This window comes from Hephaestia mangrovi (genome assembly GCF_019880555.1).
GTDB classification, from domain to species: domain Bacteria; phylum Pseudomonadota; class Alphaproteobacteria; order Sphingomonadales; family Sphingomonadaceae; genus Sphingomonas; species Sphingomonas mangrovi.
Window position 1 is genome coordinate 789,496 of the sequence record NZ_JAINVU010000001.1, and the last position, 55,770, is coordinate 845,265.

Below are 55,770 nucleotides of genomic sequence, written 5' to 3' on the forward strand. Positions count from 1 at the left end.
CTATGATACGCAGCGCACCAAGAGCATCTATGCTCATGTCGCCGGTACGCCGATGATGACGCGCGTGGTGATCATGTCGGCGCTCAACCTGTACCTCGATTTCATCAACATGTTCCTGTTCATCCTGCGCCTGCAGGGCGGCGGCGGTCGCAACTGATCGCTCCTTCAGGACGCAAGATCGAAGGCCCGGCGGGGAGACTCGCCGGGCTTTTTCGTGCCTGCCCTGCGCCCGGTGCAGGAACGCGCGCCCCCCCGGCTCGTTGATTCCCCCGAAAGCAGGAGACAGATCATGACCGCGGGCAATCCGATCGATGACAAGGCGGGCGCACCGCCGCCAAAGGAGAAGGCCAGGGATCGCGACGCCGGGCAGGACGAAGCGATCAACCAGCGTCTTGAACGCAATCCGGAAAGCAAGGAGGCGCGGCTCGACACTGCGCTTGATGAATCGATGGACGCGTCCGATCCGCCGTCCTCGACGCAGCCGGTGCATAACCACGATCCGGCGCCTTCTTCCGGCTACGATCCCGACGCGGAAAAGCGCCGCTAGTTACCTGAAATCAAAAGTTCGCGTCACGAATGTCGTCATGCTGAACTTGCTTCAGCATCCATGGCGCAATTCAAGCCGGTATGCTCGACGGTGATGGAGCACCATGGACCCTGAAACGAGTTCGACGGTGACGGTTTGAGGTTGATCCAGTCGCGTCGACGCCGAGCCGCTCCAGCTATCTGATCCGCCACCGATTGTTGCCTATCTGCCGCACTCCGCGACCTTTTCGAGCGCGGCAGACTCCATTCGTCGCACCTTTGTTGCATTGCAGCAGCAACCGTGATTCCCTGCTGAACGTGGGGAGAACACAGCGTTAAGGGCGGTGTTAACCATCTTGGCGCATGTTCGTAACGGTTGGGCGCTGGCCCGACTCAATGTGGCGGGGTGACGAGATGGGTTCGACGACCAGGCAGCCGAAGGGCACGATGGCTCTGGCGGAAATGCGCGAGTTCGCCGGTTTTACGGCGGCGACGCAGCGCTATGTGCGGCGATCGCTCGATGTCGGGCTCGATCGCGAGGATGCGATGGCGATCTGGTCGCGCGATGTCGTCGAGGCGGCGAGCATCCGCGCTCAGGCCCGGCTCTACGAGCGCTTGTCGGAACTCCGCGCGATCGTTCCGGACGACAGCGGTCTCGATGCCGTCGATCCCTTCATGACGCCGCTGATCACGCTGAGCGCGTTCGATCTGGGGCAGGGGCGCTTGCCGACCTTTTCCGCCTATCGCTTCCTCTACGAGCGGTTGATCGGCGCCGAGGTGCGGCCGTGGCTGCCCGCGGCATTCTGCGCCGCGGCGGCATTGCCGCATCTCCATCCCGAGCTGCGCCGCAAGTTGCTGCAGTCGATCAGCGAAGCGGCGGCGACCGCGTCGGGCTGGTCGACCCGCCAGCCGCTTTTCTACCCGGCCTGGGTCGAGAAGGTCGAGGCGACCGCGCTGCCGAACTGAGGGCGGTTCAGCCGCGCATCGCCCGCTCGATGCGCTCGGCGGTGACCGGGTAGCCCAGATCATCGTCGATGCAGAGGTGCGAAACCCCCTCGCGTTCCTCCACCCATGGCGTGATCGTCCGCACGGGATATGCCGACGCGTCGGCATGCGCGTCGGCCAGGCTGCCGAACTGCGCCAGCCGTTCGAGATTGCGCCGGGTGGGAAAGATGATCCGCGTTCGCCCCGCATCGGCATCATCCAGCGCGGCGCGCGCGCTGCTCCAGATCAGGCGAACGTTTTCGGTCGCGTCGATTTCCGGCTCGGGCGCGCCGCGCGGAAAGCCGGTGACGTAGAAGCGCGTATCGAAGATCCGCATATGCGCGTGCGCCGGGCACCAGCGCGCGAATGGTGTGAGCCGGGCGAGATCGAGCGTCAGCTCCGCCGCGTCGAGCAGCGCGCCGAGCGGCTCGCCGGCATGCAGCCCCGATCGCAGATGACCGGTGGTTGCGGCGTCCAGGTCATTCTCGAACCCGATCGCGACGCCGGCCTCTTCGATCGTCTCGCGGATCGCGGCGATGCGTGCTGCGGCATCGTCGGGCGCATCCGGGAGCGCCGCGGCGAGGGCGTGATCGCCGGGATCGATGCGGCCGCCGGGAAACACCATCGCGCCGCCCGCGAACGCCATCGCCTTTGCCCGCTCGACCATCAGCAGCTCGGGCGGGCCTGCCGCGGCGTCGCGAAAGATGATGACGGTGGCGGCGGGAATGGCGTCCGGCATGCGGCGTAACCTAGCCGAAGCCCGGATGCGGCGCCACTCGATCAGGCGGCGATGCGCAGCCGATCGCGGCCCGCCGCCTTGGCCGTGTAGAGCGCATGATCCGCCGCGCGCACCAGATCGATCCGGTTCGATCGGCCAGTGAACTCGGCGATGCCGGCGCTCACCGTGACGGCGATATCCACGCCGCCGCCGCCATCGACGCGCATCCTTGCCGTGCGCCGACGCAGGCGATTGCACAATTCCGCCGCGCGCTCGGTCGAGGCGCCGGGCATCACCACGCCGAATTCCTCGCCGCCCAGCCGCGCGACGAGATGCGTGTCGGGCATCACCTGTCGCGCGGCTTCGGCGAAGGCGCGAAGCACCGCATCGCCGGCCTGGTGCCCGTGCCGATCGTTGACCAGCTTGAAATGATCCATGTCGAGGATCGCGATGCAGCCCGATGCAATATCGCCCGCCGCCGCGATTTCCTGGTCGAGACGTGCGTCGAACGTGCGGCGGTTGGCCAGGCCGGTCAGCGCGTCGGTGCTTGCGGCGTGCGACAGTCGCGCCTCCACCATCTTGCTTTCGGAAATGTCGCGGATTGCGCACACCAGGCCGCTCGGCCGCCCGCGCTCGTCGACGATCCCCCGCGCGCGCGCCTCGAACCAGCGGGTGCCGATCTTCGCGGTCGGCCCGCGATAGACTGCGCTGAACGTGGTGCCGAGTTTCGACAGCGCCTCGTGCTGCGCGGCGATGACGATATCGAGGTCTCGCGGATCGACGAAGTCGCGGCCCGGCCGGCCGAGCACATATTCGGGCGTATAACCGGCAACCTCGCGCGTCGATGGCGAGGCGTAGACGATCACGCCGTCGAGGTCGAACGTGACGAGCATGTCGGTCGCCGATTCGGTGACGAGCTTATGTCGCGCCTCGCTTTCCTGCAGCCGCTGATACAGCATCTTGCGGTGGCGTAGCTCGGCCGCGATCGGCAACACCGTCAGCACGGTGACTGCCAGATAGAGCTGGAAGAACGCGCTGCGCTCAGCCGCCGACCCCTGGATCATGTCGACCGGCCCGTAGCCTCTCGCGGAAAGGATGCCGCCCAGCATCGTCAGGATGACGAGCGCGCCGGCCGCGCCGGGCCGCCCGAACCGGAAGGTCGCGACCATCAGCGGCAGCACCGGCACGAACAGCAGCGGGAGGCTGCTTTGCGCGAACACCAGCCAGCAGGTGGCGATCATCGCCAGCATCAGAGCAGCCGCTTCGACCTTCATCCGCACGGTGGCGCTCTGCCGCCATTGCTCGATCTCGCCGCGCAACAGCATGATCGCGATCGGCGCGAAGGTCAGCGTGCCGAGCCCGTGGCCGATCACCCAGCCGGTCCAGTTCTGCCAATAGCCGGTGCCGCCGGTCCATGTCGCGACGGCGGCACCCGCGAAGCCGGAAAGGATTGGCCCTGCCGCGCCGCCGGCGAGCGCGAAGAACGAAACGCTGGCAATCGATTCGAGATAGTCGTTGCCGCGCATCAGCCGGTCCAGCAACGCTGCCCCGATCATGGCTTCGCCGATGTTGATCGCGGCCAGCGGTATCGCGGCGGCAAAGCCGAACCCGAACAGAGTGGTCGCGCAGAAACTGGCGATGCTGCAGATCACCAGCGTCGGCGCCCATCGTGCGCGCGGCAGGATGACGAGTTCGGCCAGCAGCACCGATGTCGCCACCCATAGATGCGCCACGCCGCCGTCGAACCGGGTCAGCAGGATCGTCGCGCTCGCCGCGACGAAATACGCCAGGCCGATAAGCAGGGCACGAACGGGAAGGGCGCGAAAGGCGAGAGACATCGACTCCTCGGGTCAATCTCGTCTCCCTAGCGCGCGTTCGGTTAATCGATGGTTTGCAACCCGCCCTCGGCTGGATCGCCACACATCCTGGGGTCAGGACCCTAACCAGCGATCGCCGGAAGGCCGTCCATGATCGCGGTCAGCGCGAGCGCCGTTTCGCGTTCCATCGCGCTGTGCCCGGCGTTGGTGATGACGAAGGTCGCCGGCTCGGCTCCGGCCTCGCCCAGCGCCGCCACCAGCCGGGACGCCTGGGTCAGCGGACAAACGAGATCGAAACGGCCGTGGACGATATGGATGGGGATGCGCGCCAGCGTCGCGGCATTGTCGAGGATATGGCCGGGCGCCATGAACAGGTGGTTGGCGAAATAATGCGCCTCGATCTGGGCGAAGCTGAGCGCGAAAGCGGCGTCGCCGAACTTGCCCTCGTCGGCCTCGTCGGGGATCATGTTGGAGATCGTCCCCTCCCACACCGACCAGGCCAGCGCGGCCTCGAGCTGGTGCCGGCGCTCGGCATCGCTCTGCGCCGTCATGTCGAAGATCGCCTTATAGGCCTTCATCACGTCGCCCCGGTCCGCCGGCGCGATCGGCGCGAGGAAATCGGCCCAGGCCTGCGGGTAGCTGACATAGGAGCCCGGCTCGGTCAGCGCGAACGGGTCTTCGGCATAGGTCGCCGCATTGCCCTGATACATGAAGTGCAGATCCTCGGGCGCGCCGAGGAAGATGCCGCGCAGGATCAGGCTGGCGCATGCGTCGGGATGCGCGATTGCATAAGCCATCGCCAGCGTGCTGCCCCAGCTCCCGCCGAAGACGTGCATCTTGCCGGTGATGCCCAGCGCGTCGCGCAACCGGTTGATGTCGGCGATCAGGTGGGCGGTGGTGTTGTTGGCAAGCGCGCGCGCCGGCCCGTCGGCCGCGACGGTGGGCTCGCTCTTGCCGCATCCGCGCTGGTCGAACAGCACGATGCGATAGCGCGCCGGATCGAAATAGCGCGCCATCACCGGGCTGCAGGCGCCGCCGGGGCCGCCGTGGAGAACCATCACCGGCTCGCCCTCGGGATTGCCATATTCTTCCCAATAGAGCCGGTGATCGGGCGCCTGATCGACCTGCAGCAGCCCGCTGTTCCGTGCCGTGGCTTCCGGATAGCGCCATTCGTCGACGATCTTGCTGGTGCGCTGCAACGCCGAAAAATCCATGATCCGCTCCTGCTATCCGTTGAACGAAGCCGGGATAACGGGGCGCGACGCGAAAGAACAGCGCGGCGGCCAGTGGAGGAGCCGCGCGCGAATGCGCCGGCAATGTCACAATGATATCATCACAGCTTCCTAGGGCGCTGTGGGTCGAGTCGCGGCCGCCCTTCCTGGCGGCGTATCGCGTCAATTTCCGGAAAGGACGACAGGGATGCCGTTGGATCGCCGCTCCTTCATTGCCGGATCGTCCGCGACCGCGGCCGGCCTGGCGTTGTCGGCCAACGCACCGCTCCCCGCACGGCGGGGGTCGCTTGCCGATGTCGAACATGTCGTCATCCTGATGCAGGAGAACCGCTCGTTCGATCATTATTTCGGAACCATGCGGGGCGTGCGCGGCTTCGGCGATCCGCGTCCGGTCGAGCTGCCCGATGGGCGTCCGGTCTGGGCGCAGCGGCAACTGGCCAAGGACGGCGGCGAAACGATCTGGCCGTTCCATCTCGATACGCGCAGCACTGCCGCGAACTGTATCGACAGCCTCGATCATAGCTGGAAGGGAAGCCAGGAGCGCTGGAAGAACTGGGATGCCTGGATGCCCGCGAAGGGGCCGTTCAGCATGGGCTACCTGACGCGCGCGGACCTGCCTTATTATTACGCGCTTGCCGACGCCTTCACCATCTGCGACGCCTATCACGCCTCGATCTTCGGGCCGACCGGGCCCAATCGCCTGTTCCTCTTTTCGGGCACCAGCGGCCTCGGCGCGGGGCATGAAGGCATCTACAATGTCGACAATGCCGGCTGCGACGACAATCCCGGCGCCGATATGGCGAAGGACGATCCCGCTTTTGCCGGCCTGCCCTGGACGCCTTATGCTGCGCGGCTCTCGGCGGCGGGCATATCGTGGCGCGTCTATCAGGAATATGACAATTACAGCGATAATCCGCTCGGCTATTTTCCGCAGTTCCGCAATCTTGACCGCCTGTCGCAATCCTATGCCCGCGCCCGCGCCTGGGTACCCGGATCGACGCCACAAAATGCCGATAGCTCAGGCGCGCGATATCTGATCGATGCCTTTGCCGCCGACGTGGCGGCGGATCGGCTGCCGCAGGTTTCCTGGATCGTCGCGCCCTTCCACATGTGCGAACACCCCGATGCGCCGCCCGCTTATGGCGAGGTGCTCACGGCCGGGTTGGTCGCCGCGCTTGCGGCCAATCCCGAGGTCTGGCGCAAGACCGTGCTGATCCTGAACTACGATGAAAATGACGGGTTTTTCGATCATATGATGCCGCCTATCCCGGCGACGGTGCCAGGGCTCGGCGCAAGCACGGTCGGGCTCGGCGGTGAAAGCTACAAGGGGGTTCCGGTCGGCCTCGGACCGCGCGTGCCGCTCGTCATCGTTTCGCCCTGGACGCGCGGCGGCTGGGTCGATTCCGAACTGTTCGACCATAGCTCGGTGCTGCGTTTCCTGGAAACGAGGTTCGGCGTGGCCGAGCCCAATATCACGCCCTGGCGCCGGGCGGTGTGCGGCAATCTCGTCTCAGCGTTCGATTTCGACGTGTCCGAGGCGGAGCGGCGCGATACGCGGTGGCTGGCCGATCTGCCGGCCGTCTCCGGCTATATCGCCGAAAGCGATGAACGCTGCCGGCTGCCGGCACCGACCATCGGAACGTCGGCGTCGGTTCCTGCCCAGGAAGCGGGAAGCCGTCCGGCTCGCGGCCTGCCTTATGATCTCGACGTGGCGTGCCGCTGGTCGCCAGACGGCATGCTGTCTCTCCGGTTCGTCAATCGGGGGCAGACCGGCGCCGTGTTCATGGCGCACGGCGCCGCCGAGGACGGCAGCGCGCGCTATTATACCGTCGGCGCCGGCGCCGTGCTGGAGGATCGCTGGCCGATCGCGCCCGGCCAGCCCTATCGATTGGCGGTCACGGGGCCGGACGGCTTTTACCGGGAGCTTGCCGGGATCGGCCCCGAAATCCGCATCGAATGCCAGGCCAGCTACGATCGCGCGCACCGCGCGGTCGTTATCGCGCTGACCAATTCGGGATCGGATTCGTGCGCGGCCGTCCTGCGGCCGACTCGCGCGGCGGCGGGCGAGGCTCGCCAGGTGATCCTGTCGACCGGGCGCTCCGAACATGCTTTCCCGCTTGGCGAGGGGCATCGCTGGTACGATCTCGTCATCACCGCTCCCGGCCATGACGGTTTTCGGCGCCGGCTGGCGGGCCGGCTCGACGGGCATTTGCCCGACGTCAGCGAGCCGATGATCGACGCCTGACCGCTGCTGATCGCGCCGCAACCCTCGCGCGCGGCTTTACGACCATCTGGAAAAATTTTTTCGCGCCCCTGGAGTCGTGAAATAAAAATTACGCATACCGCGAATAACTGGTCGAGAAATAATATGACAACTCAAAATCTGGAGAGGAGAATTCTCACAATACATTAGAAATAGGGGATAATAATGCGTGCTGCATGCGGGCGATTTGCGCGCTTTTTCTTGAGCGCCAGCGTGATTTCGTTGTCGATTTACGGGCCGGCATGGGCCGCTCCATCCGACGATAGTCCAGGCATCCCGAACCCATCATCCGATAGCACGACCGCCGACGAGGCGAAGTCGCAGATCGTCGTCACCGGGCGTGCCGAAGCGGCGATCTTCGATGCGCAGAACGATGCGATCAAAAATCCGTCGTTCGTAACGATCGTGTCTGGCGACGAACTCCGCAGCCAGCCCCAGGAGAATCTTTCCGATCTGCTCGGGCGGTTGCCGGGCCTCAATTCGTCGGTCGATCAGTCGCGCAACGCGGCGGCGACCGGTGAGGCGCAATATCTGTCGATCCGCGGCCTCGATACCGCCTACAACGCCTATGAGTTCAACGGCGTTCGTCTGGCGCAGACCGATGCGCATACCCGCGCCATCTCGATGAACGTGCTGTCGCCTTTCGCCCTGTCGCAGGTGCGCGTGGACAAGGCGCCGAGCGCCGCGCAGGATGGCGATGCGATCGCGGGCGTGATCGATCTCATCACCGCGTCGCCCTTCGACAAACGCAATCATTTCTTCCAGATTCACGCGCAGGGCGAACTCGCCGGCCGCGCGGCGGCGCGCGATCAGGATCCCTGGGGCGGCACGGTGGAGCTGGAAACCGCTCAGCAGTTCGGCAATTTCGGCGTCTATGCGTCGGGCTATTACGGCAAGAAGCATGTGTTCAGCGAATCGACCGCGATTCACAAGGACTATGTGAAATATAACGAGAATATTCCCGGCGCGGAGCGGGATGATATCGGCAATCTCGTCCCGCGCGGCGTGGAATGGAACGTGTTCCGCAACAATATCGAACGGTTCGGCGGCACGCTCAATCTCGAATGGAAGAGCGACACGACCGATCTCTATTCGCGTACCACGTTCGGCGAATATCGCCTGAAGAGCTGGATGGATCAGACCGCCATTCGCGAAGTCGACGCGCTGTCCGCGGATCAGAATCCCAATCCCGACAACGGCAATTATGACGCGAACGGCTTCCTGGCCATCTACGGCCCCGGCGCGACCGATTATTTCCGCACCGAACATTCCAACCAGAGCCTGTTGTCGACCAAGCTCGGTGGCGAATCCCGTCTCGGCGCGCTGACGCTGGATTATCACCTGGCATATTCGCACGGGCTGCAAAGCTATCCGCTGCGCATTCAGGCCAAGTTCGGCAGCCCCGCCTATGCGGCGCTTGACGCCAACGGCAAGGCGACGTTCCGGCTGGTCACCAGCCTCGCCGATCGGACCAGCCCGCAGGTCGTGCTCGACGATGCGGCGCGGGCGGCGCTGACCGACCTTTCGACCTTCAAGCAGGTCTATGTCACCGACCAGTTCAGCCGCACCACCGAATCGCGGATCGAAAGCCAGATGGACGCTACTTGGCATATCGCCGACCAGGGGCTGCAGACGATCCAGGCGGGCGTGAAGGCGGAGCGCGCCAATCACCACGCCAACAGCCTGGGCGACGACAGCGCGCTGGAATATGATTTCGCGTCCGGCGAGGGGCCCGCGCTCACCTCGGTTCCCGGCAAGATGCTCAACGGCTTCATGAACGATGCCGCGCAGGTGCCTTTCTATCTGGTCGATCCCGGCTTCATCGAGGGCGAGGCGCGGCAATTGTCGCTGCCGAAGCTGGCGACGATCGATCCGGTCAAGCTGGAAGAGAATCTCTTCAAGGGTATCGAGCAACGATACAGCGGCTATGTGCTTGCCAATCTGCAGTTCGGCAATGTCAGCATCATCCCCGGCGTGCGGTTCGAGCATAACCGCTTCCAGGGCACCTATTGGGCCGAGGACGGCGACACGTCCGGCTTCACGACCAGCGCGCGCAGCTATAACGAGTGGCTGCCCAGCGTCATCACCTCGTTCCGGCCGAACGATTCGACGGTCTATCGCCTGGCGGTCCGCAAAAGCTATTCGCGGCCCGCGCTCGATCTGCTCGTCGGGCCGACAAGCAAATCCTATGACGACAACCACAAGCTCGTTTCCGTCTTCATTCCCAATCCGGACCTGCGGGCGGTCGAGGCATGGAACGTCGATCTGTCGGTCGAGCACAAGGGCAGGGGCACCGACATGGTCTCCGCCGCGCTCTACTACAAGCGGCTCAACCACGTGATGTTCTCCACCGGCACCACCGATGCCAGCGGGGACTGGAACGTTTGGGGCGGGCCGAGCCAGGTATCGTCGGACGGCGTCGAGATCGACACGCTCGACACCAGCGCCAAGGGCAGCGTCTATGGTCTGGAATTGTTCGGCCGTTACAGCTTCAGGGGCCTGCCGGGCCTGGCCGACGGGCTGGGCGTGCAAGCCAACGTCACGCTCCAGCGCGCCGATGCGACGGTGACGGTGGCCGGCGAGCAACGCCGCCAGCGGATGCCGGAGGCGCCGCAGGTGATGTTCAATACCGAGCTATTCTACGATCATGGCCCGGTCTCCGCCGCGCTGATCTATTCCTACACCGGCAACAAGCTCTACGATCTGCGCTCGTCGCAGCCGGATACCTATATCCAGCCGGTGTCGGACATGGACCTGACAACCAGCTATCGTGTCTCCCGGCAGTTGAATGTCGGATTCTCGGTGCAGAATCTGCTCAACGCACATAATTTCTGGAGCACGGCCGGCGACAGCAAGAGCATGATCTCGGTCGATCGCAAGGGCGGTTATGTCGAAGTAGGGCGGACCTATATGCTCAACCTGACCTTCTCGATGTAAGATGTCACGGGGCCGTGGCCTGGTTCTCCTCGATCCAGGCCACGGCTTCTCGGTTGCCAGGACGGGCGTCGGCGATGCGCCGCCGGCGTCCGCATCCGGTGGCGCCAGCGAGCGCGCCGTCGCGAAGGATCGATGCCGCTACCGGTTCGGCCGCAACGCGGTGTCGCGCTGGTCGAGTTTGTGCCCGAGCGCCTCATATTGGTCGGTTGCGATGAAATCCACGCCGGCCGCGATCGCTGCCTTCCAGCGTGGCTCGGCCTTGCCGAGAGCGCCGAAATTATAGGAAGGATCCCAGCCTTTGTCCTCGGCCGCGTCGAACCCGTCGAGCGTGTAGAAGCGGATCCAATAGCCCTGGCGATGGGCATGATCGACGAGCGCGCGCAGCCGCTGGTCGTCGGCTTTCGTCCAGGCGCCGGCATTGCGCTGGCCGCCTTGCTCGACCACTGACCAGCTGTTGTTCCACCAGCGCCGATAGTTGGTCGCGCGGCTGGGGAGGAGCTGGCCTGGCGATGCCGTCGCTTCCCAATGCGCGCGCTGCGCCTCGGAAAGGCCGGTGGGTGCTTCGCTGCTGTGCGCGGAGCCGAACAGGCGCAGGCGCCCGCCCACCGGCACGTCATCGTAAAAGACCTTCGCCTGCGCGTCCGAATCCTCTGTAACGACCAGGATCGGCTTGAGGTCGATCGGCGAGAGCTGGTCGGGATCGGCGGTCTTCGCCGCGGTCGCCAGCCACGGCTGGTATCGGCCGAGCAGTGCCCAGACCGCCTTGAGCAGCGCGGGATCATTGCTCTTGAAATCGAAGTGCAGGACGATCAGCGGCCAATCGGCGCGGTGGTTTTGCCTGAGCGCTTTTTCCACGATCGGGCGCACCTGATCGAAGAAATAGGCGTCGAGCGTCGGTTCGGCGCCGGTCGGATCGGCCGAGTGGGAGACGACGATGCGGCCCTTGCCGGTCGCGGGGTCGACATACCAGGCGAGGTCCTGCTCGATCGAGACCGGGAAGCCCGCATCGAGCGCACGGCGCAGGCGATCTGACCACTGCCCGTCATAGGGGTAGCAATTATGCGCATCGAGCATCGGGCCGGGATGTGCCGGCGAAAGCGGTGCGGCGGCCAGTGCGGCGGCAAGCAGGGCAAGGGCGGTCATGGCCGGTTCTCCGGTTGGCTAAGCGGGCGCTGGCCGGGCCAGGTGAGCAGCGCCGCGAGCGCGTCGGCACTGCACAGCCGTGCCGGGCCTTGCGCGCATCGTGGCGAGAGGATCTGCGTTGCGGGGGGCGTCGCCAGGGTAAGCGGCGACAGGTCACGAAGCTGATCGAGCGTCTGCGCCTGATAGAAGACGCGCACATAGCGCTGGCCGTCCTTCGCGTCGGCCAACAGTTCGAAGCCGAGCGCGCCGCCGATCGGCGGATCCTCGCGGCCATAGCTCGGGATCTGGAAGGTCGCGCCGAGCAGCGACGCTAGCGCGGCGATATTGTTGTCGTGGCCGACGAACATCATCACTTTCGGTCCCGCGGCGTCGGTCAGCAACGCCCGGACGCGCGGCCCCAGTTCGGCCGCGGTGCGGCGGGCCATGTAGGGCGCGCGATCATAGATATCGAACAGCAGCGCATGGAGCCGTGAGATTTCGGTCAGCGTGCCAATGCCTGCGCGGCCCCAGCCGACATCGGCCATCGGCATGCCCTCGGCATATTCCAGCAGGAACACCTCGGCGGTTCCCGAGGTGACGTCGATCGGGCCTTCGAGCCGCAGCCCATTTCTGTCAGCCGTAAGCCGCGAGGGAATGTCGGCAATGCCGCAGCCGGCTTGGTCATCGGCCGCGCGGCAGCCCAGGATCTTTTCCAGTTCGCCGATTTGCGCGCGATAGGGAGCGATCAGCGCGCCGGGGCCGCCGTGCGTATAGGCATTGATCGATGCCAGCGCGGTATTGCCATCGAACGGTGCCGAGCCCGGCGCGTTGGCGGTGAACGTCAGGTCCGGCGTGTCCGGCGCCTTGTGCCGGGTGGCGATCTGGCATCCCGGCGCCAGCCCCTCGCGCAACTCGTCGCCGCTCGCGATCGAGCGGGAATCGCTGTCGGTATAGATTTCGATATTCCGTTCGTCGGAGCAGCCCTGCGCGGCGAGCAGGCCAAGCGAGGTGAAGAGCGAGCGATCATAGCGGCCCAGCAATCGCATCCCCTCGCGCCCATGCGGCGTCAGCAGGGCATTAGGGGTCGCCCACACCGGCCAGGGTTGCCGCGCATAGGACGCGGCGCCAATCTCGGTGTCGAGCGGCGCGCGCAGGCCGTGCCGGTACACCATCACGATCCGCTCGACCGTCAGGCCGGGCGCGGGCGGGGCGAGATCGGCGCTGTCCGCGGCGGGCAAAGCGGCGCCGATCGCCGGAGCCGCCAGCGGCATCGCCACAGCCGCGGCGATCGCGACGCATAGGCTTGCAAATCTCATCTCATTTGTCCCTTTGGGAAGGTGTTGCCGGAACGCAGGCGCGTGGGGGGCTTGGCCGGCTTTCGCGACGGTATCGTGACAAGCGCCGGACGCGGGGCCGGCCGATCGCGCGCCCGATGGGTAATTCAGCCGCGATCGCTTGCCGCAAGGGGCAGATCGACCCCGGATGCTTGCGCCGCCGCACTCGTCGCGCACGCCCTTTTTCGCGCGTTGTGCGGGCCCGGCACGCGATTGCTGAATTGATCGTAATGCGTGAGGATCGCGTCGCGCAGTTCCGAGGCGTCTTGCGGCAGTGCAGTCGGTTCAGCCATTCGGCCCCGATCGTTCACGAACGATCTCACTGGTCGTCGAGCTTGAATTGGGCGAAATCGAACGCGTAGCTGGCGGTCGAGGGGAAAGCGCCGAAGGCCGTTATTCGGCCGGCCTCATATCGGAAATGCCAGGTTTGCTCGATCGTCGGCGTGGCAGCTGCGAAGGCGGCCGGATCGAGAATCGCGGCGTTTGCGCGACGATCGGGATCGCGCGCGGATTGGTAGCGGATCAACTGCGCATCGATCCGTCGAGCCGCGGCGGCGAAGGCCTGACAGGCGCTATAATCTTCGGGGTCGCGCCAGCGCTCTTCATTGGCCGCGAACGGCGGTTTGGTGAGATCGAGAGCCCGTGCGGCGCGCACCGGGATCGAGAAGGCCGAATGCTCGATCACGTTGCTCGGCGGCGTGAACCCCGGCGAGCGTGAGAAGAACAGCAACCGCCAGTAAGCGGTTTCGGCGATCGCTGTCTCGATTTCTTCGGAAGCGTAGAAGATGCCGGGGCGCTCGTCCGCGCGCCGGAATCGCGATGCCTTGGCATGGCCGTAGCGGAACGGCGTCGCCAGCAGGAAGTGCAGGCCACGCGCCGCCGGGGGAAGGGTGGGCTTGACCTCCTCCACCAGCTCTTCGAGCAAGGCTTGGTCCTCGGCGCGGGCTGCCAGTCGATTGGTCGAGATCCGGTGCTGCGCCTCGACCAGCCGCCAGACGGTTCGATCATAGCGCCGGAAATCGGCTGGGGTCGGTCGCGGATCAGACCTGTGCGCGGTAGGCGTCGACATAATCCGCCACGTCACCCAGGCCGCGCACGCTGCGGATCAGGTCGATCGGCCGTCCGTCGAGATCGAGATTCCCGGTCCTGAGCCACGACTGCGAAGCGGTGTCGTCGCTGCCCATCAGTGCATCGAGGCCGCGGAACAGGCGGACCAGATATTGGCCGAGCTCGAATGCTTTGGAATGGCGCTCGAGTTGGAAGCGCCCGGCGCGCAGGCGCGATGCCGTGGCCGGGGATACGCCGAGCACCGCCGCGAGTTGTTCGTTGCTCAGCTTCCAGCACGCCGCGATCCGGGCGACGGCCGTGGTCAGCGCGCGCTCGTGCTGCTCGTCTTTCGCCGGCTGTGCCGTGGCCATGATCGTTCTCCAGAACGAATTTACCGTCTTCTATTCATATGAACGATTTGGCGAAAATGCAAGCGCAACGCGGCCGCGCGCGCCCTGATCGGTCGGATCGCCATCGTTTCCTCGGGGGATTTGGCGCTCGATCGCGCTCCCAGGCAAAAAACCGGCCGAGATGTCGATCTCGACCATTCGCCGCATATACCTAAGTCATCTAGGTCGGGCTGGTGGAGCCGGGGGGAATCGAACCCCCGACCTCTGCAGTGCGATTGCAGCGCTCTCCCATCTGAGCTACGGCCCCGCGCCCGGCCCGGCAGCGCCGGGAGGCACGCCTGTAGCGGCACTTTTCCGGCGATGCAACACGAAGGGTTGCTCCTTTTCGAACTTTCCTGCGTCGGGCCGCTCCGGCGCTGCGGCGGGCATCGCCGCCATGCGGAACATCCGTCGGTTCTTCCTGTTGATTCGGTGTGAGCGCGGCAAAGACATGCGCCGCGCCGTCGATGATCGAACCATCAGGAGGCGATGCAATGGGCTACCAACGATATCCGCGAAACACCGATCCGCGCGGCGATTATTACGGCCGCCGCGAGCCGCAGGATTACGGCGCCGATTACGGCTCAGGCCGCGATTTCAGCTATTCCGGCGCGCGTGACTACGAAGCCGCCGGGGAGATCGGGCGCAACGATTGGCGCGGCCACCGCGCGACCTATGGCTATGGCGATCCCGGCTATCGCGACGATGATCGCGGACGGGATTATCGCCGCGATCGCGCTCCCGAGCGGCCCTATTACGGCAGCTATGCATCGGATGGGCGCCGCTTCGCCGATTACGGTGATGCCCGGCGCGGTCCGCCCCGCGGCTCTGCCGGCCGCCCGCGCGGCTACGATTATGACGATCGCGGCTTCTTCGATCGTGCCGGCGACGAGGTTCTCTCGTGGTTCGGCGATGAGGAAGCCGAGCGCCGCCGCGAACTCGATCAGCGCTATGACGAACGCCACGGCGATCGCTGGGGCGGCGCCTATGGCCGCGACGACGATTATCATAGCTGGCGCCGTCAGCAGATCAGCGCGCTCGATCGCGATTATGACGAATATCGCCGCGAGAACCGCCAGAAATTCCACAACGAATTCGGTGCCTGGCGCGCCGAGCGGCAGGGCCAGCGCAATGCGCTCGGCCGCGTTGCCGAGCATATGGAGGTGGTGGGCTCGGACGGCGAGCATGTCGGCACGGTCGACAAAGTGCGCGGCGATCGCATCGTCCTGACCAAGAGCGATCCTGATGCCGGCGGCCATCACCACTCGATCCCGTCGCGCTGGATCCAGTCGGTCGACGACAAGGTGACGATCCGCAAGACCGCGGACGAGGCGCACAGCCATTGGAAGGACGAGGAGCGCAACCAGGCGCTGTTCGGCGAGGAGAGGGGGCCGGACGTCGCGGCCTCGCACAATCTCGATCGCAGCTTCTCCGGCACTTACTGATCGTCTTGCGAAATCCGTAAGCGATGAGGCCCGGGTGGCGACGTCCGGGCCTCTTTCGCGATGTGCCCGGTTGCATTGCGCAACGCATCTGCCATACCCGATCGTCGAAAATATCATTGGGAGAGTCGAACATGGCCCGCGCCTGGACGCTGAAATCACGCCCGCAAGGCATGCCCGATCACGGCAATTTCGAACTGGTCGACCTCGATCTGCCGGCGCTGGGCGACGGCCAGATCAGGGTGCGCAACCACTGGCTTTCGGTCGATCCCTATATGCGCGGCCGCATGAATGACATGAAGAGTTACGTACCGCCGTTTCAGCTCGGCCAGCCGATGGAAGGCGGCGCGGTCGGCGAGGTGGTCGAGAGCAAGGCGGATGGCTTCGCGCCGGGCGACAAGGTGCTGCACATGCTCGGCTGGCGCGACGAGGCGGTGGTCGACGCGGCGGGCGTGCAGAAGCTGCCGGCGCTCGGCGTCGAGGACGAGGCGTTCCTCGGCCAGCTCGGTATGCCCGGCATGACCGCTTATTTCGGGCTGATGCAGGTAGCCAGTGCGCGCGAAGGCGACACCGTGTTCGTCTCGGCGGCGGCCGGCGCGGTCGGCTCCACGGTGGTGCAGATCGCCAAGGCCAAGGGCATGACAGTGATCGGCTCGGCCGGTGGCGCCGACAAATGCGCCTGGGTCAAGTTGCTCGGCGCCGATGCGGCGATCGATTACAAGGAAGGCGGCACGCCGCTGGTCAAGAAGCTGATGGACGCTGCGCCAAACGGCATCGACGTCTATTTCGACAATGTCGGCAGCGATCATCTCGATGCCGCGCTGGCGGTGGCGCGCGATCACGCGCGCTTCGCGATCTGCGGCATGATCGACGTCTATAACGACATGCGGCCGACCGAGCTGCGCTATCTCGCCCGCATCATCCAGGCGCGCATCCGCGTGCAGGGCTTCATCGTCACTGATTTCATGAGCCGGATGACCGAATTCTATCAGGACATGGGCGCGATGTTGCAGGCCGGCAAATTGCAGCGGCAGGAAACCGTCCACGACGGGCTCGACGCCATGCCCGACGCCTTCCTCGGCCTGTTTTCCGGCGGCAATACGGGCAAGATGCTGGTGCGTTTGTAGGCGCTCGCGTCATCGCATATTTCGGCGGGGGCAACGCCTTTTCCGGCGCCAGCCGGAAGGCCGTGCATAAGCCCAGCCCGCGCGCGCCCCGCTCCCCCATCCGTCATGCTGAACTTGTTTCAGCATCCATGGCGCAACAATTGCCCGCACGTGCACGGCCGGCGATGGTCCATGGACCCTGAACCAAGTTCAGGGTGATGAACCTTATACGGCAAATCACTCTTGACAAAACGAACCATATAGGATAACACTTGCCGCCATCCTTCTCGCCTCCGGCCTGGCCTGCCGGATCAGCCCGAAGGATCGCAAACGGCGGCACAAACCGCCCGATGCAGCGACCGGCGCGGAGACATCCGGGAAAAATCGGATATCCGTAGAATACCACCGGTGAAGGATGACCGCGGGCGCGTAGGGGCGTTGTCCTCGGACGGCCAACCTTAAACGCCACCCAGGCCGGATCAACCTCCGGTAGCGGCGCGCCGGCTCCTTCACCATCGAAAGCCTCGACGCTTTCTTGTGCTGACTACCCAAAGTCGTCGAGCCCCGGGTGACCGTGGCAGAACGCGCCGGTCACTTGCCCCTTTCCCTCACCGGAATGCGCCCCCGCGCGCCCGGCGTACAGCCGTCACGCGGTCGCCTATGATGCGATGTCGATCGGCCCCGAAAACGTGTCGCACTTACTCGGGTCTGCCGTCTCGATGCCGCGCTTCAGCCATGCCATCCGCTCGGCCGAGGTGCCGTGGGTGAAGCTGTCGGGCACCACGCGACCCTGCGCTTCCTTCTGCAGCGTGTCGTCGCCGATCGCGTGCGCGGCGGTCATCCCCTCCTGCAAATCGCCGGGATCCATGCGGTCGCGGTTGAGCCCGGCCCAGACGCCGGCGTAGCAATCGGCCTGCAACTCCAGCCGCACCGACAGCGCATTGGCTTGCGCCGGGCTCGATTGCTGCATCTCGCGCTGCACCTGGTCCGATGTGCCGAGCAATTGCTGGATATGGTGGCCGAATTCGTGCGCGATCACGTAATCCTGCGCGAAATCGCCGCTCGCGCCGTATTTCTGCTGCAGCTCGTCGAAGAAGCTGGGGTCGAGGTAGATCCGCTGATCGCTCGGGCAATAAAACGGCCCCATCGCCGATTGCGCGGCGCCGCAGCCCGATTGCCCGTTATGATCGTAGAATATCAGCGCGGGCTGCTGGAACGTCCTGCCCGATTGCTTGAACACCGCTGCCCAGGTATTGTCGGCCGAGCTGAACGCGTTGCAGGCGGCCTTCTTGTCGGGGCTCGCGTCGCAGATCTGGCTCGCATTGCCCAGCCCGCCGGACCCTTGCGAAACCTGCCCGCTCGGCGATTGTCCGCCGCCGATCAGTCCCAGCGGATTGCCGCCGAGGAAGAACACGATCGCCAGGAGCACCACCACGCCGCCGCAGCCGAACCGGCTGAACACCATCGGCAGCAGCCCCATCAATAACCCGCTGCCGCCGCCTCCGCCGAATCCGCCACCGCGATTGCCCTGATCGCCGACCTTGATGTCGGGATCGAAATCGTCGAGCCGCATCGTGCTTCATCCCCACTGTTACGCCATCGACAGGCATGCGGTATGCCCGTCATAGTTGCAAGCGGGCTTGATCGTGCTGCGGTGCAGCGCCATTTGGGGCGGCAATGGCGGATATCGAACCCCGGGCCGAGTCGCGGCCGCAAGCCAGGCCGCGGCGGCAGGCGAAGGCGCTGCCGTTGCCCGATCAGGTCGCGCTCGTGCTGCAGGGCGGCGGCGCCTTGGGCAGCTACCAGGCCGGCGTGATCGACGGGCTCGCCGACAGCGGGATCGAGATCGATTGGGTCGCCGGCATCTCGATCGGCGCGGTCAATGCCGCGATTTTCGCCGGCAATCCGCCGGAGCGCCGCGTCGAGCGGCTGCGCGCTTTCTGGGACAAGGTGACGAGCGCGCTGCCCAGCTTCCCGATTTTCCCCAACGACCATGTTCGCGAATGGCTGCACGAATGGTCGGCCGGCTTCGTCTTGGCAACGGGCGTGCCGGGCTTCTTCCAGCCGCGCGCGCTGTCGCCGATGCTCGCCGTGCCGGGAACGCCGGAGGCGCTCAGCTACTACGATACCTCACCGCTCGTCGAAACGCTCGACGAGCTGATCGATTGGGATCTGCTCAACGACGGCCCCGTCCGCCTGTCGGTCGGCGCGGTCGATGTCGAGAGCGGCAATTTCCGCTATTTCGATACCGCGCGAGAGCGGCTCGATGCCCGCCATGTGATGGCCTCGGGCGCCTTGCCGCCGGGCCTGCCGCCGGTGGAGATCGACGGCCGGCTGTGGTGGGACGGCGGGCTCGTCTCGAACACGCCGCTCACCCATGTTCTCGACAACCAGACCGCCGAGATGCTGGTTTTCCAGATCGACCTGTTCGCGTCGCTCGACGATCGCCCGCGCACGATCATGGACGTCATGGCGCGCGAGAAGGAAATCCGATTCTCCAGCCGCACGCGCCAGGTCACCGACCAGCTGATGCGCCTGAGGACGGAGCGCGAGGCGATCCGCAAGGTGCTCGCCAAGCTGCCCGAAAGCCTGAAGAACGATGCCGACGTGGTCGCGCTTGCCGAGCGCGCTGCCGAGCAACCGGTCAGCCTCGTCCACCTCATCTACCGCGCCAACGCCTGGGAGGGCGGCAGCCGCGATTTCGAATTTTCCGCCCGCACGATGCGCGAGCATTGGCTGGCTGGCCGTGAAGCCGTCGGCGAGACGATGGCCAACGCCCGCCTCGTCGCGGAGAACATCATCGACGGCAAGACCGCCGCTTTCGATCTCACCCAGCGATAGGAGAAAGCCATGTTCCTCAAGGGCAAGACTGCGATCGTCACCGGCTCGACCTCGGGGATCGGACTCGCCTACGCCAAGGCGCTCGCCGCCGAGGGCGCGCAGGTGATGATCAACGGTTTCGGCGACGCGGCCGACATCGAGAAAGAGCGCGCCGGGCTGGAGGCGACCAGCGGCAAGGCGCTCTACGATGCCGCCGACATGACCAAGCCCGATGAAATCGCCGCGATGGTCCAGCGCTGCCATGACGAGCTCGGCGGCCCCGATATCGTCATCGCCAATGCCGGCATCCAGCATGTCGCCAAGATCGAGGATTTCCCGCCCGAGAAGTTCGAGGCGATCATCAAGATCAACATGGCCTCGGCCTGGTATCTCTATCGCGCCGCCGTGCCGTTCATGAAAGCGGCCAAATGGGGCCGGGTGATTTCGACCGCCTCGGCGCACAGCCTCGTCGCCAGCCCCAACAAGACCGCTTATGTGATGGCCAAGCACGGCATCGCCGGCCTCACCAAGACGCTCGCGCTCGAGGTCGCGACCGACGGCATCACGGTCAACTGCATCTCGCCCGGCTATGTCTGGACGCCGCTGGTCGAAAAGCAGATTCCCGACACCATGGCCTCGCGCGGCCTGACTCGCGAACAGGTTGTCAACGACGTGCTGCTCGATGCGCAGCCGACCAAGGAATTCGTCACCGTCGAGCAAGTCGCGAGCCTCGCGGTCTATCTCTGCCGTGACGAGGCCAAGTCGATCACCGGCGCCAATCTGTCGATGGACGGCGGCTGGACCGCGGCCTGATCCGGCGCTAGCGCAGCGCGATGAAGATCGCTCCGATCGCCCTCGCGCTGGCGCTCGCCGGTTGCGCTGCCGCCAAGGGCCCGCTCGCCACCGCGGAGACGAGCGCGGCGCCCGATTGGCACGAAGTCGCCACCGATGACGATCAGCAGCGGCTGCGCAGTTGGCGCGACGCCTGGATGAGCGCGAGCGATGCCGTGCGCGCGGCGGGTGAGGGGGCGCGGCTCGATGCCGATTCCGCGCTGTTCGATCCTGATCGCGCCCTCGATGCCGCCGCGCCGCCGCCCGGCGCCTATCGCTGCCGCTGGATCAAGCTGGGATCGGCCGCCAAGGGCGTTGCCGTGTTCACCGAGTATCCGGCTGAGCCGTGCAGCGTCGACGCTGCCGGCAAGCTGATGCGCTTCCGGATGTCGGGCGGGGCGCAGCGGCCGCAGGGCTTGATTTTCCCTGACGAGCCGGCGCGCGCCGTCTTTCTCGGCACGCTCGAACTCGGTGACGAGACGCGGGCGCTTGCATATGCGCGTGACACGAAGCGCGATATGGCGGGCTATGTCGAGCGAATCGGCGACCGGCGCTGGCGGCTGATCCTGCCGCAGCCGCATTTCGAATCGCTGTTCGACGTCATCGAGCTGGTGCCGGCCGCCTGACCGGCACGACCGCGGCATTGGCCTTGCTTTCCGGGCGGATGTAGATCGAGCTCAATTGCGGCAGCGCTGCGCGCAAGCTGTCCTCAATCTCCTCGATCAGCGTCTCGGCTTCGCCCATCGTCACCTCGTCGCGGAAATCGACGCTGATCGCGGCGAACACCTCGTTGGGCCCGGTGTGGATCGTGCGCACATGGTTGACCGACGATACCGACGGATGGCCATCGACGACGTCATGGACGGTGGCGATCACCTCTTCATCGGCGCGCTCGCCGATCAGCAGCCCCTTGGATTCGCGGGCCAGCAGGACGGCGACCGCGGCGAGGATCACCGCGATCCCGATCGAGGCCAGCCCGTCGAGCCACGGCTTGTCGAAATAATGGCTCGCCCACACCCCGATCGCGGCAACGACGAGGCCGGCGAGTGCTGCCGAATCCTCGAACAATACGATAAAGGTCGGCGGGTCTTTCGAACGGCGCACCGCCTGCCACCAGCTCGTATCGCCCTTGGACTTGGCGAATTGCCTGACCGCGACCGCCCAGGAGGAGCCCTCCAGTGCGGCGGAGACGGCGAGGACGATATAGTTGATCAGCGGATTGGTCAGCTCCTCGGGGTCGACGATGTGGCGATAGCCTTCGAACGCGGAGACGCCCGCGCCAATCGCGAAGATCAGGATCGCGACGACGAAGCTCCAGAAATAGAGCTCGCGGCCATAGCCGAACGGGTGTTGATGGTCGGGCGCCTTCTTCGAGCGATGCTGGCCATAGAGCAGCAATATCTGGTTGCCGCTGTCGACCACCGAGTGGAACCCTTCGCTCATCATCGACGACGAGCCGGTGATCGACGCGGCGATGAACTTGGCGACCGCGATCCCCAGGTTCGCCGCCAGCGCGGCATAGAGGACGATGCCCGATTCGCCGTGATGCTGCTCCGCCATCCGCCTCGCCTAGCCGAGCGGGTTTGAGGCGGGAAGGGCGTTGCCGGTCATCGGCGATTTTGTTATAACCTTGGTATGAACAAGCCATTCGCCGTCCCGCACGAACTCAAGCTGATCAAGATCGGCAATTCGGTCGGTGTCATCCTGCCGAAGCAGGTGCTGGCGCGGCTTGGCGTTGCGCCGGGGGACAGCGTAAGTGTCGTCGATACCCCCGACGGGCTTGAACTGCGCGCTGCCGATCATGGCTTCGAAGAGCAGATGGCTGCGGCGCGCGAGGTCATGGCGCGCCGCCGGAAGGCATTGCGCGAGCTCGCCAAATAGCCAGTGGACTGGATTTGGGTCGATATCGCCGTGGCACTGGCTGCGCACGACGAGCAGCTTGCCGAGCACGGTGGCGCGCGCGGGGTTCGCGATCACGGGATGCTGGAAAGTGCGATGGCCCGGCCGCAGAATCTCGTCGCCTATGGCGATCCGGATGCGGCGGATCTCGCCGCAGCCTACGCGTTCGGCATCGCGCGGAATCATCCATTCGTCGATGGCAACAAGCGGACGGCGGCGGTGGTCAGCGAAACGTTCCTGATGCTCAATGGCTATGCCCTCGATTGTAGCGATGTCGAGCTGGTCGTGACCTTTCTATCGCTTGCGGCTGGCGAATTGTCGGCAGAAGCCCTTGCCGAGTGGTTTCGGGCGCAGGTCGTTTCGCGGGGGTGATGGCGGAAACGCCCGCCGGGTTTCCCCGACGGGCGTCCTTCCTCCCCAGGAAGGCGTGACGCGTCAGCCGAGGCGACCGAGGCGGTGATAGAGAGACGAGAATTTGGACGAGCGCGGATCGTCGGCGATCTTGCGGACGTAATCGGCGACGGCTTCTTTCAACAGCGCGAAATCCTCGGTCGAGAAGACGGCGCGGCTGCGTTGCGGTTCGGTAGGCATCGGTGCTTCTCCTTTCAGGCGGCTTGCTTGGCGAACTGGGCGGTTTCAGTTGATTCGCCGAGCGCGGTGGTCGAGCTGGCGCCGGCGGCGACGGCCTGGGCGACGAGGTCGAAATAGCCAGTGCCGACCTCGCGCTGATGGCGCGTCGCGGTGTAGCCATCGGCCTCGCTGGCGAATTCGGCTTGCTGCAGCTCGGAATAAGCGGCCATGCCGCGATCCCTGTAGCCGCGCGCCAGCTCGAACATGCCGTGGTTGAGGCTGTGGAATCCCGCCAGCGTGACGAACTGGAACTTGTAGCCCATCGCGCCCAGCTCGCGCTGGAACCGCGCGATATCGTCCTTGTCGAGATTGGCCTCCCAATTGAAGCTCGGCGAGCAATTGTAGGCGAGCATCTTGTTCGGATGCGCAGCCTTGATCGCTTCGGCGAAGCGGCGGGCATCGGCCATGTTGGGCTTCGAGGTTTCCCACCACAGCAGGTCGGCATGTTCGGCGAACGCCAGTCCGCGCTTGATGCAATGATCGACGCCGGTGCCGTCCTTCAGCCGGAAGAACCCTTCGGGCGTGCGCTCGCCGGTCAGGAACTCGTGATCGCGCTCGTCGACATCCGAGGTGATGAGCTTCGCGCTCTCGGCATCGGTGCGCGCGACGATCACGGTCGGCACGCCCGACACGTCGGCGGCGAGCCGCGCGGCATCGAGGTTGCGGATGTGCGCCTGGGTCGGGATCAGCACCTTGCCGCCGAGATGCCCGCACTTCTTCTCGCTGGCGAGCTGGTCCTCGTAATGAACGCCCGCGGCGCCGGCGGCGATATAGGCCTTCATGATCTCGAAACAGTTGAGCGGCCCGCCGAACCCGGCTTCGGCATCGGCGACGATCGGCGCGAACCAATCGCGGTGGGCGCCGCCTTCTGAATGCTCGACCTGATCGGCGCGCTGCAACGCGTTGTTGATGCGACGGCACAGCTCGGGCCCGGCATTGGCGGGGTAGAGCGACTGATCGGGATACATCGCGCCGGCGGTATTGGCGTCGGCGGCGACCTGCCAGCCCGACAGATAGATCGCCTTCAGCCCGGCGCGCACCTGCTGCATCGCCTGATTGCCGCTCATCGCGCCGAGCGCGTTGATGTAATCCTCCGACCGGAGCAATTCCCACAAGCGGTTCGCGCCACGACGGGCGAGCGTATGCTCGATCGTGACCGAGCCGCGCAGCCGGGCGACGTCGGCGGCGGTGTAGGGGCGGGCGATGCCATCGAACCGGCCGGTAGGGGCGGGGACGAGATCGTCGAAGGTCATTGTCGGTTCCTTTACAAGTCGCGCCCGATCGACAACGGGCATGACGGTAAGTTGACCAATTTGACTCGATCCGACACCCGATTTCCCGCGATTACATGGTCACGAGGTCGATTAGAGGCCGTGCGGACTTGTTATATTATAAAGAATATGACAATTTCCGTGGATGGATCATCGACAATCCCGTGGAGGCGAAATTCCATTCGCAAACGCTGTCATGCTGAACGTGCTTCAGCATCCATGGGCGACGCTGGTCGCGCACCTGATGGTGTTGTCGCGCCGTGGACCCATTTCCCCCAGATCAGATCTGGTTTGGCAGGGCCGGAACAATAGCAGAACATTGCCATGTAGGAAAGGTCTCGGAATGAGTCGCGACGGTTCATGACGACCGGTCGAAAGCTGTTCGCCGGCCATGCGGTGCGGCGGTTGCGCCGGCAGGCCGGGCTGACGCAGGCGGCGATGGCCGAGACGCTGGAGATCAGCGCGAGCTATCTCAACCTCGTCGAGCGCAACCAGCGCCCCTTGTCGGCGACGCTGCTGTTGCGCCTCGCCGAACGGTTCGACTTCGATCCGCGCGCGCTTTCCGCCGACGAGCCCGGCGGCGGCGCGGACGCGCTACGGCGCCGGCTGGCCGATCCGCTGTTCGGCGATCTCGAGGTCGATCGCAGCGAGATCGAGGAATGGCTGGCCGCGGCACCCGGCGGCGCGGAGGCGTTCGCGCGCGCTTATGACCGGATCGGGCCGGGAGCCGCGCCGGTGGGCGCCCTGCGCGATCCGGTCGATCTGGTGCGGGGCGAGATCGAACGGTGGCGCAACCATTTCGCCGATCTCGATGCCGCGGCGGAAGCGCTGGCCGACGAATTGCGGCTCGGCGCCGGCGATCTCTACGGCGCGATCGCCGAGCGGCTGCGCGTCAAGCACCAGCTCGGCATCCGCATCCTGCCCGCCGACGTGATGCCCGATCTGCTGCGGCGGCTCGATCTCCACGCCCGGCAGTTGCAGCTTTCCGAAAAGCTCGATCCGGCATCGCGGACCTTCGCCGCGGCCTATCAGCTTGCGCTGATCGAGGCTCGCAGCGAAATCGACGCGTTGGTGCGTGCGGCGGCATTCCCCGATCGCGCCGCCGAGCGACTCTACCGGCGGCACCTGGCAAGCTATTTCGCTGCCGCGGTGATGATGCCCTATGCCCGTTTCCTGCGCGCGTGCGAGAGTACCGGCTACGATATCGAGCTGTTGCAGCGGCGCTTCGGCGCGGGGTTCGAGCAGGTCGCCCACCGCTTGACGACGTTGAGCCGGGTCGGCGCGCGCGGCTTGCCGTTCTTCATGATCCGCGTCGATCGGGCCGGGCAGGCATCGAAACGCTATGCCGGCGCCAGCGGTGCGGTGCTGGTCGAGGCCGAGGGCGCGCGATGCCCGCTGTGGCAGCTGCATCACGCATTCGATCGACCGGGAAGCCTGGCAGTGCAACTCGTCGAGCTGGAGGATGGTGGGCGCTGGCTGACGATCGCGCGCACGGTGACGCCACAGGGGCGGCGGATCGGCGGGATCGAGGCGATGTTCGCGGTCGGGCTGGGGGTCGCCGCCGATCTCGCCGCGCCGCTGGCGGTGTCGCGCGGGATCGATCTCGGTGGCGAGGCGACCCCGATCGGGCTCGGCTGCCGGCGCTGCACCCGCGCCGCCTGCCCGCAGCGATCGGCGGCGCCGGCCGCGCGCGCGCTGCTGATCAACGATATCGAACGCGGTGTTTCGCCGTTTACATTTGCGGGGGAATGACTGGGAAGGAGATTGCGGATGAGCCGCGTTACCGGCGGATGCCTGTGTGGCGACGTGCGGATAGAGGCATCGGGGCGCCCGTATCGAGTCGGCCTGTGCCATTGCCTCGATTGCCGCAAGCATCATGGCGCGCTGTTCTACGCATCGGCGGTCTTCCCGCAGGACGCGGTGACGATCACGGGCGAGACGCGCGATTATGCCGGGCGGTTCTTCTGCCCGCGTTGCGGCTCTTCGGTGTTCGCGCGCTTCGGCGATGAAATCGAGGTGCATCTCGGCGCGCTGGACGCGCCCGACCAGTTCGTGCCGACCTATGAAAGCTGGATCGTCCGTCGTGAAGCCTGGCTGCCGCCCTTTCCGTTGTCGCGGCGATACGATCGCGATCGCGAAACCTCGGGCCGCTTCGAGGAATGACGGTCCGCCTCCCGCTGCGCGGATTGCCGCGCGGGATGGGCGGGCCTATGATTCGCCAATGAGCCTGGCCGCCGCACCGACCCTGCGCGATCGCGCCGCCGCCAGCTGGGCGACGCCGGGCGGCAAGGCGGGCTGGGCGCTCGTGCTGATCGGCATCGTCTTGTGGTGGCTGTGCCGTTTCCATGCCGATATCGTGCCGTTCTGGCTGCCGTGGGACTTCTCGCCCTTATGGTATGCGGCGTTCGCCTTCACCGGCTTCTGTTATGTGCGCGGGCTGCGGCGGGTGCCACAGGCGCGGTGGCGCGTGGCGCTGGTTGCGATCGGCGCGGCGTTGATCTGGACGGTGGTGCAGACGCGGTTCGAATATCTCGCGCTGCACCAGTTCTTCTACAACCGCGTGCAGCATATGATCATGCACCATCTCGGCGCGTTCCTGATCGCGCTCGGCTGGCCGTGGGAGGCGATCGTCGCGGGCATGCCGGCGGCGGCGCGGCGCGTGGTCGAGCATCGCTGGTTCCGTCGCTTCATCGCCGCGTCGCGCCAGCCCGAGGTGGCGGGGTTCGTGTTCGTCGGGCTGCTCGCCTTGTGGCTGACGCCGTCGGTGCATCTGACGGCGATGCTGAGCCCGGTGCTCTATCCGGTGATGAACTGGTCGATGGTGATCGACGGGTTGCTGTTCTGGGCACTGGTGCTCGATCCGCGGCCGCCCGAACAGGCGGGGATCAGCTTCGTCGCGCGCGCGGTGCTCGGCGTCGTCGTGATGTTCCCGCAGATCGCGATGGGCGCCTATCTGTGCTTCGCCGACCACGATCTCTACCCGTTCTACACCTGGTGCGGGCGGCTTTATCCGACGATCGACGCGCTGATGGATCAGCGGATCGGCGGCGTCGTGGTGTGGGAATCGCCGGGGATGATGAGCGTGTTCACATTGATCCTCGTGCTCAACGCCAAGCGCCGCCACGAGGAAAGCATCGCGCCGAAAAGCGAGGGCGGGGTACCGAGCGCACGATGGACCGGGCGATAAGGTGATCGCTTGAGAATGCGCGTGACGCATTCTGGCGGAGCCAGCCCGCGCCCCACCCGGCCACCTAATGCGATTATCCTATGGGCGGCCGGGTGGGGGAGCGGGCTGGCTCCGCTCTCAAATACAAATGCTTACCAGTCGACGCCGACCTTGGCGTAGAGATACCGCCCGTTGAAGCCGAACGGCGAGTAGAAGGGATAGGAAACTACCCCGGTCGAGCTCAGCAGGTTGGCGGGCGTGCGATCGGGATAGACGTCGAACACGTTGTCGACGCCCAGCCCGAAGTGGAACTGGTCGGCGACGTCGAACCGCGCTTCGATATCGGTGATGAATTTCTTGCCGGTGTGGATGTCCCTATCTTCGGAGGTGCCGGGTTCGTTGACATCTCCATAATAGGTGCCGCGCAGCGTGAAGCCGACCGGCTTCAGCGACCAGTCGATCGTGCCTGTCACCTTGGTCGCCGGCGTGCCGTCTTCCAGCGAGACGATGCGCTGGCGGCTGACCAGCGGCGGCGCCGGATCGAGCGCCGAGGTCGTCTGGGGCACCTTGAGCACCTTGAGGTCGTTGTAATTGCCCGCCACGGTGAAGTTGAACGTACCGGCAGCCGGCGTCGCCAGTTTGTAATTGGCGACCACGTCAACACCGCGCGTGCGGGTCTTCACGCCGTTGAGGAAGAAGCGCGCCGCCCCGACATTGGCTTCGTCAAGCAGGGCATCGACTGCATCACTGAAACCGTGACCGATGCTCTCGGACAAGGCTAGGCCGTCGCGGATATCGATTTCATACCCATCGACAGTGATGTTGAACGGCCCTTGGTGGAAAACGAAGCCTGCCGAATAATTGGTCGACTTCTCCGGTTTGAGCGGCTTGCCGCCGAGTATCCGGGCGTTGTCGCTGACGGAGGGCAGTGTGCCGGTCAGGATCACATTGCCGTCAGTGATGACCGATGAGACCGACGTGAAATATTCCTGTTGAAGCGAGGGCGCGCGGAATCCGGTCTGGATGCCGCCGCGCAGCGCGAAGCTGGGGGTGATGTCCCAGCGCGCGGAGAGCTTGCCATTGGCGGTGGTGCCGAAATCAGAATAATGTTCGAGCCGGCCTGCCGCGCCGATGCTGAGCGGCCCGAACTTGCCCTCGAGATCGAGATAGCCGCTGACATTGTCGCGGTGATGGTTGACCGCATTATCCGGGCTGAAGCCGCCGAAGCCCTGCGCGCCGCCCTGATCGTAGGAACCGAGCTCACCGGGGGTGATCTTGTAGCCCTCGCGGCGATATTCGGCACCGGCCGCGACCGTCAGATCGCCGCCGCCAAGTGCGTAATCGTGGCTGAGATCGAGATTGGTGACGAACTGATCGTAAGACATTGCGCCGTCGTAAAAGCGCGTCGGCGAATCCGCGCCGTAAGCGTGGTTAAGCGTATGCAGCGTCGCAAAGTCGATCTTGTTCTTGCCGTATGACGCAATCAGGCTGGTATCCCACCCGCCGATCGCGCCCTTGATGCCACCGGCGGCAGTCAGGTCGCGCGACTTGGTCTGGATGATCGGCAGGAAGCCGTTGGGATAGATTTCCGGCACATTGTTGGCGTTGCTCGGGTTGCGCGGGAACGCCGCCGATTGCGAGCGGCGATATTGGTAGCCGCCCCAGCCGACCACCTGCCAGCCCGAATCGCCGATCGGCACACCGAGATTGGCATAGCCGGTATATTGGTTGACGTCGGGATCGCCGTAGCGCGAGCGGACCACGGCGGGATCGTCGCGGCTGTCGACGTCGCCGCGGCTGGTCGGGTTGCGATTGACGAACTCGCCGGTGACGTCGAGGTAGCCGCCGTTGTTGCCGATTGCGACATTCTGCCACACCGATGCGGTGGTGGTGCCGCCATCGACGACGTGGCGCGGCGAATAGAGCGTATCGACATTGGTATCATAGCCGCCGAAGGTGACGCTGGCGCCGCCGCCGCTGCGCTGCTGGCGCAGGCGCAGGTTGACGACGCCGGCGATCGCGTCCGATCCGTACAGCGCCGAGGCGCCGTCGCGCAGCACCTCGATCGATTCGAGTGCGGCGGTGGGGATCGTGTTGAGATCGACCGCGGCGGCACCGCGCCCGACCGAGCTGTTGATGTTGAGCAGTGCCGAGGGGTGCGCGCGCACGCTGTTGATCAGCACCAAAGTCTGGTCGGGCGAAAGGCCGCGCAGCGTCGCCGGGCGGATCGCGTCGGTCGCGTCGGTCACCGCCGGGCGCGGGAAATCGATCGACGGCGCGACGTTGGCGAGCGCGGCGGCAGCTTCGGTGGTGCCCTGGTGCTGCAGCGCGGCCTGCGACAGGACATCGACCGGCGACACGCTGTCGAGCCGGGTGCGGCCGGCGGCGCGCGTGCCCGTAACGATGATGTCCGCGCCGTTCGTCTCGCTGGCGCTGGCCTGGTCCTGGGAAGCGGCCGTCGTGTCGGTCTGTGCCGCGGCGGGAACCGCTATCAGCGCGGTGAGCGCGGCACCACCGAGCAGAAGAGTGCGTGTCATCATCGTCAGAAACCCTTTATCCCTTGGCAACCTGCGCAAGCGCAAGCTCCCGGCGTGGGGTTGATCCCCACTGAAAAAGCTCAGACATCCTTCCAGATGCCGCGCTGTTCTCGCGCGGTCATCTCCAGGATATGATGGGCCGGGGTAACGGGCTTCAAGCATCGTGCCGCCCAGACGCAACGATTTGCATCAAGGGTGTCGCATAACTGCAACAATCGTGCGTCAGGCGCCCGCGGCGGTCAGCCTGTCAAGCTGGTCGCGCGACAAGTCGAGATCGATCGCGCCCATGATGTCGTCGAGCTGGTCGAGGCTGGTGGCGCTGGCGATCGGCGCGGTGACCCCGGGTTGCGCGGCGAGCCAGGCCAGCGCGATCTGCGCCAGCGTGGCGCCGGTTTCCGCGGCCACCGCGTCCATCGCGTCGATCACCCCCATCTTGTGCGCGATCAGATCGCCGATCCGGCCGCCGCGCACGCTCTTGCCGAGGTCGTCCTTCGACCGATATTTGCCGGTGAGAAAGCCCGAGGCGAGGCCGTAATATGGCGTCACCGCGATATTGCGCTCGACGCACAGATCCTGCAACTCGCCCTCGAATTTTGTGCGGCTGACGAGATTATATTCGGGTTCGAGCACGTGATAATGCGGCAGCCCACTGTCGCGCGCGATGTCGAGCGCCGATTTCAGCCGCGCGGCGTGGAAGTTCGACGCGCCGATCACGCCGACCTTGCCCGCCTCGATCAGCTTGCCGAAGGCGTCGAGCACCGCATCCTGCGGCGTATTCTCATCGTCCTGATGCGCGAAATAGACGTCGATGCGATCGGTGCCGAGCCGCTTCAGCGAAGCCTCGCAGGCGGCGGCGATGCGCGCGGGCGCCAGCTTCTCGCCGCCTTCGCCGGGCAGCATGCCGACCTTGGTGGCGATGATGACCTGATCGCGCTTGCCCGATTGCCGCAGCCATTCGCCGATCACGCTTTCGGATTCGCCGCCCCGGTGGCCGTCTACCCAGGCCGAATAGACATCGGCGGTATCGATCATCGCGCCGCCACGCTCGACAAAGCGATCGAGCAGCGTGAAGCTCGTCGCCTTGTCGGCGGTCCAGCCGAACACGTTGCCGCCGAGCACCAGCGGCACGGTTTCGAAATCGGTGGCGCCGAGACGGCGTTTGGCGGTCATTGGCCGGGCTCCTGATCGGTGTTGGTCACGGCCGCGGCCGTGACGCTGTTGGCATCGAGCATCGCGGCCGCATCGTTGAGCTGGCTCGCCTCGCTATGGCTGAACCCACCGAGGCCGGGATCGTCGGCCTTTTGCCCGCACGCGGCGAGCAGGACGAGCGGCGTCAGCAACAGCAGGCGCATCGATGAAATCCCCCAGCAAGAACGAAGGGCCGCGTTGAAATGCCAACGCGGCCCTCGCGCTTTTGATCCGCAGCCTTGCGACCGGTTCAATCGGCGTCGATATCGTTGCCGGCGGCATCGAAGCCATTGCCGACATCGGCGGCGGCGTTATCAAGGCTGTTGCCGGCAGCGTCCATCGAATTGGCGGCGGCGCCGAGCGCATTGTCGGTCGCGGCATCGACATCGTTGACCGCGGCGCTGGTCGTCGCGTCCATGTCGGCGGCGGTGGTGTTGGCGGCTTCGGACGTCTCGTCCTGCGCCTTCTGGCTGCACGCGGAAAGGCCGGCCACGGCGAGCCCGGCGGCAGCGATCAATGCGAGCTTGGTCATCTTTTCCAAGTTCCTTTCTTGCGATGGATGGCCCGTGAACGATCCGAGGGCTATCGAAGCGCGCCCGCCAACGCAACGCCATTGCTGCGTTGACGACATATAAAGATATCTTTATATCTCTTTCCGTCATGACGATCGCTCTCGACATCTTCCGCGCGCTGGCGGATTCGACGCGGCTGCGCATTCTCGCGTTGCTGCGCTCGATGGAATTGTCGGTGGGCGAGCTGGCGCAGGTGCTGGGGCAAAGCCAGCCGCGCGTGTCGCGTCACGTGAAGATCCTGTGCGATGCCGGGCTTGCCGAGCGGCGCAAGGAAGGCAGTTGGGTATTCGTCGCCCCCGGCGCGGATGATCGGGTCGCGCCCGTGGTCGCCGCGCTCGAGGCATGGGCGGCGATCGAGCCCGATCACTGGGCGGTCGCCGATGCGGCGCGGCTGGCGGCGGTGCGTGCGGATCGCGCGGCGGCGGCGCAGAGCTGGTTCGCCCAACATGCCGGCGAATGGGATGCGATCCGCTCGCTTCATATCGCCGAGGAGCAGGTCGAGGCAGCCATGAAGGCGGCGCTGGGCGATGCGCCGGTCGAGCGGTTGATCGATATCGGCACCGGCACCGGGCGCATGCTCGAGCTGTTCGCCGGCCATGCCGAAAATGCGCTGGGCATCGATCGCAGCTCGGAAATGCTGCGGCTGGCGCGGGTCAAGCTCGCCGAGCGCGGCCTGACGCATGCCGAATTGCGCCAGGCCGATCTCTATGCGCTGCCGCTCGGCGACGGCGAGGCGGACCTGGCGATCATCCACCATGTGCTCCATTTCGCGCAGCAGCCGGGAGCCGCGATCCGCGAGGCGGCGCGTGTGCTGATGCCCGGCGGGCGGCTTCTGATCGCCGATTTCGCGCCGCATGACGTTGAGGAATTGCGGACCCGCGACGCGCATGCGCGGCTGGGCTTTTCCGACGAGCAGATCGTCGGCTGGTTCGAGGCGGCGAGCTTGCTGCCGGTCAGGACCGAGACATTGGAGGGGGGCGAACTGACGGTGAAATTGTGGCTCGCGCGCCGGATTGATCAGCGCGGGGGCGAGGGGCTGACCAAGGAGGTGAAGGCGGCATGACGCTGAGTGTTTCGCAGCTCGAAGAGGCTCGTCGCGCGCTTGATGCGCCGCTGTTCGCCGATCTCGCCGGCGACGCGCAGGTGTCGTTCGAATTCTTCCCGCCCAAGACCGAGAAGATGGAAGCCACCTTGTGGCAATCGATCGAGGCGTTGGCGCCGCTCGGCCCGCGTTTCGTGTCGGTGACCTATGGCGCCGGCGGCTCGACCCGCGAGCGGACTCACGCCACGGTGGCGCGCATCCAGCGCGAGACGCCGCTCGCCGCCGCCGCACACCTGACGTGCGTCGAGGCGACGCGCGAGGAGATCGATGCGGTCGCGGAGGAATATTGGGCGGCCGGCGTGCGGCATATCGTCGCCCTTCGTGGCGATCCGCCGAGCGAAGGCGCGCGGTTCGTGCCGCATCCGGGCGGCTATGAAAATGCCGCGGCGCTGGTGGCGGGACTGAAGAAGCTGCATCCGTTCGAGATTTCGGTCGCCGCTTATCCCGAATGCCATCCCGATTCGACGGACGTGCAGGCCGATCTCGATAATCTCAAGCGCAAGATCGATGCCGGCGCGACGCGGGCGATCACGCAATTCTTCTTCGCGCCCGAAGCCTTCTTCCGGTTTCGCGATGCCGCGGCCGCAGCGGGGATTACCGCGGAGCTGGTGCCGGGCATCCTGCCGGTTTCCAACGTCGCGCAGACGCGCAAGTTTGCCGGGATGTGCGGCGCGGCGATCCCGGCGTGGATGGACCGATTGTTCGAAGGCCTCGACGATCATCCCGGCGCGCGCCAGCTCGTCGCGGCGACGGTGGCGGCGGAAATGTGCCGCAAGCTCTATGCCGGCGGGGTGCGCGAATTCCATTTCTACACATTGAACCGGGCGGAGCTCAGCTTTGCGATCTGCCACCTGCTCGGGCTTCGGGCGAAATCGGCGGCGCAGAGCGCGGCGGCCTGAAGGACATGACGATGACTGTACGCGATCAATTCAATGCCGAGGCGGCTAAACGCATTCTGGTGACCGACGGCGCGTTCGGCACCGAAATCCAGCGCTGGAAGCTGGCCGAGGCCGATTATGCCGGCGATCTGGGGCTGACCAAGGACCAGAAGGGCAATAACGACATCCTCGCGCTGACCAAGCCGGAAGTGCCCGAGAGCATCCACCGCGCCTATTTCGAGGCGGGGGCGGATATCGCCGAGACCAACACTTTCTCGGCCAACCGCATCAGCCAGGCCGATTACGGCGCGGAAGGGCTGGTGCGCGAGATCAACGTCGAGAGCGCGCGGCTGGCGCGCAAGGTGGCGGACGAATTTGCGGCCAGGGACGGGCGGCCGCGCTTTGTCGCCGGCGCGATCGGGCCGACCAACAAGACGCTGTCGCTGTCCCCCGATGTCGAGGATCCGGGCTTTCGCGAGATCGACTTCGATTATCTGAAGCATGTGTATCGCGAGCAGGCCGACGCGCTGATCGAAGGCGGGGCGGACTTCATCCTGATCGAGACGGTGTTCGACACGCTCAATGCCAAGGCGGGGATCATGGCGGCGCTCGAAGCCGGCGAGGCGTTGGGCCGTGACGTGCCGATCATGCTGTCGATGACGCTGACCGACCTTTCCGGGCGCAACCTCTCCGGCCACACGGTCGAGGCGTTCTGGCACGCCGTGCGGCATGCGCGGCCCTTGACGGTGGGGCTCAATTGTTCGTTCGGCGCCGAACAGTTGCGGCCACATGTTCGCACATTGTCTCAGATCGCCGATACGCTCATTATGGTCTATCCCAACGCCGGGCTGCCCAACGAACTCGGCGAATATGACGAGATGCCGGAAACGACCGCCGGGCTGGTCAAGGATTGGGCGGACGCGGGGCAGGTCAACGTGCTCGGCGGCTGCTGCGGCTCGACGCCGGACCATATCGCGGCGATCGCCAAGGCGGTCGACGGCCTGCCACCGCGCGCGCTGGCGACGCCCGAGCGCCGCACCCGGCTCGCCGGGCTGGAACCGATGATCATGGCGGCGTGATCCGATCCTCCCCATGCAATGGGGAGGGGGACCGCGCCCGAAGGGCGGGGTGGAGGGGGCTCTCCACTAGCTAAACCGAATTTAGGAGAGCCCCCTCCACCATGCTCCGCATGGTCCCCCTCCCCGCGAGCGGGGAGGATCAGAGAGTAAAATGACCACCAACGCTTCCTCCTCCTTCGTCAATATCGGCGAGCGTACCAACGTTACAGGCTCCGCGCGCTTCAAGAAGCTGATCATGGCGGGCGACTATGCCGCCGCCGTCGAGGTCGCGCGCAGCCAGGTCGAGAACGGCGCGCAGGTGATCGACGTCAACATGGACGAAGGCCTGCTCGATTCCGAACAGGCAATGACCACGTTCCTGAAGCTGATCGCCGCCGAGCCCGATATCGCCCGCGTGCCGGTGATGATCGACAGCTCGAAATGGTCGGTGATCGAGGCCGGTCTGAAATGCGTCTCGGGCAAGCCGATCGTCAATTCGATCAGCATGAAGGAGGGCGAGGAGAAATTCCTCGCCGAAGCGCGCAAGTGCATGGCGTACGGCGCCGCGGTGGTGGTGATGGCCTTCGACGAGGTCGGGCAGGCGGACACCGAGGCGCGCAAGGTCGAGATTTGCGAACGCGCCTATACCCTGCTGACCGGCATCGGCTTCCCGCCCGAGGACATCATCTTCGACGCCAACATTTTCGCGGTGGCGACGGGGATCGAGGAGCATAACAATTACGCGGTCGACTTCATCGAGGCGGTGAAGGAGATCAAGAAGCGCTGCCCGCACGTCCATTTCTCGGGCGGGCTTTCGAACCTGTCGTTCAGTTTCCGCGGCAACGAGACGGTGCGTCGCGCGATGCACTCGGTATTTCTCTATCACGCGATCCCCGCCGGGCTGGACATGGCGATCGTCAATGCCGGCCAACTCGACATTTACGACGACATCGATCCCGAACTGCGCCAGGCGTGCGAGGACGTGATCCTCAACCGCGATCCGGAAGCGGGCGAGCGGCTGGTCGCGCTGGCGGAGAAGTATCGCGGCAGCGACCCGGCGGCGGAGAAGCAGGCGGCCGAATGGCGCGGCTGGGAGGTCAAGAAGCGGCTCGAACATGCGCTGGTCAAGGGCATCGACGCGCATATCGTCGATGACACCGAGGAAGCGCGGCAGCGAATCGCCGAGGCCGGCGGTCGCCCGATCGAGGTGATCGAAGGGCCGCTGATGGACGGCATGAATGTCGTCGGCGACCTGTTCGGATCGGGCAAGATGTTCCTGCCGCAAGTCGTTAAAAGCGCTCGCGTCATGAAGAAGGCCGTCGCGCATCTGCTGCCGTTCATCGAGGCCGAGAAGGCCCCCGGCGCGCGCGGCAAGGGCAAGATCGTGATGGCGACCGTGAAGGGCGACGTCCATGATATCGGCAAGAACATCGTCGGCGTCGTCCTGCAGTGCAACGGCTTCGAGGTGGTCGATCTCGGCGTCATGGTGCCGTGGTCGGACATCCTGAAAAGCGCCAACGACAATGATGCCGACATGATCGGGCTGTCGGGCCTGATCACGCCGTCACTCGACGAGATGGTCACGGTCGCCGAGGAGATGAAGCGGGGCGGGCTCACCATGCCGCTGCTGATCGGCGGCGCCACCACCTCGAAGGTCCACACCGCGCTGAAGATCGCGCCGGCATATGATGGGCCGGTGGTGCATGTGCTCGACGCCAGCCGCGCGGTCGGCGTCGCTTCGACCTTGGTCAGCGACACGCAGCGCGATGGCTTCGTCGGCAAGACCGCCGAGGAATATGCCGACATCCGCGCCAAGCGCGAGGGCAAGGGGCAGAGCGCGCTGCTGCCGATCGAGACCGCGCGCGAGCGGGGGTTCACGATCGACCCCGCGCTCAAGCCGCCGGCGCCGAAACAGCCGGGGCGCCATGTGTTCGAGGACTGGGACCTCGCCGAACTGCGCGACTATATCGACTGGACGCCGTTCTTCCGCGCCTGGGAGCTGGCGGGCACCTATCCGGCGATCCTCGATGACGACGTGGTGGGAGAAAGCGCGCGCAACCTGTTCGAAGACGCGCAGAAAATGCTCGATCGCGTGATCGCCGAGAAGTGGCTGACAGCGAAGGGCGTCGCCGCGCTGTGGCCGGCGCGGCGCGAGGGCGACGACGTGCTGATCGGGGCAGGCGGCGAAACGCGCATGCCGTTCCTGCGCCAGCAGATCGCCAAGCGAGAGGGGCGGGCGAACATGTGCCTTGCCGATTTCGTGACCGAGGACGACTGGATCGGCGGCTTCGCGGTCGGCATCCACGGGATCGACGATCATTCGGCGCGGTTCCGGGCGAACCATGACGATTATTCGGACATCCTGCTCAAGGCGCTGGCGGATCGCTTCGCCGAGGCATTCGCCGAACGGCTGCACCAGCATGTGCGCACGACGCTCTGGGGCTATGCCGAGGGCGAGCAACTGACCAACGAGGCGCTGATCAGGGAGCAATATCGCGGCATCCGCCCGGCGCCGGGCTATCCGGCCTGCCCCGACCACAGCCTGAAACCGATGCTGTTCGACCTGCTGAAGGCCGGCGAGGCGACCGGGATCACCCTGACCGAGAGTTTTGCGATGCTGCCGACCGCGGCGGTCTCCGGCTTCTATTTCGGACACCCGCAGGCCGATTATTTCGGCGTGGCGCGAATCGGCGAGGACCAGGTGAGCGACTATGCCGCGCGGCGTGGGGTGGCCGAGGATCAGGCGAAACGCTGGCTCAGGCCCAATCTGGACTGACGAAAACGCTTCGGCCACCGATCGGAAACCGCTATCGAGCGGACTCGGCTCGATTTGGGGGTTGGGGTGAGCAGACGGCTGTTTGCAATCGGTGCCGGCCTGCTAGCGCTTGCCTACGTCCTGATCTGGTTGCTGGCGCCGCTGTCGCCGGCCCTGCTCGAACGCTTGTGGTTCCTGCCCGGCATCGGCGTTATCGGCGCGACGATCGCCAATACGTCGGGGACCGGCGGCGGGGTGGTTTTCATCCCCGTGTTCAACGCCTTGCGAGGAATGGGCGTGATGACGCTCGACCGTACCCAGGTCGTCGCGGCAGCCTTCCTGATCCAGTGTTTCGGCATGAGCATGGGTGGGTTGCGCTGGGCCAAGGGGCTGCACGACGCGCCGCCGGCACTTCGCGAATCCACTGTCCACGACTTCTGGCGGGTGATCGCGCTGGTGCTCGGTTGCGCGTTGCCGGTGCTGCTGGCGACGCAATGGGCGACGCATTTCGATCCGCACGACGTGCTGCTGGCGTTCAAGGGGTTTTCGCTGATGCTCGGCATCGCGGTGATCGTCACCACCTGGACGGTGAACCGGACGCGGCCGCAGCTCGCGCACGTCCATGGTCTGGACTTCGCGGCGCTGGCGGTGATCGGTCTGGTCGGCGGCTTTGTGACGGCGCTGTTTTCGGTCGGCCTCGGCGAACTCGTCGCCCTCTATCTGTTCATCCGTCATTACCCGCTGACATTGTGCGCGGGAACCGCGGTGGTGGTTTCGGCGGTATCGTGCCTGGTCGGCGCGCCGTTCCATATCGTCGAGGGGAACGTGGTGTGGGAGGTGATCGCGCTTGCCGCGCCCGGCGCACTGCTCGGCGGCTATTGGGCGCGGCCGGTGGCGATGTGGCTCGGCGCGAAGCGGCTGAAGACGCTGGGCGGCACGTGGATCGTCGCCTCGAGCCTCTATCTCATTCTGCTCAACGTCTGAGCCGCTCCATTCCGGGACGAAACCCCGCCTCGGCAACCATTTGTCCCGGCAAAGCACGCGATTAACCTTCAATTCGGCTTTTCCCGGCCGGCGCTAGGCGGCAGCGATGATCCGAAAGGAAACTGCCATGCGCTCGCCACCGCTTCTCGCCGCTTTGCTTCTCGCCACCCCCGCTGCTGCACAGAGCGGGGCGTTCACCGTCGATGGACGCGGCTTTGCGTCGCTGCAGGATGCCGTTAACGCCGTTGGCGGCGGCACGGCGACGATCACCATCGCCCCCGGCAGCTATCGCCAGTGCGCGGTGCAGCAGGACGGTCGCGTCACCTTCCAGGCGGCAATCCCCGGCAAGGTGGTGTTCGACGGCACCGCTTGCGAAGGCAAGGCGGCGCTGGTGCTGCGCGGCAATGCGTCGATCGTCGACGGCATCGTCTTCCGCAACATGGCGGTGCGCGACGGCAATGGCGCCGGCATCCGCATCGAGAATGGCGACCTTACCGTAAAGAACGCGATGTTCCTCGATAGCCAGGAAGGTATCCTCGGCAACGAACAGGGCGGCGCCCGGGTCGCGATCGACCATTCGACCTTCTCGGGCGACGGCACCTGCGATGCGGCCTATGATTGCGCGCATTCGATCTATCTGGCGACCGACGGCAGCGTCACCGTTACCAATTCGCGGTTCGAACGCGGGCAGGGCGGGCATTACGTCAAGCTGCGCACGCCGAAGCTGACGATCGCCGACAACAGTTTCGACGACAGCCACGGCCACAAGACCAATTACATGATCGACCTGCCCAATGGCGGCACCGGCACGATCACCGGCAACACCTTCGTCCAGGGCAAGGACAAGGAGAATTGGTCGGCGTTCATCACCATCGCCGCCGAGGGCAAGAAATTCTCCTCGAACGGCCTTGCGATCCGCGGCAATACCGCGAGCCTGGCGCCCGGCATCGATCGCAACCCGGTGTTCGTCGCCGATCTCGGCGGTGATGCCCTCACCATCGCCGACAACAAGCTGGGCGCAGGCATCCGCCGGTTCGAGGAGCGCTGAAGCCCGCCCTGATTGTCCTGCGCCGCGCGCTAGGGGCTATCGTATAAGGATCGTCACCCTTAGCTTGTTTCAGGGCCCATGGTGCCTTGCGTGACGCGACATTTGCGCCATGAATATTGAACACGTTCGGCATGACGATGCTTTGAGGCGAGCTCAAGATTGAGGTGACCAGCGCATGACGACCGGACAATCCGCGCCGGCAACGCCGATCCCGACCGGGCAGGACCCGCGTCTGCTGCGCCGCCTGTTGCGGGCGAAGGATCGGATCGATGCCGCCTCGCACGAGGATTGGCCGGTGAGCCGGCTGGCGGCGGTATCGGGCGTTTCCGTGACCCATTTCGCGCATGCGTTTCGCCAGGCCTTCGGCTTGCCGCCGCACCGCTATCTGCTCACCCGGCGGATCGAGCGGGCCAAGGCGCTGCTGCGCGATACCGATCGGCCGGTTACCGAGATCGCCTTCGACACCGGCTGGAACAGCCTCGGCACCTTCGGGCGCACCTTTCGCGATGTGACGGACGAGAGCCCCAGCGCGTTCCGCACCCGCGAGCGTAGCCTGACGCAGGGGTTCGATCGCGTGCCGGCCTGCTATCTGAACGCGGCAAACCGGCCCGATCTCAACATCGCAGTTTCGGAGAAGCGGCGGCAGGATCGCGACAATAAGGTGCCCGGGTCTCAAGCGATGGAGCCCTTATGAGCGAAGCGATTCAAGTGGTTGGCCTTTATGTCCGCGATCAGGACGAGGCCTATGAATTCTACGTCGGCAAACTCGGATTCAAGGTCCACACCGATCAACGCAACGGCGATTATCGCTGGCTGACGGTGCAGCATCCCGAGCAGCCGGGCTTCCAGCTCGGCCTGTTCCGGCCGCAGCCGCCGGTGCATGACGCGGTGACCGCGCAAACGCTCAACGAGCTGGTGGCGAAGGGCGCGATGCCGCCGCTGGTGATGGCGGTCGACGATTGCCGCGCGACTTATGACCGCCTGCGCGACAAGGGCGTTGAGTTCACGCAGGAGCCGGTCGCGCGCTACGGCAATGTTGACGCCAATTTCCGCGATCCGTCGGGCAATGGCTGGAAGATCGTCCAGGAGGGCGCATGAGCGATCAGGAAAGCGCATCGGCGCGGATCGATGCCAAGCTGGCCGCGCTCGGCGACTGGCGCGGCGCCGCGCTGGCGCGAATGCGCGCCTTGATCCGCGAAGCCGATCCCGAGGTGGTGGAGACGGTGAAATGGGTCAAGCCGTCAAACCCCTCGGGCGTGCCGATCTGGGAACATGCCGGGATCATCTGCACCGGCGAGGTCTACAAGGCTTATGTGAAGCTCACCTTCATGCAGGGCGCGGCGCTGGACGACCCGGGCGGCGTGTTCAACGCCGGCTTCGGCGGTGGCACGCGCCGGGCGATCGACATCCGCGAAGGCGATGCCGTCGATCCGGATGCGTTCAAGACGCTGGTCCGCGAAGCGGTGGCGCTCAACGTCGGGAAGAAGCGGCGGTAGAGCCGTTGCGATCGCTGCAGGTTCGCGGCTAATCGGCGGTCCAATAGCGGTGATACACGCGCTCGAGCGCAGTGCGGTCGGCGGCGCTCGACAGGGCCTCCTGCGCGCGGGCATGGGCGTCGGCCGCCTCGCGCCGGCATTCGGGCCGGGCGGCCGGCGTGATCGCGGCAACTGCGGCGAGCGACTTCTGTAGCCCGATCGCGACCTCGATCATCGCCGCGCCGTCGCGCGCGATCGGGCGATAGAGGTCGGTGAGCAATTCGGCAAAAGTGACCGGGGGAAGGGTGACGCCGTCGGGCAAGGCGTCGTCATCGGCGTCATGCTCGATGATTGCGGAGAGGACGCGGGTGCCCGATTCGAGCACGCGGATCGCGGTGCCCGGATCGTTGACCGCGGGCGACAGCGCGCGCGAGGCGATTTCGGAGAGGACGACGAGGCCGAAGCGCGGATCCTGATCGAACGCGCGGCCGTGCGCCAGCGTGAAGGCGTTGCGGAAACGGCGTTGCTGCGCATCGTCGAGGCTCGTCGCCGTCCAGCCCACCGGGCGGGCGGGATCGACCCGCGAGCCCGGTAGCGCGAGCACGTTCACCGCGACGCCGATGTCTTCGGCCAGCTCGCCCAGCGCGGTGACATCGATATGCGTCACGCGGCCGATCTTCTCATGATGCACCATTGTCGCGCCGTCGGGCATCGACGGCGACGCGCGGGTGCCGAACAGCGGCGGCTGCGCCATCGTGCCGGTCGCCCCGGTCGCCGCTTTCTCGACCCGGTCGATCGTATCGGAGACGCGGCCGAAGCGCGCGATATGCTCGATCCAGCGCAGGAAAGTGACGACGATCACCACGATCACCACGATCGTGCCGATATAGAGGATCACACGGCCGGTATCGCCGTAGGCGCCGGTCGACAGCGCGATGATGCCGACGATCGCGAACAGGAAGCTGCCGAGGAAAGTCGCCAGCGCGTTTTGCGCGGTGGTGTCGTCGATCAGCAATTGCACTGCGCGCGGCGTGATGTTGCTGGTCGCGGCGGAATAGGCCGAAACCATCGCAGTGAGCGAGAACGTCGTCACCGCAAGCATGCTCGACGCGAGCACGTTTAGGATATGATCGACCGACTTGGCGCCGATCCTGGCGGCGAACTGATAGGAGATGGCATGGCCGATCAGCGCGCCGGCCAGCGCGAGGACGACCGCGAACAGGCAGAACAGCGCGGCGCGAAACCACATGCGCCGTGCGAGCAGCCGCACCACCCATTGCCAGCGGCTCATCGCGCCGGCTCGCTAACGCCGCCCGTCGCTATCGTCGCGATCGTCAATCGCCCGTCACCTTGAGCGGGCCGACATCACCCATGCCGACGGTGCCGCTGGCCATCGCCAGCATCGCGTCGAGGCTTTTCTTGGCCTTGAGGCGCAGGTCTTCCTCGATCTCGATGCGCGGCTCGAGATCGCGCAGCGCGACGTAGAGCTTTTCCATCGTGTTGAGCGCCATGTACGGGCAGATGTTGCAGTTGCAATTGCCGTCGGCGCCGGGCGCGCCGATGAAGGTCTTGCCCGGCATCGCCTTTTCCATCTGATGGATGATGTGCGGCTCGGTGGCGACGATCAGCGTGTCGCCCGCCATCTCGTTGGCATAGGCCAGGATGCCGCTGGTCGAGCCGACATAATCGGCATGGTCGAGGATCACCGCCGGGCATTCGGGGTGCGCGGCGATCGGCGCGCCGGGATGCTCGGCCTTGAGTTTCAGCAACTCGGTTTCGCTGAACGCCTCGTGGACGATGCACACGCCCGGCCACAGGATCAGGTCGCGCCCGGTCTTGCGCGCAAGATAGCCGCCAAGGTTGCGGTCAGGCCCGAAGATCACCGGCTGGCTGGCGGGAATCTGGGCGAGAATCTTCTCGGCCGACGATGAGGTGACGATCACGTCGCTGAGCGCCTTCACCGCGGCGGAACAGTTGATATAGGTCAGCGCGATCGCGTTCGGATGCTGCGCGCGGAATGCCGCGAACTGTTCGGGCGGGCACGAATCCTCAAGGCTGCAGCCGGCGTCCATGTCGGGCAGCACCACGGTCTTTTCGGGCGACAGGATCTTGGCCGTCTCGGCCATGAAGCGCACGCCGCAAAACGCGATCACCTCGGCATCCGTGGCCTGCGCCTTGCGCGAGAGATCGAGGCTGTCGCCAACGAAATCGGCAAGATCCTGCAACTCGGGCTTTTGATAATAATGCGCCAGGATCACGGCGTTGCGCTCCTTGCGCAAGCGATCGATCTCGGCCCGAAGGTCGAGGCCTGCCAGGTTGCCGCCAATGCCGTTCCGCGCGTCCATGATCGTGCTCCCGTTGTTGGGGCTGACATGGCCTTGCGGAGGCGCGCGATCAAGCCGTCAGATAATGCGTCAGTGCTAGCAAGGGTGGCGAAAAGGCTATCGGGCGGGTCAGCGCGACGCCCAGCAGGATCGCGCCGAAGCCCCAATAATAAGCCGGGTGGATCCTGCCGCGAGTGCGCAGATCGTAGATCAGCGCCGCTGCGGTAAACGGCAACAGCGCCGCCCATATCACCCATAGCAGCCAATCGCCGAGCAGCGGCAGCGGCAGCAGGCGTCCGATGCCTGGCACCATCACCTGGACCGCGCCGCACAACATCAGGCGGCGATGCCAGTCGCTGTTGCCGCGCAACTTGACTGCCGCCCAGGTCAGGCCGGCGAAAACGGCGACGATGATCCAATCCATCGTCAGGAAGATATTCGGCGTCGTGAATGGTGGCAGCCGGTGGTTGAGGGCCGAGAGCGTGTTGACGCTGGCGCCGACCAGCACCACCCAGCCGACATAAACGGCGGCGATCCGCCCGAGCCGCTGGTGATCGATCACGTCGCCGCGCCAAACGAGCCAGTTTTGCGTCACATAGATGCCCAGCCAACCCATGAAGGTGAGGCCATGGACATGCACCCACCACGGCGAATGGAACGTCGAGCGGCCCATCGCAAGCTGAAAAGCGAAGCCGCTGACCGCGGTCGCCGCGATGATCAAAGCCATGACGAAAAAGAACAACCGATCGCGAACGACCGGATGCAGGCGCGACGGTGCTGCTGTGGCCATGACGCATCCCCCAGGGAAAAGACTGTCCGATGCGCCCGTTTTGCGATCGGATTTCTATCCGATTGCGGGGTGAGGCTCAACTGGTCGAATTGGCTAGCACCTCGGGGATCGGCCTGGTGACGTCCCATTGCCGATGGTCGACGCGATCGGGCGGGAAGGTGACGATGATGCGCGCGTTGCCGAAACCGGCGGCGGCGAGCGGCTTGGCCATCAGCTCGGCGATTGCGCGGCGGGCGTGCTCGCGCGCCTGCGCCATCCGCTCGGGCGACCTGGCCTCGCGTGCCGCCACCGCCTCGGCATGAAGCGAGGTGCGCCGGCTGAGCGCCTCGCCCGCCGCGCGCGTGACGAATAGGCCCGAGGTCTTGACCAGCGTGCGGCGCCCTTCGTCGGTATTGGGTTCGGCGACCGTCACCTCTGGCGCATCGACGACCAGCGTGCGCGCATCGGCATCCCAGGTCAGATCCTTCGCGCCGACTTTTGACAGATCGACATAATAGCCGACCGAATAGGGCATCTTGATCACCTGGTCGGAGCGCAGCCAGCCGAACCCGCGGATGTCCGACGCGGTCGCCTGGACGATGCCCGAAAGCTGCGCGACTTCCAGCCGGCCCATGCCGGTCAGCTTCGCGCTCACGATCTGGCTGACGCCCGGCCCGCCGCCCTCCGACGGCGTCTCGACATAGCGCTCGGTAACGCGGCCATAGACGAACACGCCCGCCGCGACGACGATCGCCGCTGCCGCCAGCGCGATCAGCCAGCGCACCGGATCGCGGCTCAGGCGGCGGTCCATGCGTCCGCCTCCTGTCGCGCCTGCCCGCGGCGTTCAAGATCGATGAGATGCGCCAGCACCGATCGCTCGGCGGCGCCCTTCAACCGCGGATCGAGCCCGGCATACATCTGCTCCACCATCGCCGGCAGATCGCCGACGCCGCGATCGAGCAGCCGCAGGATCTGCCCCTCGCGCTGCTTGCGGTGGCCGATCAGGCCGCGTACGAAGCGGCGCGGATTGTCGATCCGCTCGCCGTGCGCGGGATAATAGACGCGGTCCTCGCGCAGCATCAGCTTGGCGAGGCTGGCGAGATAATCGGCCATGTCGCCGTCGGGCGGCGAGATCACCGTGGTCGACCAGCCCATCACATGATCGCCAGTGAACAGCGCCTGCGTCTCCTCCAGCGCGAAGGCGAGGTGGTTCGAGGTGTGGCCGGGCGTGGCGATCGCGGTCAGCGTCCAGCCGGCGCCGGCGATCTGATCGCCATCGGCGAGGATGCGATCGGGCGCATAGTCGCGATCGAACGCGGCATCGGCACGCGGGCCGAGATCGTCGAGCGCCAGCGGCGCGCAGCCGATCACCGCTGCGCCGGTCGCAGCCCGGAGCGGCCGGCTCGCCGGGCTGTGGTCGCGGTGCGTGTGGGTAATGAGGATCGCGCGCACCGGGCGGCCGGCGATCGCGGCGATAAGCGCGGCGAGATGCGCGGGATCGTCCGGCCCGGGATCGATCACCGCCAGATCCTCGGTGCCGACGATGTGGGTCTGCGTGCCGCTGAAGGTGTAGGGCGACGGATTGGGGGCCAGCACCCGGGCGACGAGCGGTTCGAGCTGGATCGGCTGGCCGGTCGGAAAGTCGCTCATTCCGGCGAGATGGCGGCTGGCGCGAGAATTGGCAAGGTTGCTCCGCCGAACGCAAAGGGCCGGCCCCGCGCATCGCGTCGCGGTGGCCGGCCCGGCTCCCCTCCCTGGCGCGTTCAGTCGTCCCCGCCGGCGTGGGCGAGGTCGTCCTGCATTTCCTTCATAGATTCGTCGATCGAGCGCAGTGCTTGGTCACGCTCCTCGGCGCCGAGGCGCTGGTCGCTCATCACCTTCGATCGCGCGGTCTGCAGCCCGGCCAGCGCCGAGCGATAGGCGTTGCGCTCGATCTCGGCCGAATTGACCGCCATCCCGCTGGCCTTGGCGGCGACCATCGCGATGCGATCGTTGCAGATGATGATGCGGTTCCTGCCGCCGGACTGATCGTGGATCACCATTTGCTTGGCGTCGGCGCGCCCGCAATTCGCCGAGCTGACCTCGGGCATATCGGCCATCGCGGCATCGACCTGGGCCTGGATCATCTTGCTGTCGACGATCGGCGCTACGGGCGGGGCGGGGGGCACCGGCCGCGCCATCGCGGGCATCGCCGCCGGCGCGGGCTCGGCAGCGGGCGCCGGTGGGGCAGGGGGCACGTCGGGATCGACGGTGGCGACCGGCGCGGTATCGTCCTGCGGCGCGGCATTTGCGATCGCGAGCGGCCTCGGCGATGCTGCCGGCGCGGCGAGCGCCATCGACACCGGGCGCGACAGATCGACGCCGATCGTCTTGCTCACCTTGACGCGCAGCCCCTCGGCGGCCTGCGTGCCTGATGCGGTGAGGCCGAGGCCGGTGACGATCAGCGTGCCGACGATCGCGGCGCCGCCGACCACGCGGGACTTCGATTTGCGGGCAGAGGACAGCATCTTCAGTCTCCCCTTCAGGGCGTGAATGGTGTGCAGGTGGCACGCCGCCGAAATCGCGCCGCCATGCGCGGACTTGACGATCGCGCGGCCGTAGGCGTGGCGGAAAGCGGCGTCGCGACCCTTGAGCACGCGGGCGTCGTTGGCCATCTCCTGATCGGCGCGAAAGGCGCGGAAGGCGTGCCAGGCGACCGGATTGAACCAGTGGATCGCGAGCACGACCAGCGCCGCCCAATTGGCGAGCAGGTCGCCGCGGGCGTGGTGGCCGAGCTCATGGGCGAGCGCGAGATCGCGTTCGTCCGCATCATAGCGGTCGGCGAAATCGCGCGGGAAGGCGACGTAGCGGCGCACCACCCCGAAAGCGAGCGGGCCGGCAGCGGCGTCGCTTTCGATCACCGCGACGCCGGGCGCGCTGGTGTTCGATGGCACGGCGCGGGCCAGCATCCGCCGGCAGAAACGCAGGTGCGCCACCCAATGCCACAGGAAGAACGCCGCCGCGCCCACGCCCCACAGGGCGGCAAGCACCAGACCTAGCGAGGGATGCTGGGCACCGGACGCGGCGGCGTCGCCGAGGCCGAGCGGCTTGACCACGAGCACTGTGATCGTGTCGCTCGCCCTGGCGATCGGGGTGAAACTTTCCGGAAGCGGTACGGCGCCGCTCTCGCGCCAGCTCGCCGGCAACGGCGGCAGCGCCATGCGCAGCACCGGCAGCAGCCACAACAGATAGGCGACGCCGGCGCCGAACGCGCGGCGCACCGGGCCGCGCAGCGCCAGCACCAGCAGCATCAGCAGCGTCGTCGCGACCAGCGTCTCGATTGCCCAGCCGATCATTGCTTGAGCTCCTTGAGCAGCGTTTCGATCTCGGCGATGTCGTCGGCCGACAGCTCGTCACGCTCGGCGAGATGGGCGACCAGCGGCGCGAGGCGGCCGCCGAACAGGCGATCGATCAGCCGGCGCGATTCGCCGACGACATAGCCTTCGCGGGCGATCAGCGGACGATAGCGATAGCGGCGGCCGTCTTCCTCGGCGCCGATCGCCTGTTTGGCCATCAGGCGGCCGAGCAGCGTCTTGACGGTGTTGGCGCTCCAGTCGCGCTCGGGCGCGATGCGCTCGGCGACTTCCTGCGCGGTGAGCGGGCTTTCGTCCCACAGCACCTCCATCACGGCATGTTCGGCTTCGCTGATCCGTTCGGCCATGCGACTCGGCTCCTCCCTATGACTACGATTGTGATCGCATCGATTACGAGCGTAGTCAATAGTGATCTAGTCGAGTGATGCACCGGGCCGCCGGCGGGCCCTTGGGGGCGTTGATCTCTACAAGGAGGCATCGCCGTGTCCCCTGATGACATGGAATCGAAATTCGCCCCAAAATCATCGTCACCCTGAACTCGTTTCAGGGTCCATGGCGCTTCATCGGCGTCAAATGCCTCGGCTGGCTTTGCTCCATGGATGCTGAAACAGGTTCAGCATGACGACGCCTATGGGCGCAGAAAATGCTTTGCAGCCCGCCATGTCCGGAAGACGCGCGCACTTAATGTTTCCCTCTTGTTCTATCGGAACAAATGCGATACACGCTGTCTCACGTTGAACGCATCCAGCGATTGTTCTAGCGACGGGAGCACCCCATGGCAGCGAACTTGAAGGTCATCGACACCAATATGGCGACAGCGAATTCGGACAGGCAGAAGGCGCTCGACGCCGCGTTGGCGCAGATCGATCGCGCGTTCGGTAAGGGCTCGGCGATGAAGCTGGGCCAGAAGGAGACAATGCAGGTCGAGGCGATCTCGACCGGCAGCCTCGGGCTCGATATCGCGCTCGGCGTCGGCGGCCTGCCGCGTGGCCGGGTGATCGAGGTTTATGGCCCGGAAAGCTCGGGCAAGACGACGCTGGCGCTGCACGTCATCGCCGAGGCCCAGAAAGCGGGTGGCACCGCGGCGTTCGTCGATGCCGAGCATGCGCTCGATCCGGTCTATGCCAGGAAGCTGGGCGTCGATATCGACGAACTGATCGTCTCGCAGCCTGATACCGGCGAGCAGGCGCTGGAAATCACCGACACGCTGGTGCGCTCGAACGCGATTGATGTGCTGGTGGTCGATTCGGTGGCCGCGTTGGTGCCGCGCGCGGAAATCGAAGGCGAGATGGGCGACAGCCATGTCGGCCTGCAGGCGCGCCTGATGTCGCAGTCGCTGCGCAAGCTCACCGGCTCGATCAGCCGCTCGCGGTGCATGGTGATCTTCATCAATCAGCTGCGCATGAAGATCGGCGTGATGTACGGCAATCCGGAAACGACCACCGGCGGCAACGCGCTCAAATTCTACGCTTCGGTCCGCCTCGACATCCGCCGCACCGGCCAGATCAAGGATCGCGACGACATCATCGGCAACTCGACCCGCGTGAAGGTCGTCAAGAACAAGGTCGCGCCGCCGTTCAAGCAGGTCGAATTCGACATCATGTACGGCGAGGGCATTTCGAAGATCGGCGAGATTCTCGATCTCGGCGTCAAGGCCGGCCTGGTCGAAAAGTCGGGCTCGTGGTTCAGCTACGACAGCGTCCGCATCGGCCAGGGCCGCGAGAACGCCAAGACCTATCTCAAGGAAAATCCGGAAATGGCCGAGCGGCTCGAAAAGGCCATCCGCCAGCATACCGACGGCATCGCCGAGGAGATGATGACCGGCCCCGATGCCGAGGATGACCTCTGAGCGACACGAACTCCCAAGGCGGCGCACTGGCGCTGCACGCATGGAAGGGCCTGCCGGCGACGGTGGGCCCTTCATTATTTGGCGAAGTGGAGAAAGCGCGCGACGTTCTCCACTTTCTCCACTTCGCTTCCGTTTCGCATCGCATTGCGCTCGATTCGCCGCGCACGCGAGATCATGGTTTGGCTGGAGACGATAATGACTGAGGCGCGAGACTGGACGGGGCGGGTCGGCGATGTCTGGGCTGCCGAGTGGCAGCGCACCGATCGCTCGTTCGGCGATCTCGCCGTTCGCCTCGATGCCGCGATCTCTGCCGCCGCGCCCGATGCCGGCCGCGCGCTCGACATCGGCTGCGGCGCCGGATCGACGAGCCTTGCTCTAGCCCGGGCGAGGCCCCAACTCGCGGTGACCGGGGCCGATCTCTCGCCGGCGCTGCTCGCGGTGGCGCGTCAGCGCGCGGCGAGTCTCGCCAATCTCGAATTCGTCGAAGGCGATGTCCTCGCCACAGCCGCGCGCCGGCGGCCGATCGACCTGATGGTGTCGCGCCACGGCGTGATGTTCTTCGCCGATCCTGTCGCTGCCTTTGCCGCGTTCCACGCCGCTGCGGCGCCCGGCGCGCGGCTGGTCTTCACCTGCTTCCGCAGCCCGGCCGAAAATGCCTGGACACAGGATGTCGCCGTCGCCGTCACCGGCTCGCCGCCGCAACCGCGCGGCACGGCGCCCGGCCCCTATGCCTTCGCCGATCGCGATCGCGTCGCGACCATTCTCGCCAGCGCCGGCTGGTCCGCTGCCGAGGCGCAAGCGGTCGATTATCTGCACCGCACCGGCGCGGGAGACGATCCGGTCGCCGACTCCTTGGCCTATTTCCAGCGCATCGGCTCGATGGCGCCGATCCTGCGCGAGATGCCGCCCGCCCAGCGGGCCGTCGCGCTCGATGCCATTGCCGCGGTTTGCGCGCGCTATCGCCACGGCGATGCCGTCGACTTCCCGGCGGCGGCGTGGTTATGGTCGGCGCGGGCCTGAGGAGGCAGATATGACGATCATCGTCCACCATCTCGAAAATTCGCGGTCGCAGCGCATCCTCTGGATGCTGGAGGAACTCGGCCTGCCGTACGAGGTGAAGCGCTACGAGCGTGATGCCAAGACAATGCTCGCGCCGCCCGAGCTCCGGCGCATCCACCCGCTCGGCAAGTCACCGGTGATCGTCGATACCGATGACGATGGCCGCGTCGTTGCCGAAACCGGCGCGATCATCGACTATCTGGTCGAGAAGGCGGATGGCCGGCTCGGCCCGCCCACCCATCGCGCCGGCGTGCTGCGCTATCGCCATTTCCTGCATTATGCCGAGGGCTCGCTGATGCCGCCCTTGCTGGTCAAGCTGGTGCTCGGACGCGTGCCGCTGTTCGGCAAGGCCGCGCAGAAGAAATTCCAGCCGATGATCGATGTCCATCTCGATTATGTCGAGGGCGAGCTGGCGGCGCGGCCGTGGTTCGCCGGCGAGGAGATGACCGCCGCCGACATCATGATGAGCTTCCCGCTCGAGGCCGCGCGGTCCCGCGCCGGCCTCGATGCGAGCCGCTCGCACACGCTCCGCTGGCTCGAGACGATCCACGCCCGCCCGGCCTATCAGGCCGCGCTCGTGGCGGGCGGGCCTTATGCCTATGCCTGAACCGGGTCGGGCTCGCCGATCGCGCCTTCCCATTTGGCGATCACGCTCGCCGCGACCGCATTGCCGATCACATTGGTCGCCGTCCGCCCCATGTCGAGGAAGTGATCGACCGCCAGGATCAGCAGCAGCCCGGCCTCAGGAATGTGGAACATTGAAAGCGATGCCGCGATCACCACCAGGCTGGCCCGCGGCACGCCGGCGATCCCCTTCGACGTGATCATCAGCACAAGCAACATCGTGATCTGCTCGCCGAGCGACAGGTGGATGCCATAGGCCTGGGCGATGAACATCGACGCGAAGGTCATGTACATCATCGATCCGTCGAGATTGAACGAATAGCCCAAGGGGAGGACGAAGCTGGCAATGCGGTTGGGCACCCCGAACTTCTCCAGCGCCTCGAGCGTCCGGGGATAGGCCGCTTCCGAGGACGCGGTCGAGAAGCCGACCAGCAAGGGTTCGCGAATGAAGCGCACCAGTGCCCGCGCGCTCGGGCCGATGAACAGGAAAGCGGCGCCGATCAGCACGCACCACAAGACGATAAGACCGACATAGACCGATCCCATGAAGTAAGCGAGATTGCCGATCACCCCCGGCCCGCGCTCGGCCAGCGCACTGGCGACGGCGGCGAACACCGCGATCGGCGCGAGGCGCATGACGTAATCGGTGATCCGCAGCATCACCTTCACCAGCGCGTCGATCGCGCGGACCAGCGGCGCCGCTTCCTCGCCCACCGCGGTGATCGCCACGCCGACGAACACCGAGAAGATCACGATCTGCAGGATCTCGTTGGTCGCCATCGCCTCGACCATCGACGCGGGCACGATATGGGTGAAGAAGTTATTGAGATTGAACGAGCTCTCATCGAGTCCGACCGAGGCGGTCGCCGCCGGCAGCGCGAGGTGCAGGCCGGTGCCCGGCTGCAGCAGGTGGACCAGGATCAGGCCGATGGTCAGCGAGGTCAGGCTGGCGCAGACGAACCAGGCCAGCGCGCGCGCACCGATTCGCCCCAGCGCCTTGCCGTCGCCCATATGGGCGATTCCCGCGACCAGGGTGGAGAAGACCAGGGGTGCGATGATCATCTTGATAAGACGCAGGAAGATCGTCGTCAGGATCGAGAAATAGCCAGCGATTTGCTTGAGTTGAGCAGCCGACGCCGCGGTGCCGTCATCGATGGCGAGGTTGATTCCCCAGCCGACGACAAGCCCGAGCACGAGCCCGATGGCGATGAACATGGTCAACCGTTTGGCCATTTACGCTCCCCTGTTAGAAGCGGGCTACCAACGGGAAAGCGGCGCGGCGGTCAAGGCGCGCGAAGGGGGTGCGGCATGAGCGACGGTATCGAGATCGGGCGGCGGGGCGTGCTGGGGGCCGGGGCCTTGCTGTCGCTGGCGAGCGCCGCCGTGGTGCGCGCGGCCGAGCCCGATCTTGCCGGCCTCAGCGATATCACCACCGATGCCAGGCCGATCGGTGCCGCCGAATATGCCGGCCGGCTGGCCCGCGCGCAGGCGCTGATGAAGGCAGCAAGTATCGGCGCGGTGGTGGTCGAGGCGGGCTCGTCGATGGTCTATTTCACCGGCGTCCACTGGTGGCAGAGCGAACGGCTGACCGCCGCGATCCTGCCGGTCGAGGGCACGCCCTGCATCGTCACGCCGTTCTTCGAGGCACCTTCGGTCAAGGAAACGCTCGCAATTCCCGCCGACATCCGCGTTTGGCAGGAAGACCAGAACCCGATGGCGACGATCGCGAGCTTCCTCGAGGACCGCAAGCTCGCCAACCGTCCGATCGGTATCGAGGCCAATGTCCGTTATTTCGCCTTCGACGGCCTAGCCCACGCCTTGCCCGACGCCAAGCTGGTGCCGGCAACCCCCGTCGTCCGCGCCGTCCGTATGATAAAGACACCGGCCGAACTTGCGCTGATGCAGAAAGCAACCGACGTCACGATCGCCGCCTATCGCTGGGTGCAGCCGCGCGTCGAGGCGGGGATGAGCCAGGATCAGGTCTCCGCGCTGATGGACGCCGCGACCCGGAAATTGGGCGGGGCGCCCGAATTCTCGATGGTGTTGATCGGCGAATCCTCGGCCTATCCGCACGGCTCGAAGCACCCGCGCACCATTGCCGATGGCGAGGTGGTGCTGATGGACTGCGGCTGCACCGTGCAAGGCTATCAGTCGGACGTGTCGCGCACCTGGGTTCACGGCACCGCGACCGCGGAGCAGCGCAAAGTGTGGAGCCAAGTCCAGCAGGGCCAGCAGGTCGCGATCCGGGCGGCGCGAGTCGGCACGCCGGCGGGCGAAGTCGATGATGCCGTCCGCACATTCTACCGAAGCCTCGGTTACGGCCCCGGCTACCAGCTCCCCGGTCTGTCGCATCGCACCGGCCATGGCATCGGCCTCGACGGGCACGAGCCGGTCTATCTCGTCCACGGCGAGACGACCAGGCTCGCGCCCGGCATGTGCTTTTCGGACGAGCCCGGAATCTACATCCCCGGCAAGTTCGGCGTCCGGCTGGAAGATTGCTTCCACATGACCGCCGACGGTCCGCGCTTCTTCTCCACGCCGCCGAGGTCGATCGACCAACCTGTTTGACCCCGCACCGATCCGCTTGTGAGTCGCGCAACCCTCGCCTAGATCGCACCCATGACCTCGACCAACGACATCCGCCGATCGTTCCTCGATTACTTCGCCGCCGAAGGCCATGCCAAGGTGCCCTCTGCGCCCTTGGTGCCACAGAACGATCCCACGCTGATGTTCGTCAACGCCGGCATGGTGCCGTTCAAGAACGTGTTCACCGGGCTCGAGACGCGCCCCTATTCGACCGCGACCTCGGCGCAGAAATGCGTGCGCGCCGGCGGCAAGCACAATGATCTCGACAATGTCGGCTATACCGCGCGGCATCACACCTTCTTCGAGATGATGGGCAATTTCTCGTTCGGCGATTACTTCAAGGAACGCGCGATCTCGCTCGCCTGGAAGCTCGTCACCGGCGAATGGGGGATCAGCCCCGACAAGCTGACCGTCACTGTCTATCACACCGATGACGAGGCGTTCGACCTGTGGAAGAAGATCGCCGGCCTGCCCGAAAGCCGCATCATCCGCATCGCCACCAAGGACAATTTCTGGGTGATGGGCGAAAACGGCCCGTGCGGCCCATGCTCGGAAATCTTCTACGATCATGGCGATCATATCCCCGGCGGACCGCCCGGATCGCCGGATGAAGATGGCGACCGCTTCGTCGAGATCTGGAACCTCGTCTTCATGCAGTTCGTGCAGGAAGCCAACGAGATCATCGGCAACCTGCCCAATCCGTCGATCGACACCGGCATGGGGCTGGAACGCGTCGCCGCGGTGATGCAGGGCGTCCATGACAATTACGACATCGACCTGTTCAAGGCGCTGATCGCCGAATCGGGCGAGCTCACTCACACCGCGACGACCGGCGTCAACCAGGCGAGCCACCGCGTCATCGCCGATCACCTGCGCTGCTCGGGCTTCCTGGTGGCGGACGGCGTGCTGCCGGCCAATGAGGGCAGAGGTTATGTGCTCCGCCGTATCATGCGCCGCGCGATGCGCCACGCGCACTTGCTCGGCGCCAAGGATCCGCTGATGCACCGGCTGGTGCCCGCGCTCGTCAAGGAAATGGGCGGGGCGTACCCCGAACTGGTCCGCGCGCAGTCGCTGATCGAGGCGACGCTGCTGCAGGAAGAAACCCGCTTCCGCCAGACGCTCGACAAGGGGCTGAAGCTGCTCGACGAAGCGACCGTCGGCATGACGGCGGGCGACACGCTGCCTGGCGAGACCGCGTTCAAGCTCTACGACACCTACGGTTTCCCGTATGACCTCACCGAGGACGCGCTGCGTGTGCAGAACCTGTCGGTCGATCGCGCCGGCTTCGACGCCGCGATGGCCGAGCAGAAGCGTGCCGCGCGTGCCGCGTGGAAGGGCTCGGGCGACAAGGCCTCAGAAGAACTGTGGTTCGATCTCGCCGAGGAAAAGGGCGGCACCGAATTCATCGGCTATTCGGCCGAGGAAGGCGAGGGCGAGGTGATCGCCATCGTCAAGGATGGTGCGCGTGTCGACAGCGCGACCGCTGGCGATACGGTCGACATCGTCACCAACCAGACGCCCTTCTATGCCGAAAGCGGCGGCCAGATCGGTGACGCGGGCGCGATGACCAACGACAAGCTGCGCGCCTTCGTCGAAGACACGCAGAAGCATGTCGGCCGCGTCTGGTCGCATCGCACGGTGATCGAGGCCGGCGAGGTCAAGGTTGGTGACAGCGTCCGCCTAGACGTCGATCACGAGCGTCGCGGCGCGATCCGCTCGAGCCATTCGGCGACGCATCTGCTCCACGCCGCGCTGCGCGATCGGCTCGGCACCCATGTCGCGCAGAAGGGCAGCCTGGTGGCGCCCGATCGCCTGCGCTTCGATTTCTCGCAGCCGACAGCGATCGAGCCGTCGTCGCTCGCCGATATCGAAGGCGATGTGAATGCCTATATCCGCCAGAACGACACGGTCGAAACGCGGCTGATGACGCCGGACGAGGCGATTCAGGAAGGCGCGATGGCGCTGTTCGGCGAGAAATATGGCGATGAGGTCCGCGTCGTTTCGATGGGCCGGCGCGGCGGCGACAATGCGCCGATCTACAGCCTCGAACTGTGCGGCGGCACGCATGTCGGCGCC

Annotated in this window: 54 protein-coding genes and 1 tRNA gene (2 of these 55 cut by a window edge); 29 read left to right on the plus strand and 26 right to left on the minus strand. The window is 65.8% G+C overall.

Features of this window, described 5'->3' with window-relative positions:
• From K7G81_RS03755 to K7G81_RS03765, 3 genes are all read left to right on the plus strand, one after another.
• On the plus strand, positions 1–157 hold the end of the coding sequence (locus K7G81_RS03755; RefSeq protein ID WP_223029372.1) for a Bax inhibitor-1/YccA family protein. It extends 593 nt beyond the left edge of the window; 157 of the gene's 750 nt are visible here — the last part of the coding sequence; the start codon falls outside the window, past its left edge; the stop codon is at positions 155–157.
• Positions 158–289: 132 nt separating this feature from the next.
• Positions 290–547, plus strand: a complete 258-nt coding sequence (locus tag K7G81_RS03760) for a hypothetical protein (RefSeq protein WP_223029373.1) — start codon at positions 290–292, stop codon at positions 545–547.
• A 392-nt stretch (positions 548–939) separates the two neighbouring features.
• Entirely contained in the window at positions 940–1,491 is a 552-nt protein-coding gene (locus K7G81_RS03765) for a hypothetical protein (RefSeq protein ID WP_223029374.1), read from the plus strand.
• A 7-nt stretch (positions 1,492–1,498) separates the two neighbouring features.
• Here K7G81_RS03765 and K7G81_RS03770 read toward each other — a convergent pair whose 3' ends face one another.
• From K7G81_RS03770 to pip, 3 genes are all read right to left on the minus strand, one after another.
• Complete coding sequence (locus K7G81_RS03770; protein ID WP_223029375.1) at positions 1,499–2,248, minus strand: NUDIX hydrolase; 750 nt, start codon at positions 2,246–2,248, stop codon at positions 1,499–1,501.
• A 41-nt stretch (positions 2,249–2,289) separates the two neighbouring features.
• Positions 2,290–4,065 carry a sensor domain-containing diguanylate cyclase gene (locus tag K7G81_RS03775; protein WP_223029376.1) on the minus strand — a complete coding sequence of 592 codons (1,776 nt, stop codon included), beginning with the start codon at positions 4,063–4,065 and terminating at the stop codon, positions 2,290–2,292.
• A 101-nt stretch (positions 4,066–4,166) separates the two neighbouring features.
• Complete coding sequence (pip, locus tag K7G81_RS03780) at positions 4,167–5,258, minus strand: prolyl aminopeptidase (protein ID WP_223029377.1); 1,092 nt, start codon at positions 5,256–5,258, stop codon at positions 4,167–4,169.
• Between the two features lie 205 nt (positions 5,259–5,463).
• Between pip and K7G81_RS03785 the strand changes: the two genes are divergently transcribed.
• Positions 5,464–7,521, plus strand: a complete 2,058-nt coding sequence (locus K7G81_RS03785) for a phosphocholine-specific phospholipase C (RefSeq protein ID WP_223029378.1) — start codon at positions 5,464–5,466, stop codon at positions 7,519–7,521.
• A gap of 231 nt (positions 7,522–7,752) precedes the next feature.
• Positions 7,753–10,476 (plus strand): TonB-dependent receptor, encoded by a 2,724-nt coding sequence (locus K7G81_RS03790; protein ID WP_369412023.1) that lies wholly within the window; start codon positions 7,753–7,755, stop codon positions 10,474–10,476.
• 138 nt (positions 10,477–10,614) lie between these two features.
• Here the strand turns inward: K7G81_RS03790 and K7G81_RS03795 are convergent, their stop codons facing one another.
• The 7 genes from K7G81_RS03795 to K7G81_RS03825 all read right to left on the minus strand — a co-directional run bounded on the left by K7G81_RS03795 (position 10,615) and on the right by K7G81_RS03825 (position 14,636).
• Positions 10,615–11,619, minus strand: coding sequence for a PI-PLC domain-containing protein (locus K7G81_RS03795; protein WP_223029380.1), 1,005 nt, complete (start codon positions 11,617–11,619; stop codon positions 10,615–10,617).
• Entirely contained in the window at positions 11,616–12,914 is a 1,299-nt protein-coding gene (locus tag K7G81_RS03800; RefSeq protein ID WP_223029381.1) for a histidine-type phosphatase, read from the minus strand. Before K7G81_RS03800 ends, K7G81_RS03795 begins: the two co-directional genes overlap by 4 nt.
• Before the next feature lie 125 nt (positions 12,915–13,039).
• The gene (locus K7G81_RS03805) at positions 13,040–13,225 is read right to left on the minus strand and encodes a hypothetical protein (RefSeq protein ID WP_223029382.1); all 186 of its coding nucleotides are present in this window, start codon (positions 13,223–13,225) and stop codon (positions 13,040–13,042) included.
• Positions 13,226–13,251: 26 nt separating this feature from the next.
• Positions 13,252–14,001, minus strand: a complete 750-nt coding sequence (locus K7G81_RS03810; protein WP_223029383.1) for an RES family NAD+ phosphorylase — start codon at positions 13,999–14,001, stop codon at positions 13,252–13,254.
• Entirely contained in the window at positions 13,973–14,350 is a 378-nt protein-coding gene (locus K7G81_RS03815; protein WP_223029384.1) for an MbcA/ParS/Xre antitoxin family protein, read from the minus strand. The genes K7G81_RS03810 and K7G81_RS03815 overlap by 29 nt, the downstream gene beginning before the upstream one ends.
• 30 nt (positions 14,351–14,380) lie before the next feature.
• Positions 14,381–14,527 carry a hypothetical protein gene (locus K7G81_RS03820; RefSeq protein ID WP_223029385.1) on the minus strand — a complete coding sequence of 49 codons (147 nt, stop codon included), beginning with the start codon at positions 14,525–14,527 and terminating at the stop codon, positions 14,381–14,383.
• Positions 14,528–14,560: 33 nt separating this feature from the next.
• Positions 14,561–14,636: transfer RNA gene (locus K7G81_RS03825), tRNA-Ala, on the minus strand.
• Positions 14,637–14,862: 226 nt separating this feature from the next.
• Here K7G81_RS03825 and K7G81_RS03830 point away from each other — a divergent pair.
• A complete protein-coding gene (locus tag K7G81_RS03830; protein WP_223029386.1) occupies positions 14,863–15,813 on the plus strand; it encodes a DUF2171 domain-containing protein in 951 nt (316 codons plus the stop codon).
• A gap of 131 nt (positions 15,814–15,944) precedes the next feature.
• Positions 15,945–16,937 (plus strand): NADP-dependent oxidoreductase, encoded by a 993-nt coding sequence (locus tag K7G81_RS03835; protein WP_223029387.1) that lies wholly within the window; start codon positions 15,945–15,947, stop codon positions 16,935–16,937.
• 637 nt (positions 16,938–17,574) lie between these two features.
• Here the strand turns inward: K7G81_RS03835 and ypfJ are convergent.
• The gene (ypfJ, locus tag K7G81_RS03840) at positions 17,575–18,489 is read right to left on the minus strand and encodes a KPN_02809 family neutral zinc metallopeptidase (RefSeq protein WP_223029388.1); all 915 of its coding nucleotides are present in this window, start codon (positions 18,487–18,489) and stop codon (positions 17,575–17,577) included.
• Positions 18,490–18,593: 104 nt separating this feature from the next.
• On the opposite strand from ypfJ, the gene K7G81_RS03845 reads away from it, so the two are divergent.
• The 3 genes from K7G81_RS03845 to K7G81_RS03855 are packed head-to-tail and all read left to right on the plus strand — an operon-like array spanning position 18,594 to position 21,193.
• Positions 18,594–19,757, plus strand: a complete 1,164-nt coding sequence (locus K7G81_RS03845; RefSeq protein WP_223029389.1) for a patatin-like phospholipase family protein — start codon at positions 18,594–18,596, stop codon at positions 19,755–19,757.
• Between the two features lie 9 nt (positions 19,758–19,766).
• A complete protein-coding gene (locus K7G81_RS03850; protein WP_223029390.1) occupies positions 19,767–20,549 on the plus strand; it encodes a 3-hydroxybutyrate dehydrogenase in 783 nt (260 codons plus the stop codon).
• A 20-nt stretch (positions 20,550–20,569) separates the two neighbouring features.
• Entirely contained in the window at positions 20,570–21,193 is a 624-nt protein-coding gene (locus K7G81_RS03855; protein ID WP_223029391.1) for a DUF4893 domain-containing protein, read from the plus strand.
• Here the strand turns inward: K7G81_RS03855 and K7G81_RS03860 are convergent.
• Positions 21,168–22,127 (minus strand): cation diffusion facilitator family transporter, encoded by a 960-nt coding sequence (locus tag K7G81_RS03860; RefSeq protein WP_223029392.1) that lies wholly within the window; start codon positions 22,125–22,127, stop codon positions 21,168–21,170. The two genes, K7G81_RS03855 and K7G81_RS03860, sit on opposite strands and share 26 nt — an antisense overlap.
• 75 nt (positions 22,128–22,202) lie before the next feature.
• Between K7G81_RS03860 and K7G81_RS03865 the strand changes: the two genes are divergently transcribed.
• On the plus strand, positions 22,203–22,448 hold the full coding sequence (locus K7G81_RS03865) for an AbrB/MazE/SpoVT family DNA-binding domain-containing protein (protein WP_223029393.1): 246 nt from the start codon (positions 22,203–22,205) through the stop codon (positions 22,446–22,448).
• Positions 22,449–22,451: 3 nt separating this feature from the next.
• A complete protein-coding gene (locus K7G81_RS03870) occupies positions 22,452–22,838 on the plus strand; it encodes a type II toxin-antitoxin system death-on-curing family toxin (protein WP_223029394.1) in 387 nt (128 codons plus the stop codon).
• Positions 22,839–22,901: 63 nt separating this feature from the next.
• On the opposite strand, the gene K7G81_RS03875 is transcribed toward K7G81_RS03870, so the two are convergent.
• Both K7G81_RS03875 and aceA read right to left on the minus strand, forming a co-directional pair.
• Entirely contained in the window at positions 22,902–23,057 is a 156-nt protein-coding gene (locus K7G81_RS03875) for a hypothetical protein (protein WP_223029395.1), read from the minus strand.
• 14 nt (positions 23,058–23,071) lie between these two features.
• Positions 23,072–24,349, minus strand: a complete 1,278-nt coding sequence (gene aceA / locus K7G81_RS03880; RefSeq protein WP_223029396.1) for an isocitrate lyase — start codon at positions 24,347–24,349, stop codon at positions 23,072–23,074.
• Between the two features lie 378 nt (positions 24,350–24,727).
• Between aceA and K7G81_RS03885 the strand changes: the two genes are divergently transcribed.
• The 3 genes from K7G81_RS03885 to K7G81_RS03895 are packed head-to-tail and all read left to right on the plus strand — an operon-like array spanning position 24,728 to position 27,554.
• Positions 24,728–26,119 carry a helix-turn-helix domain-containing protein gene (locus tag K7G81_RS03885; protein ID WP_223029397.1) on the plus strand — a complete coding sequence of 464 codons (1,392 nt, stop codon included), beginning with the start codon at positions 24,728–24,730 and terminating at the stop codon, positions 26,117–26,119.
• A gap of 18 nt (positions 26,120–26,137) precedes the next feature.
• Positions 26,138–26,530, plus strand: a complete 393-nt coding sequence (locus K7G81_RS03890; RefSeq protein WP_223029398.1) for a GFA family protein — start codon at positions 26,138–26,140, stop codon at positions 26,528–26,530.
• Positions 26,531–26,588: 58 nt separating this feature from the next.
• A complete protein-coding gene (locus tag K7G81_RS03895) occupies positions 26,589–27,554 on the plus strand; it encodes a cytochrome c oxidase assembly protein (protein WP_223029399.1) in 966 nt (321 codons plus the stop codon).
• Positions 27,555–27,685: 131 nt separating this feature from the next.
• Here K7G81_RS03895 and K7G81_RS03900 read toward each other — a convergent pair whose 3' ends face one another.
• The 4 genes from K7G81_RS03900 to K7G81_RS03915 all read right to left on the minus strand — a co-directional run bounded on the left by K7G81_RS03900 (position 27,686) and on the right by K7G81_RS03915 (position 31,790).
• Positions 27,686–30,073 (minus strand): TonB-dependent receptor plug domain-containing protein, encoded by a 2,388-nt coding sequence (locus K7G81_RS03900; RefSeq protein WP_223029400.1) that lies wholly within the window; start codon positions 30,071–30,073, stop codon positions 27,686–27,688.
• Positions 30,074–30,292: 219 nt separating this feature from the next.
• Positions 30,293–31,240 (minus strand): aldo/keto reductase, encoded by a 948-nt coding sequence (locus K7G81_RS03905; protein ID WP_223029401.1) that lies wholly within the window; start codon positions 31,238–31,240, stop codon positions 30,293–30,295.
• A complete protein-coding gene (locus tag K7G81_RS03910; protein ID WP_223029402.1) occupies positions 31,237–31,422 on the minus strand; it encodes a hypothetical protein in 186 nt (61 codons plus the stop codon). The genes K7G81_RS03905 and K7G81_RS03910 overlap by 4 nt, the downstream gene beginning before the upstream one ends.
• Positions 31,423–31,508: 86 nt before the next feature.
• Positions 31,509–31,790, minus strand: a complete 282-nt coding sequence (locus tag K7G81_RS03915) for a hypothetical protein (RefSeq protein ID WP_223029403.1) — start codon at positions 31,788–31,790, stop codon at positions 31,509–31,511.
• 128 nt (positions 31,791–31,918) lie between these two features.
• Here K7G81_RS03915 and K7G81_RS03920 point away from each other — a divergent pair, with 128 nt between their 5' ends.
• The 9 genes from K7G81_RS03920 to K7G81_RS03960 all read left to right on the plus strand — a co-directional run bounded on the left by K7G81_RS03920 (position 31,919) and on the right by K7G81_RS03960 (position 41,151).
• Complete coding sequence (locus K7G81_RS03920) at positions 31,919–32,893, plus strand: ArsR/SmtB family transcription factor (protein ID WP_223029404.1); 975 nt, start codon at positions 31,919–31,921, stop codon at positions 32,891–32,893.
• Positions 32,890–33,831, plus strand: coding sequence for a methylenetetrahydrofolate reductase (metF, locus tag K7G81_RS03925; RefSeq protein WP_223029405.1), 942 nt, complete (start codon positions 32,890–32,892; stop codon positions 33,829–33,831). Before K7G81_RS03920 ends, metF begins: the two co-directional genes overlap by 4 nt.
• An 11-nt stretch (positions 33,832–33,842) precedes the next feature.
• Positions 33,843–34,889, plus strand: coding sequence for a homocysteine S-methyltransferase family protein (locus tag K7G81_RS03930; RefSeq protein WP_223029406.1), 1,047 nt, complete (start codon positions 33,843–33,845; stop codon positions 34,887–34,889).
• A 151-nt stretch (positions 34,890–35,040) separates the two neighbouring features.
• Positions 35,041–37,644, plus strand: coding sequence for a methionine synthase (gene metH / locus K7G81_RS03935; protein ID WP_223029407.1), 2,604 nt, complete (start codon positions 35,041–35,043; stop codon positions 37,642–37,644).
• 66 nt (positions 37,645–37,710) lie between these two features.
• A complete protein-coding gene (locus K7G81_RS03940) occupies positions 37,711–38,607 on the plus strand; it encodes a sulfite exporter TauE/SafE family protein (protein ID WP_223029408.1) in 897 nt (298 codons plus the stop codon).
• A 127-nt stretch (positions 38,608–38,734) separates the two neighbouring features.
• A complete protein-coding gene (locus K7G81_RS03945; protein WP_223029409.1) occupies positions 38,735–39,655 on the plus strand; it encodes a right-handed parallel beta-helix repeat-containing protein in 921 nt (306 codons plus the stop codon).
• 175 nt (positions 39,656–39,830) lie between these two features.
• Positions 39,831–40,349, plus strand: coding sequence for a helix-turn-helix transcriptional regulator (locus K7G81_RS03950; protein ID WP_223029410.1), 519 nt, complete (start codon positions 39,831–39,833; stop codon positions 40,347–40,349).
• Positions 40,346–40,753, plus strand: coding sequence for a VOC family protein (locus K7G81_RS03955; protein WP_223029411.1), 408 nt, complete (start codon positions 40,346–40,348; stop codon positions 40,751–40,753). The genes K7G81_RS03950 and K7G81_RS03955 overlap by 4 nt, the downstream gene beginning before the upstream one ends.
• A complete protein-coding gene (locus K7G81_RS03960; protein WP_223029412.1) occupies positions 40,750–41,151 on the plus strand; it encodes a DUF1801 domain-containing protein in 402 nt (133 codons plus the stop codon). The genes K7G81_RS03955 and K7G81_RS03960 overlap by 4 nt, the downstream gene beginning before the upstream one ends.
• Before the next feature lie 28 nt (positions 41,152–41,179).
• Here K7G81_RS03960 and K7G81_RS03965 read toward each other — a convergent pair whose 3' ends face one another.
• The 7 genes from K7G81_RS03965 to K7G81_RS03995 form a co-directional block, all read right to left on the minus strand.
• On the minus strand, positions 41,180–42,421 hold the full coding sequence (locus K7G81_RS03965) for a DUF2254 domain-containing protein (RefSeq protein ID WP_255586529.1): 1,242 nt from the start codon (positions 42,419–42,421) through the stop codon (positions 41,180–41,182).
• 43 nt (positions 42,422–42,464) lie between these two features.
• Positions 42,465–43,475 (minus strand): quinolinate synthase NadA, encoded by a 1,011-nt coding sequence (gene nadA, locus K7G81_RS03970; protein ID WP_223029413.1) that lies wholly within the window; start codon positions 43,473–43,475, stop codon positions 42,465–42,467.
• Positions 43,476–43,524: 49 nt separating this feature from the next.
• Positions 43,525–44,244: a hypothetical protein gene (locus K7G81_RS03975; RefSeq protein WP_223029414.1), complete on the minus strand. Its 720-nt coding sequence runs from the start codon at positions 44,242–44,244 to the stop codon at positions 43,525–43,527.
• Between the two features lie 76 nt (positions 44,245–44,320).
• The gene (locus K7G81_RS03980; protein WP_223029415.1) at positions 44,321–45,034 is read right to left on the minus strand and encodes a DUF4230 domain-containing protein; all 714 of its coding nucleotides are present in this window, start codon (positions 45,032–45,034) and stop codon (positions 44,321–44,323) included.
• Entirely contained in the window at positions 45,019–45,873 is an 855-nt protein-coding gene (locus tag K7G81_RS03985; protein WP_223029416.1) for an MBL fold metallo-hydrolase, read from the minus strand. The genes K7G81_RS03980 and K7G81_RS03985 overlap by 16 nt, the downstream gene beginning before the upstream one ends.
• 113 nt (positions 45,874–45,986) lie before the next feature.
• Positions 45,987–47,558: a M56 family metallopeptidase gene (locus tag K7G81_RS03990; protein WP_223029417.1), complete on the minus strand. Its 1,572-nt coding sequence runs from the start codon at positions 47,556–47,558 to the stop codon at positions 45,987–45,989.
• Entirely contained in the window at positions 47,555–47,923 is a 369-nt protein-coding gene (locus K7G81_RS03995) for a BlaI/MecI/CopY family transcriptional regulator (RefSeq protein WP_223029418.1), read from the minus strand. Before K7G81_RS03995 ends, K7G81_RS03990 begins: the two co-directional genes overlap by 4 nt.
• A gap of 428 nt (positions 47,924–48,351) precedes the next feature.
• On the opposite strand from K7G81_RS03995, the gene recA reads away from it, so the two are divergent.
• From recA to K7G81_RS04010, 3 genes are all read left to right on the plus strand, one after another.
• Positions 48,352–49,425: a recombinase RecA gene (gene recA, locus K7G81_RS04000; RefSeq protein WP_223029419.1), complete on the plus strand. Its 1,074-nt coding sequence runs from the start codon at positions 48,352–48,354 to the stop codon at positions 49,423–49,425.
• A gap of 195 nt (positions 49,426–49,620) precedes the next feature.
• On the plus strand, positions 49,621–50,445 hold the full coding sequence (locus K7G81_RS04005; RefSeq protein ID WP_223029420.1) for a class I SAM-dependent methyltransferase: 825 nt from the start codon (positions 49,621–49,623) through the stop codon (positions 50,443–50,445).
• A gap of 10 nt (positions 50,446–50,455) precedes the next feature.
• Positions 50,456–51,091, plus strand: coding sequence for a glutathione S-transferase family protein (locus K7G81_RS04010; RefSeq protein WP_223029421.1), 636 nt, complete (start codon positions 50,456–50,458; stop codon positions 51,089–51,091).
• Here K7G81_RS04010 and K7G81_RS04015 read toward each other — a convergent pair.
• Positions 51,082–52,341 carry a dicarboxylate/amino acid:cation symporter gene (locus tag K7G81_RS04015; RefSeq protein WP_223029422.1) on the minus strand — a complete coding sequence of 420 codons (1,260 nt, stop codon included), beginning with the start codon at positions 52,339–52,341 and terminating at the stop codon, positions 51,082–51,084. The genes K7G81_RS04010 and K7G81_RS04015 overlap by 10 nt on opposite strands.
• Positions 52,342–52,416: 75 nt before the next feature.
• Between K7G81_RS04015 and K7G81_RS04020 the strand changes: the two genes are divergently transcribed.
• Together K7G81_RS04020 and alaS are read left to right on the plus strand one after the other, a co-directional pair.
• The gene (locus K7G81_RS04020; protein WP_223029423.1) at positions 52,417–53,676 is read left to right on the plus strand and encodes a M24 family metallopeptidase; all 1,260 of its coding nucleotides are present in this window, start codon (positions 52,417–52,419) and stop codon (positions 53,674–53,676) included.
• 51 nt (positions 53,677–53,727) lie between these two features.
• Positions 53,728–55,770: the 5' portion of an alanine--tRNA ligase gene (gene alaS / locus K7G81_RS04025; RefSeq protein ID WP_223029424.1), read on the plus strand. 621 nt of this gene lie beyond the right edge of the window; only the first 2,043 of its 2,664 coding nucleotides appear in the window; the start codon lies at positions 53,728–53,730; the stop codon falls past the right edge of the window.

Bases quoted from the DNA above. Each gene is read 5' to 3' on its own strand.
- K7G81_RS04020 (WP_223029423.1), top strand. From the start codon at position 52,417: ATGAGCGACGGTATCGAGATCGGGCGGCGGGGCGTGCTGGGGGCCGGG.
- K7G81_RS03945 (WP_223029409.1), top strand. From the start codon at position 38,735: ATGCGCTCGCCACCGCTTCTCGCCGCTTTGCTTCTCGCCACCCCCGCT.
- K7G81_RS03920 (WP_223029404.1), top strand. From the start codon at position 31,919: ATGACGATCGCTCTCGACATCTTCCGCGCGCTGGCGGATTCGACGCGG.
- K7G81_RS03760 (WP_223029373.1), top strand. From the start codon at position 290: ATGACCGCGGGCAATCCGATCGATGACAAGGCGGGCGCACCGCCGCCA.
- K7G81_RS03875 (WP_223029395.1), bottom strand. From the start codon at position 23,057: ATGCCTACCGAACCGCAACGCAGCCGCGCCGTCTTCTCGACCGAGGAT.
- K7G81_RS03890 (WP_223029398.1), top strand. From the start codon at position 26,138: ATGAGCCGCGTTACCGGCGGATGCCTGTGTGGCGACGTGCGGATAGAG.
- K7G81_RS03800 (WP_223029381.1), bottom strand. From the start codon at position 12,914: ATGAGATTTGCAAGCCTATGCGTCGCGATCGCCGCGGCTGTGGCGATG.
- K7G81_RS03910 (WP_223029402.1), bottom strand. From the start codon at position 31,422: ATGCGCCTGCTGTTGCTGACGCCGCTCGTCCTGCTCGCCGCGTGCGGG.
- K7G81_RS03915 (WP_223029403.1), bottom strand. From the start codon at position 31,790: ATGACCAAGCTCGCATTGATCGCTGCCGCCGGGCTCGCCGTGGCCGGC.
- K7G81_RS03805 (WP_223029382.1), bottom strand. From the start codon at position 13,225: ATGGCTGAACCGACTGCACTGCCGCAAGACGCCTCGGAACTGCGCGAC.
- K7G81_RS03990 (WP_223029417.1), bottom strand. From the start codon at position 47,558: ATGATCGGCTGGGCAATCGAGACGCTGGTCGCGACGACGCTGCTGATG.
- K7G81_RS04015 (WP_223029422.1), bottom strand. From the start codon at position 52,341: ATGGCCAAACGGTTGACCATGTTCATCGCCATCGGGCTCGTGCTCGGG.
- K7G81_RS03865 (WP_223029393.1), top strand. From the start codon at position 22,203: ATGAACAAGCCATTCGCCGTCCCGCACGAACTCAAGCTGATCAAGATC.
- K7G81_RS03810 (WP_223029383.1), bottom strand. From the start codon at position 14,001: ATGTCGACGCCTACCGCGCACAGGTCTGATCCGCGACCGACCCCAGCC.
- K7G81_RS03830 (WP_223029386.1), top strand. From the start codon at position 14,863: ATGGGCTACCAACGATATCCGCGAAACACCGATCCGCGCGGCGATTAT.
- K7G81_RS03985 (WP_223029416.1), bottom strand. From the start codon at position 45,873: ATGAGCGACTTTCCGACCGGCCAGCCGATCCAGCTCGAACCGCTCGTC.
- K7G81_RS03950 (WP_223029410.1), top strand. From the start codon at position 39,831: ATGACGACCGGACAATCCGCGCCGGCAACGCCGATCCCGACCGGGCAG.
- K7G81_RS03900 (WP_223029400.1), bottom strand. From the start codon at position 30,073: ATGATGACACGCACTCTTCTGCTCGGTGGTGCCGCGCTCACCGCGCTG.
- K7G81_RS04005 (WP_223029420.1), top strand. From the start codon at position 49,621: ATGACTGAGGCGCGAGACTGGACGGGGCGGGTCGGCGATGTCTGGGCT.
- K7G81_RS03860 (WP_223029392.1), bottom strand. From the start codon at position 22,127: ATGGCGGAGCAGCATCACGGCGAATCGGGCATCGTCCTCTATGCCGCG.
- K7G81_RS03895 (WP_223029399.1), top strand. From the start codon at position 26,589: ATGAGCCTGGCCGCCGCACCGACCCTGCGCGATCGCGCCGCCGCCAGC.
- K7G81_RS03885 (WP_223029397.1), top strand. From the start codon at position 24,728: ATGACGACCGGTCGAAAGCTGTTCGCCGGCCATGCGGTGCGGCGGTTG.
- K7G81_RS03960 (WP_223029412.1), top strand. From the start codon at position 40,750: ATGAGCGATCAGGAAAGCGCATCGGCGCGGATCGATGCCAAGCTGGCC.
- K7G81_RS03965 (WP_255586529.1), bottom strand. From the start codon at position 42,421: ATGAGCCGCTGGCAATGGGTGGTGCGGCTGCTCGCACGGCGCATGTGG.
- K7G81_RS03975 (WP_223029414.1), bottom strand. From the start codon at position 44,244: ATGGCCACAGCAGCACCGTCGCGCCTGCATCCGGTCGTTCGCGATCGG.
- K7G81_RS03820 (WP_223029385.1), bottom strand. From the start codon at position 14,527: ATGGTCGAGATCGACATCTCGGCCGGTTTTTTGCCTGGGAGCGCGATC.
- K7G81_RS03995 (WP_223029418.1), bottom strand. From the start codon at position 47,923: ATGGCCGAACGGATCAGCGAAGCCGAACATGCCGTGATGGAGGTGCTG.
- K7G81_RS03905 (WP_223029401.1), bottom strand. From the start codon at position 31,240: ATGACCGCCAAACGCCGTCTCGGCGCCACCGATTTCGAAACCGTGCCG.
- metH (WP_223029407.1), top strand. From the start codon at position 35,041: ATGACCACCAACGCTTCCTCCTCCTTCGTCAATATCGGCGAGCGTACC.
- metF (WP_223029405.1), top strand. From the start codon at position 32,890: ATGACGCTGAGTGTTTCGCAGCTCGAAGAGGCTCGTCGCGCGCTTGAT.
- K7G81_RS03770 (WP_223029375.1), bottom strand. From the start codon at position 2,248: ATGCCGGACGCCATTCCCGCCGCCACCGTCATCATCTTTCGCGACGCC.
- K7G81_RS03775 (WP_223029376.1), bottom strand. From the start codon at position 4,065: ATGTCTCTCGCCTTTCGCGCCCTTCCCGTTCGTGCCCTGCTTATCGGC.
- recA (WP_223029419.1), top strand. From the start codon at position 48,352: ATGGCAGCGAACTTGAAGGTCATCGACACCAATATGGCGACAGCGAAT.
- K7G81_RS03855 (WP_223029391.1), top strand. From the start codon at position 20,570: ATGAAGATCGCTCCGATCGCCCTCGCGCTGGCGCTCGCCGGTTGCGCT.
- K7G81_RS03980 (WP_223029415.1), bottom strand. From the start codon at position 45,034: ATGGACCGCCGCCTGAGCCGCGATCCGGTGCGCTGGCTGATCGCGCTG.
- K7G81_RS03815 (WP_223029384.1), bottom strand. From the start codon at position 14,350: ATGGCCACGGCACAGCCGGCGAAAGACGAGCAGCACGAGCGCGCGCTG.
- K7G81_RS03955 (WP_223029411.1), top strand. From the start codon at position 40,346: ATGAGCGAAGCGATTCAAGTGGTTGGCCTTTATGTCCGCGATCAGGAC.
- K7G81_RS03930 (WP_223029406.1), top strand. From the start codon at position 33,843: ATGACTGTACGCGATCAATTCAATGCCGAGGCGGCTAAACGCATTCTG.
- K7G81_RS03795 (WP_223029380.1), bottom strand. From the start codon at position 11,619: ATGACCGCCCTTGCCCTGCTTGCCGCCGCACTGGCCGCCGCACCGCTT.
- nadA (WP_223029413.1), bottom strand. From the start codon at position 43,475: ATGGACGCGCGGAACGGCATTGGCGGCAACCTGGCAGGCCTCGACCTT.
- pip (WP_223029377.1), bottom strand. From the start codon at position 5,258: ATGGATTTTTCGGCGTTGCAGCGCACCAGCAAGATCGTCGACGAATGG.
- K7G81_RS03845 (WP_223029389.1), top strand. From the start codon at position 18,594: ATGGCGGATATCGAACCCCGGGCCGAGTCGCGGCCGCAAGCCAGGCCG.
- aceA (WP_223029396.1), bottom strand. From the start codon at position 24,349: ATGACCTTCGACGATCTCGTCCCCGCCCCTACCGGCCGGTTCGATGGC.
- K7G81_RS04010 (WP_223029421.1), top strand. From the start codon at position 50,456: ATGACGATCATCGTCCACCATCTCGAAAATTCGCGGTCGCAGCGCATC.
- K7G81_RS03835 (WP_223029387.1), top strand. From the start codon at position 15,945: ATGGCCCGCGCCTGGACGCTGAAATCACGCCCGCAAGGCATGCCCGAT.
- K7G81_RS03850 (WP_223029390.1), top strand. From the start codon at position 19,767: ATGTTCCTCAAGGGCAAGACTGCGATCGTCACCGGCTCGACCTCGGGG.
- K7G81_RS03785 (WP_223029378.1), top strand. From the start codon at position 5,464: ATGCCGTTGGATCGCCGCTCCTTCATTGCCGGATCGTCCGCGACCGCG.
- K7G81_RS03765 (WP_223029374.1), top strand. From the start codon at position 940: ATGGGTTCGACGACCAGGCAGCCGAAGGGCACGATGGCTCTGGCGGAA.
- ypfJ (WP_223029388.1), bottom strand. From the start codon at position 18,489: ATGCGGCTCGACGATTTCGATCCCGACATCAAGGTCGGCGATCAGGGC.